This window comes from Lacrimispora sp., from assembly GCF_032078915.1.
Lineage (GTDB): Bacteria > Bacillota > Clostridia > Lachnospirales > Lachnospiraceae > Lacrimispora.
The window spans coordinates 1-43,393 of the sequence record NZ_DAMAUN010000051.1 but is presented as its reverse complement, the minus strand read 5'-3'; the positions used below and the strand labels follow the sequence as shown (position 1 = coordinate 43,393).

General features: G+C 45.7%; 33 protein-coding genes and 2 pseudogenes. 8 read left to right on the top strand and 27 right to left on the bottom strand.

Annotation, left to right across the window (positions count from 1 at the left end; genetic code table 11):
• The 10 genes and pseudogenes from RT269_RS18730 to RT269_RS18685 form a co-directional block, all read right to left on the bottom strand.
• The coding region (locus RT269_RS18730) for a hypothetical protein (protein WP_313184855.1) at positions 1-423 on the bottom strand (423 nt) is incomplete at its 3' end.
• A 3-nt stretch (positions 424-426) separates the two neighbouring features.
• The gene (locus RT269_RS18725; RefSeq protein WP_313184853.1) at positions 427-1,938 is read right to left on the bottom strand and encodes a response regulator transcription factor; all 1,512 of its coding nucleotides are present in this window, start codon (positions 1,936-1,938) and stop codon (positions 427-429) included.
• Between the two features lie 22 nt (positions 1,939-1,960).
• Positions 1,961-3,787 (bottom strand): sensor histidine kinase, encoded by a 1,827-nt coding sequence (locus RT269_RS18720; RefSeq protein ID WP_313184852.1) that lies wholly within the window; start codon positions 3,785-3,787, stop codon positions 1,961-1,963.
• A gap of 155 nt (positions 3,788-3,942) precedes the next feature.
• Positions 3,943-4,731, bottom strand: coding sequence for an ABC transporter ATP-binding protein (locus RT269_RS18715; protein ID WP_313184850.1), 789 nt, complete (start codon positions 4,729-4,731; stop codon positions 3,943-3,945).
• Positions 4,728-5,737, bottom strand: a pseudogene (locus tag RT269_RS18710) (FecCD family ABC transporter permease). Before RT269_RS18710 ends, RT269_RS18715 begins: the two are co-directional and overlap by 4 nt.
• 8 nt (positions 5,738-5,745) lie before the next feature.
• On the bottom strand, positions 5,746-6,939 hold the full coding sequence (locus RT269_RS18705; protein WP_313184849.1) for an ABC transporter substrate-binding protein: 1,194 nt from the start codon (positions 6,937-6,939) through the stop codon (positions 5,746-5,748).
• Between the two features lie 21 nt (positions 6,940-6,960).
• A complete protein-coding gene (locus RT269_RS18700; RefSeq protein ID WP_313184847.1) occupies positions 6,961-8,133 on the bottom strand; it encodes a nitrogenase component 1 in 1,173 nt (390 codons plus the stop codon).
• Complete coding sequence (locus RT269_RS18695) at positions 8,130-9,389, bottom strand: nitrogenase component 1 (protein ID WP_313184846.1); 1,260 nt, start codon at positions 9,387-9,389, stop codon at positions 8,130-8,132. The genes RT269_RS18700 and RT269_RS18695 overlap by 4 nt, the downstream gene beginning before the upstream one ends.
• Entirely contained in the window at positions 9,379-10,140 is a 762-nt protein-coding gene (locus tag RT269_RS18690) for a nitrogenase iron protein NifH (RefSeq protein WP_313184844.1), read from the bottom strand. The genes RT269_RS18695 and RT269_RS18690 overlap by 11 nt, the downstream gene beginning before the upstream one ends.
• A gap of 51 nt (positions 10,141-10,191) precedes the next feature.
• Positions 10,192-10,878 carry a Crp/Fnr family transcriptional regulator gene (locus RT269_RS18685; protein ID WP_313184842.1) on the bottom strand — a complete coding sequence of 229 codons (687 nt, stop codon included), beginning with the start codon at positions 10,876-10,878 and terminating at the stop codon, positions 10,192-10,194.
• A gap of 74 nt (positions 10,879-10,952) precedes the next feature.
• Here RT269_RS18685 and RT269_RS18680 point away from each other — a divergent pair, with 74 nt between their 5' ends.
• From RT269_RS18680 to RT269_RS18670, 3 genes are read left to right on the top strand one after another with little or no spacing between them, the layout of a single operon-like run.
• Positions 10,953-11,663 carry a GTP-binding protein gene (locus tag RT269_RS18680; protein ID WP_313184840.1) on the top strand — a complete coding sequence of 237 codons (711 nt, stop codon included), beginning with the start codon at positions 10,953-10,955 and terminating at the stop codon, positions 11,661-11,663.
• Positions 11,653-12,408 carry an ATP-binding cassette domain-containing protein gene (locus tag RT269_RS18675; protein ID WP_313184839.1) on the top strand — a complete coding sequence of 252 codons (756 nt, stop codon included), beginning with the start codon at positions 11,653-11,655 and terminating at the stop codon, positions 12,406-12,408. The genes RT269_RS18680 and RT269_RS18675 overlap by 11 nt, the downstream gene beginning before the upstream one ends.
• Positions 12,396-13,274, top strand: a complete 879-nt coding sequence (locus RT269_RS18670; RefSeq protein WP_313184837.1) for a hypothetical protein — start codon at positions 12,396-12,398, stop codon at positions 13,272-13,274. Before RT269_RS18675 ends, RT269_RS18670 begins: the two co-directional genes overlap by 13 nt.
• 129 nt (positions 13,275-13,403) lie before the next feature.
• On the opposite strand, the gene cooS is transcribed toward RT269_RS18670, so the two are convergent.
• The 5 genes from cooS to RT269_RS18645 all read right to left on the bottom strand — a co-directional run bounded on the left by cooS (position 13,404) and on the right by RT269_RS18645 (position 20,636).
• Positions 13,404-15,317 (bottom strand): anaerobic carbon-monoxide dehydrogenase catalytic subunit, encoded by a 1,914-nt coding sequence (gene cooS / locus RT269_RS18665; protein ID WP_313184835.1) that lies wholly within the window; start codon positions 15,315-15,317, stop codon positions 13,404-13,406.
• Between the two features lie 97 nt (positions 15,318-15,414).
• Positions 15,415-16,038: an undecaprenyl diphosphate synthase family protein gene (locus RT269_RS18660; protein ID WP_313184833.1), complete on the bottom strand. Its 624-nt coding sequence runs from the start codon at positions 16,036-16,038 to the stop codon at positions 15,415-15,417.
• 290 nt (positions 16,039-16,328) lie between these two features.
• Entirely contained in the window at positions 16,329-18,026 is a 1,698-nt protein-coding gene (locus RT269_RS18655; RefSeq protein WP_313184831.1) for an FAD-dependent oxidoreductase, read from the bottom strand.
• A gap of 27 nt (positions 18,027-18,053) precedes the next feature.
• A complete protein-coding gene (locus RT269_RS18650; RefSeq protein WP_313184829.1) occupies positions 18,054-19,442 on the bottom strand; it encodes a cation:dicarboxylate symporter family transporter in 1,389 nt (462 codons plus the stop codon).
• On the bottom strand, positions 19,443-20,636 hold the full coding sequence (locus RT269_RS18645) for a MalY/PatB family protein (RefSeq protein ID WP_313184828.1): 1,194 nt from the start codon (positions 20,634-20,636) through the stop codon (positions 19,443-19,445). It lies immediately after the preceding gene.
• 276 nt (positions 20,637-20,912) lie between these two features.
• On the opposite strand from RT269_RS18645, the gene RT269_RS18640 reads away from it, so the two are divergent.
• Complete coding sequence (locus RT269_RS18640) at positions 20,913-21,395, top strand: MarR family winged helix-turn-helix transcriptional regulator (protein ID WP_313184827.1); 483 nt, start codon at positions 20,913-20,915, stop codon at positions 21,393-21,395.
• A 241-nt stretch (positions 21,396-21,636) separates the two neighbouring features.
• On the opposite strand, the gene ppdK is transcribed toward RT269_RS18640, so the two are convergent.
• Positions 21,637-24,261 carry a pyruvate, phosphate dikinase gene (gene ppdK, locus RT269_RS18635; RefSeq protein ID WP_313184826.1) on the bottom strand — a complete coding sequence of 875 codons (2,625 nt, stop codon included), beginning with the start codon at positions 24,259-24,261 and terminating at the stop codon, positions 21,637-21,639.
• A gap of 267 nt (positions 24,262-24,528) precedes the next feature.
• On the bottom strand, positions 24,529-25,860 hold the full coding sequence (locus tag RT269_RS18630; RefSeq protein ID WP_313184825.1) for an MATE family efflux transporter: 1,332 nt from the start codon (positions 25,858-25,860) through the stop codon (positions 24,529-24,531).
• A 235-nt stretch (positions 25,861-26,095) separates the two neighbouring features.
• Between RT269_RS18630 and RT269_RS18625 the strand changes: the two genes are divergently transcribed.
• The 4 genes from RT269_RS18625 (at position 26,096) to RT269_RS18610 (ending at position 31,104) form a co-directional block, all read left to right on the top strand.
• Positions 26,096-27,259 carry a BMP family lipoprotein gene (locus RT269_RS18625; protein WP_313184823.1) on the top strand — a complete coding sequence of 388 codons (1,164 nt, stop codon included), beginning with the start codon at positions 26,096-26,098 and terminating at the stop codon, positions 27,257-27,259.
• Between the two features lie 253 nt (positions 27,260-27,512).
• Positions 27,513-29,048 carry an ABC transporter ATP-binding protein gene (locus tag RT269_RS18620; protein ID WP_313184822.1) on the top strand — a complete coding sequence of 512 codons (1,536 nt, stop codon included), beginning with the start codon at positions 27,513-27,515 and terminating at the stop codon, positions 29,046-29,048.
• Positions 29,045-30,154 (top strand): ABC transporter permease, encoded by a 1,110-nt coding sequence (locus RT269_RS18615; protein ID WP_092240233.1) that lies wholly within the window; start codon positions 29,045-29,047, stop codon positions 30,152-30,154. The genes RT269_RS18620 and RT269_RS18615 overlap by 4 nt, the downstream gene beginning before the upstream one ends.
• Positions 30,151-31,104, top strand: a complete 954-nt coding sequence (locus tag RT269_RS18610; protein WP_313184821.1) for an ABC transporter permease — start codon at positions 30,151-30,153, stop codon at positions 31,102-31,104. Before RT269_RS18615 ends, RT269_RS18610 begins: the two co-directional genes overlap by 4 nt.
• 148 nt (positions 31,105-31,252) lie before the next feature.
• On the opposite strand, the gene RT269_RS18605 is transcribed toward RT269_RS18610, so the two are convergent.
• The 10 genes and pseudogenes from RT269_RS18605 to RT269_RS18560 all read right to left on the bottom strand — a co-directional run.
• A complete protein-coding gene (locus tag RT269_RS18605; RefSeq protein ID WP_313184819.1) occupies positions 31,253-32,641 on the bottom strand; it encodes a glycine--tRNA ligase in 1,389 nt (462 codons plus the stop codon).
• Positions 32,642-32,655: 14 nt separating this feature from the next.
• Entirely contained in the window at positions 32,656-33,285 is a 630-nt protein-coding gene (locus RT269_RS18600) for a hypothetical protein (protein ID WP_313184818.1), read from the bottom strand.
• A 287-nt stretch (positions 33,286-33,572) separates the two neighbouring features.
• A complete protein-coding gene (recO, locus tag RT269_RS18595) occupies positions 33,573-34,238 on the bottom strand; it encodes a DNA repair protein RecO (protein ID WP_313184816.1) in 666 nt (221 codons plus the stop codon).
• Positions 34,239-34,253: 15 nt separating this feature from the next.
• Positions 34,254-35,159 (bottom strand): GTPase Era, encoded by a 906-nt coding sequence (gene era / locus RT269_RS18590; RefSeq protein ID WP_313184814.1) that lies wholly within the window; start codon positions 35,157-35,159, stop codon positions 34,254-34,256.
• 68 nt (positions 35,160-35,227) lie between these two features.
• Positions 35,228-38,152, bottom strand: a complete 2,925-nt coding sequence (locus RT269_RS18585) for an insulinase family protein (protein WP_313184812.1) — start codon at positions 38,150-38,152, stop codon at positions 35,228-35,230.
• 96 nt (positions 38,153-38,248) lie between these two features.
• Complete coding sequence (locus tag RT269_RS18580; RefSeq protein WP_313184811.1) at positions 38,249-39,073, bottom strand: YdcF family protein; 825 nt, start codon at positions 39,071-39,073, stop codon at positions 38,249-38,251.
• Between the two features lie 227 nt (positions 39,074-39,300).
• On the bottom strand, positions 39,301-40,686 hold the full coding sequence (locus RT269_RS18575; RefSeq protein ID WP_313184810.1) for a TrpB-like pyridoxal phosphate-dependent enzyme: 1,386 nt from the start codon (positions 40,684-40,686) through the stop codon (positions 39,301-39,303).
• A 473-nt stretch (positions 40,687-41,159) separates the two neighbouring features.
• Entirely contained in the window at positions 41,160-41,957 is a 798-nt protein-coding gene (locus RT269_RS18570) for a GntR family transcriptional regulator (RefSeq protein WP_313184809.1), read from the bottom strand.
• A gap of 75 nt (positions 41,958-42,032) precedes the next feature.
• A complete protein-coding gene (locus tag RT269_RS18565) occupies positions 42,033-42,668 on the bottom strand; it encodes a hypothetical protein (protein ID WP_313184807.1) in 636 nt (211 codons plus the stop codon).
• Positions 42,669-42,680: 12 nt separating this feature from the next.
• A pseudogene (locus tag RT269_RS18560) lies at positions 42,681-43,393 on the bottom strand (hydantoinase/oxoprolinase family protein); the annotation flags it as partial.

Below are 43,393 nucleotides of genomic sequence, written 5' to 3'. Positions count from 1 at the left end.
TGTGCTGCTGTATGCATTCTTTAAATACAGGGAGGCTCTCTCCGCTGTCATGTAATCGGACAAATCCTTAAGAATTCCCATGGACTCAAGGGCAGGCGTCATGACGTTCTCACAGATGATCAGATCAGGGAGGTTATTCTGATCCTTATCAATGCACAGCTGCTTTTGATAGCCGGACTGAGAGACATACTGGATCCTGACCTCCGGATTCCCCGGCAGTTCAGAATATTCATCCACAAGCGCCTTTAAATAATCGCCGCTTTTATCCTCCTCGCTGACAGCCATGACCACAAGCCGGTCTCTTTTTTCCTCCTCAGCCACCACCTCATTGGATTCTCTGTAATATTTTAAAATTACGCTGATCAATAAAAAGGAAACCAGCAGCCATAAACAGATCAGAAGTTTTTGTACGGTCCTGTTCATATCTTAAAATACCTTTCTATAATCTGAGGGCGATACTCCCATAATGGAACGAAATACCTTATTAAAATACTTCGTATCCTTATACCCTACCATTTCAGCTACCTCATGGATCTTATAATTGCCGGTTGCCAGAAGCTTTTTTGCAATGCTGACACGGAATTCCCCTAAAAAGGTGCAAAAGTTGATCCCCATTTCCCTGGTAAACAGCTTGCTTAAATATTCCGGTGTGATCCCCACCAGATCAGCCGCATCGGAAAGTGAAACATCCTTATCATAATTCTGCCTTATGAATTCGATCACATTTAAGATCATGCCATTGCCGGTCAGGGCATCCTTTTCCCTGTCATCTGCAAGCATGTCAATCACTTTCCAGTAATTGTTCAGAAATATCTCCCTGATCCCGGTTTTCATCATATCGTTTAACAGGTATTGGTAGAGGGCCTCAATGTCTTTGTTTTTCATTAAATCCCTTGCGGTATTTAAGGCGGCCATAACAAAACGGACGGTATGGTTTTTGATCACCTTAGGCTCTTCCCTGCTTTGAATGACCATCTCCTCAAATTTCCTGGCGTTTCTTCTGATTCCCTCCTTGTTTCCATTTCTTATGTCCCTTTTCATTCCGCGCTCCAAATATTCCGGATATTCCACCCTTTCAAAGGACAGATTTTCAACCAGCTCTCTGTCAATGACGCACTGGTCCTGAAATACAAAGGTATAGGAAAGATATTCCTGCATCTGCTTTAAAGTATCTTTAAGACTGGAGAGACTAGAAAGTTCCCCGTAGCTGATGAGAAATTCTCCCTTCTCCTTCAGCTCCTTCAGTATCTGGGTTTTAAATATGGCCTTTAAATACTTAACGTTCTGGCCGTCTGAAATCATGACAAGGATCTGTTTTTCATAGGGAAGCTTAAAGATGAAAAAGCCGGTCAGGCAGATTGCATCAAGGCTGTCTTTAAGGACTTCCGTCATCTGGTTCGTGGTATCCTCCAGAATGCTTTCCGACTGGATCAGAAACATGGAAATGGCCTGGTCCTTTTGTTTTCGTATCTTTTCAGCAAATTGCTTTTGAACCGCTTCCTGATCGCTTCCGTCTCCCGTAAGGATGGAAAACAGCAGCTGTTCCGCAGAAACCTGCTCCACCTTGTTCTTTGATAACTTTTTTTCCACGGTCCCAAGGACCTCTATGATGTCCTCCACATCAAGAGGTTTCAGCAAATATTCGGTTACGGATAACTGTATGGCGCGCTGGGCGTATTCAAACTCCGAATACCCGGTCAGAAGGACTGCCGCCGTCATAATTCCTGCTTCCCTGATCTTGTGGATCATGGCAAGTCCATCCATCTTTGGCATGTTGATATCCGTTATAACCACATCCGGATGCAAAGATAACACTTTTTCAAGTCCTGCCTCTCCATCGCTTTCCCCTGCGACCACTTCATGTGACGTATACTTTTCAATGATTTTTATGATCCCGTTCCTTGTGTTTGGCTCGTCTTCCACAATTACCACTCTCATGCCCAAGTATCGTTCCCCCTGTCTATTCTTCAAACAAAATCTCAGCCGTTATTCTGGTTCCCCTGTCATTAGATTCAATAAAGAAATGCCCTTCTTCTCCATAATAGTATTTGATCCTCATAATCACATTCCGTACCCCCATGCTCCCCTCAATGGTGCCGCTTGAATAATCATAGTGATTCAGTTCCCTGACCAGTTCCCCATCCATGCCTTTTCCATTGTCCTCCACTTGAACCACCAGATGCTTATCTCCCTTTTTTCTGATGGAAACCGTGAGCATATCCTGTCCCGTATCGCCTGGAAAGCCATGGATAATGGCATTCTCAATGAGAGGCTGGAACAGCAGCTTGTGCATTTTTAGATCCAGGACTTCCTCATCCACATCCATAATACAGTGAAAGGAAAAGGAAAACCTTTGCTGCTGGAGAAAAATATACTGCTTTAAATATTCCAGCTCACTTCTCACACTTACCACACCATTGCTTTTATGTACGCTGTAACGCAGGATGGATCCAAGATTTTTAAGCATTTTACTGATTAAAAACTGTTCGTTTTCTATGGCCATCCAGTTGATGGCATCCAGGGTATTATAAAGAAAATGAGGGTTGATCTGGGCCTCCAAAGCCTTTAATTCCGCATTTTTTTCACGGAGAAGGGCTTCCTTTTCTATCTTTCCGGACTGGTCGATCTTTTGTACCATGTGATTGAAATGCCTTGCAATCTTTCCAAACTCATCCCGCCAGGTGTGCTCGATCTGCACCGTATAATCCCCCTTATAGGCTCTGTCCATGGCAGAGGTGATCTTTTCAACACAGACCTGCAAGGAACCAGCAAACTGGATCATAATAAGAATGCTGGTAATGATAATCAATATCGTAAGCAGAATGATCACCTCAAAGATATATTTAAAATCCTTTAAAGGCTCTCTGTAATCCCGGAGGCTGACCAGCACAAACTGGTTTTTTAACACAGGCTTTGTGTAAATGCTGTAATATCCGTTATTCATGATCTGATGGGATTCCACCGCCTGCCTGATCTTTAACTCCGGCTGGGAAAACAGCTCCTCTGTGCTGTCCTCCCATTCTTCAAAAATGCCTGTCCCAATTAAATCCGCCCTGGTACTGGAAAGGATGCTTCCATTGGCATCGCAAAGAAAGGATACATTGATTTCACTTTCGTTTTCCTGGGAATAGGTTTCCCGGATATTGGTTTCGTCAAGGCAGATCAGAATGCTTCCTACCGTTCCCTGTCTGTAATTATTAATATCCGCAATCCGGTGGACCAGATAGATGATATTTCTTTTTGTCCCGTTTGCCTCCTCCCGGTTAATGACATTGGAATAAACGGTCTGGGTGTTATGAAAGGTCTCATCGGTCACAGCCAGCCAGCTTTTATCCTTTTCCGGAAAGCAATAGCTGTCCATGGTGCTGTTGGTAATGGAATCATACAGAATGCATTCCTTCTTCTGTGTCACCACCGCAATCCCCAATATTTCCGGATGAAGATAGGAGATATTCTCCAGATCTTCTTCCAGCTGCTTCTTTAACAGATAGTAATTCCTGGAATCCCATACATTCAGCTTTTCTAACTTTAGGGCATATTCATTTTCCGTATAAATAGACATGATGATGCTGTCATATTCGGAAAAGAAATCTTCCAGCCCCTTCTGGGAGAGCTTCATATTGCTTTCCACCAGAATATCCATCTGCTTTTTTATGGTGTTGGCGGCAATGATACAGGTTATGATTTCAATTACCATGACAGGGACGATCGAGACAAAAAGCAGGATGATCAATGTCTTTTTGGCAATCCCCCATCCTCTGTATCTGTTTACCAAATATTTGATCAAGCCATGTTCCCCCTTTGTTAAATTCTTCCAATTCTCTTCTTTTTTTGTATTATATCATAATTTATAAATTAGGATAAGATTTTCAGTCGGTCCGGAACAAAAAGAAGGCCTCAGCAAAAATGCTGAAGCCTTCCGTATTATAGTCTTTTAAAATGTCAGGTTAATGCTAAGGCGGTTACAGATTTAAAACGATGCCCTTCTTCTTCAATTTCATTGATCAGGACCTTTACCCCAAATGCCTCTTCCATATGTTCTTTCGATACCACATCATCCACTTTGCCAAATATACTTTTTCCGCTGCGGTTCAAAATCAGCGCCTTATCGGATATCTTTAGCGCGTGTGCCGGGTAGTGGGTATTAAAAATACAGGATATGTTCTTTTCATCCGCCAGGCGGCGGATCGTATCCAGAATAATCAGCTGGTTTCTAAAGTCTAAATTGCTCTCCGGCTCGTCAAGCACCAGTATCCGGGGTTTTGCAGTCAGGGCCCTGGCAATTAAAACCATCTGAAGCTCTCCGCCGCTGATCCGGCTCACCAGCTTTCCTCTCAAATAATCAATTCCAACACTCCGGATCGCCTCATCGGCAATTTCCACATCCGCCTTTTTCGGACGGCTGAAATTTCCGATATGGGCACTGCGTCCCAGTAAAACCATCTCTTCTACCGTATAAGAAAAAAGGGAGGCTTTCGCCTGGGGAACGTAGGCGATCGTCTGCCAGACATCCTTTACAGGCATTTCCGCCAGGCATGTTCCATCCAGATAGCTTCCGCCTGATTTCCATTTCAGCAGTCCCATCATATTGCGAAGCAGCGTGGTTTTACCTACGCCGTTTGGTCCCAGGATTGCCAGTACTTCTCCATCCTGAAGCCGGAATGTGATTTCTTTTAAAATTTCTTCCCCTGCCTTGTATCCAAAGCATCCTTCCTTTACTTCAAAAATCACAGCCATCCTCCTCCTGTCTTTCTCAGCAATAGAATAAATACCGGGGCTCCGATCACTGCGGTTAAGATCGACAGGGGAATTTCAGCAGTCGTTGCAGCCCTGGCAGTCGTATCCATGACCAGCATAAATACTGCCCCAGACTGATGCTGGCTGGAATGACCCGTTCGTTATTACTTCCAAATAACATCCGGACACCATGGGGAATTAACAGCCCCACCCACTCGATCCGGCCGCACATGGAGGCACAGGAGGCCGTGATCAATGCTGCTGCCAGAATAATGAGAATGCGAAGCTTTTTTAAGTCAATTCCCATGGACCTTGCTTCATCCTCAGACATAGACAGGATATTCAGCCGCCAGCGCAGCAGATAGATCAACACAATTCCCACACAGATCAGGGGACCGCCGATGGCCAGACTCTTGTAGGTAATTCCGGCCATGCTTCCTAACAGCCAATAGGTAATGGTCGGCAGCTGAGACTCCGGATCAGCCACATATTTAACCAGCGATACCAGGGAAGTAAAAAGAGAAGAAACCGCGATTCCCGCCAGAATGATCATAAACGTGGAAGACTGACCCTTAACCTTACTAATGGAATAAGTAAGCATAATCGCAATCAGGCCAAATACCAGGGCCACCAGCTGAACCCATAAAAGACTGTTAGAGAATAAAAGGGCCAGTGCCGCACCGAAACATGCTCCCTGTGCCACTCCCAGAGTATCCGGAGTCGCCAGCGCATTGGAAAATAAGGGCTGAAAAGCCGCTCCCGAGACAGCCAGCCCTGCTCCGCAAAGAACTGCCAGTATGATTCTTGGCAGCCGGATATTGAATACAACACTGTATGCCTGGGGTTCGATGGCATCTTTTCCGGAAACCGCATAGGTATAAAGCAGTTTACAGATGTCAGCCAGATTAAAAGAATAGCGTCCGATGCCCAGACAGATCAATGCCGTTAATACCGGAGCCAGGATCAGTAAGATCCTGGTTCCGGTTCCATATCGTTTCATCAACATGGTTATACTCCGTCTGCCGCTTCACGGGGAGGATTGTATATGCCTTCCACCTCTTCATCCGTCAGCTCCACATGATAAAACTTCAGATAAAAGTCTTTAATTGTCTGGTTCAAATCAATATCTGCAAAAACTTCCGGGTGATTTTTCTGGGCCATCCAATAAAGGCAAAGAGAAGAATCGGAAGACGGCGGGAACCAGCGGTACATTCCCAGAGGGAATTTGTAGACCTTATGTTCCCGTACAGCTTTAACCGGACTCCAGTCAAATCCTTCAATGCTGTTGTCATAGAAATCCTGTGGCAGGTATGGACTGAAGTTTGTTACATAGATAATATCCGGATCCCACTCATAGATCTGTTCCATGGTCAGATCCACGCCTGACCCCGGAATATCCTTTGATACGCTGACGGCTCCGGTTGCATCGCACCAGTACTGTCCGAAGAACTGGTTGCCGGAAGTCTGGAATACCCCGTCTTTATAATGATAGATAATCATCACGTTCGGTTTATCTTCCTCTTTTACAGCCTTTAAGCGTTTCTCGATATCAGCGGCCACTTCACGTCCGTAATCCGTAATACCGGCTACTTTATCCGGTTCATCAAATATTTCTCCCAACAGTTCGACCCATTGATTCACTGTTTCCACCGTGTTAAACCCGGCAATGGAAGTGCTGAAGCCAACCACCGGTATACCGGTCTTTAACAGCACCTCCCTTTCTTTTGCATTGTTGGCGTTGCAAAAGATCACATCAGGCTTCAGCTTAATGAGTTCTTCCACATTGACCTCGCCGCCCTGAATAAAGGAAGTATCCACATCCTTTAATTCCGGGGCCACCTTCATCAACAGAGAATATTCTGCCGCACTTTTAGAAGCCGGATGCATGCCCACAAGTTTTGCGCCTGACCCCTGGTACAATACATAAACTGACGGCAGCGGCCATAAGGAAGCAATCGCCACACGCTCAATATTAACCGGAATGACCACCTCATTGCCGCCCTGGTCAATGATCGTCTTGGTCTCGCCGGCTGCCGGTGCGGGTCCTTCCTCTTTCCCGGCCTCCGGTTTGTCTTCCGCCGATGCCGCTTCTGTACCGGCTGTTGTGGCCGGAGCCTCCGTAGAAGCCGTCTTGGCCGTACAGCCGGATAATACAGCCAAGCACAGGGCCATGCTCAATACTCGCGTTACTGTTTTTTTCATCTTTTCAGTTCTCCCTTCTTCCTATCCTTGAAAGCTAAATAAGCTTCCACTCAATCGTTTCCCCATCAGCTGCGGCGCATAGTCCCAGCATACCTTGCTGGAAACCGCCACATGGGGCAGCTCGATAAATCGTACACTTTCTTTTTCCCGGATCAGCTGCCGGATCAGCGGATCAGCTATAATGGTATGGTATCTTCCACTGTTCACCAGTTTTCTGATATCACTTTCACTATTTAAGGAAAGGCTGTCCTGCCGGTACACTCCCTGTGTTCCTCCGAATAAAACCGCCGGCTGAATATCCCTTATTCCCCTCTCTTCTTGAAAATGAAATGCCAGCGACCGGATCAGAACTTCTTCTCCGATCATGAGAATCCGACTCGTTTCTTCTGCTGCCGTTTCCAATACCCTCTCCTGTTTATCTTCCATTGTTTCTTTCAGCATTACGGCCAGACGGTCCGCCGCCGGCTCCCCGGCCGGAACTCCCACCACATAAGGAATTTGATACCGTTTTTTCATATATTCTGCCAGGCCAAGACCGCTCTTTGACACCACCAGGTTTACACCGGCAGAGGTTGCCTGGCAAACCTTATGGAAATCAGATACCATAGAAAAATCCGCCTGAATGGTAAAGCCCCGTTTCTCCAGCTCGCCGATCAAATCAACTGCATTGCTGTTGTTGGAGAAATCAAGGGGTGTCAGTCCCAGAATATTGATGCTATCCCCAGACGGGCTGACCTCCTGCGGTGGCGGAAAGAACTTTTTCGCAAACGCTATGTAAGCATCTGAAATCCCTTTATCATAGTAATGCAAACCGGTTGTGGCAAGTCCGATGGAAGGAATTCCGGTACGCTCTTCCAGTTCTGCCGCTATTCCTTCCAGATCCGTACCGATCACCATGGGAACCGGACTTCCCAGAAAGCAAAGAAAGTTCGGTTTTAAATCATTTGCGGCATTTTCAATCTTTTGTATAAATTTTTCATCATTGCCAAGGATCGCATCCAATTCCCTGAGTCCTGAACAGTACACCAGACTGCGGGAGTCATACCATCTGGGTTCATCATAACCGGTATAATTCCCCGTGCAGCCGGAAGCATCATGAATTACCAGCAGGCCGCCCAGCGCAAACAAAGCGGAACATACACCGGAATAATCAGGAGCAAAGGGAGGCAGTTGTATCGAAAGTTTATGCATCATATCACCAACCCATAATTTTTTATCAGCGTTTCCAAATCTTCTTCCACCTGGACTGCATGGACGATCCCTTCCATCAGACGGACCAAACCGTCAAATCCAAAGTTCCCTTCATTGTTTACCAGACCGCACACATGGCGGGAACGGGTAACATATGCGGCTTCAAAGCCAATGGCAATGCTGTCCTCCGGAAATACTCCGATCCTTGAAGGAATATCATAGCCGATCGGATTTAAAATCTGGATCTCCGGCATGTGGTCATGGATCCAGTCCCCATGTTTCTTTTCTGCTTCCCCGACTGTCCGGGCAAAAATTCCGGCCACATGGAAACCTGCCTCAATGAGTGCCCTGGCTGCTGCAAAAGGAAAAATCACAGCCGTATCGTCGATAAAAACCGGTCTGTCCCGGACTGCCTCTCTTGCCTCCATAACAGCCTGCCTTGCCTTCCTTTGGTATGGCTCTAAGTCAAACCGGACATTCTCTTTGTCCGCCAGCTTATCCATCAGCCGTTCGTAAGTATTTAAAATATCTTCCTCCCGGTAGTTAGTGTAAGCTAACTCGAAATCAATATCCAACCGTTCTTTCATGTCCATGGCCACCTTCATTCCCGGCGGGGCTGTCACCAGATTCCATTGGGCAGCCGCCATCTGCTGGTATGCTTCAAAGGTTTCAAACTGTGCAATGTGGTTGACCTGCTGGATTCCCATCGCCTGCAAAAATGCAAACAATTCAGATTCCGGCCGGATCTGCACCGGGTTCCCAATGAGATTGACCTGCCCCGTCTTACCTTCCGACGGTTCTAAGAGACCGTACATCTTCCGGCGGATATTGACCGGAGGAGGATTATCCGTATCCAGGGTGATGGGGTTCATATGGCAGAAAGTAAACCGTACATCTTCATGCTGTTCCCGTAAAACAGCCAGTATGGACTCATGGTCTGTTCCCAGTAAGTCATCCAGGCAGCTGACAAAAATCATCAGAACTTTCGGTTTTTTCTCCAGTGTTTCCAGGAGCTCTGCCACCGCTTCCGGAATCAAATCCTCATATCCTCCCGATACAATATCACTTTCATCTATGTATAAATAGGAGAGACGGTCTTTTAAGCCATGCCCGATGGCTCCAAGCGCTCCATGCCTCCCACAGGCAAAAGGACATACAAACAGCTGGTAGCTTTCCGGAACCAGCATAGCCAGACGGACCACCCCCCACCCGCCGTGGGCAGGCGATGTATAATGAAGAGTACTGCAATCAGTTTTCATGACCGCACACCTCCAGAATCGATTCGGCTAATGTACGGTATTCTCCTGCCATGGCACTGTCCGGAAACGCTTCCACAACAGTTTTCTTCTGATGCTCTGCCTCCTGTACAATTCCGTCACGGGGCAGAATCCGCACGATCTTCCCGCCGCTTTCCTCTGCAAATTCCGATACCAGTTTCTGCTCTTTTTCAATATTTCTTGAGTTTAAAATGATACCTGAATACCGGGCATATCCCCGTTTGGAAAACTGTCCCACAGCACTGACTATGTTAGCGGCAGCATAAAGGGACATCTTCTCACCCGAAGTAACAACAAATACATGTTCCGCATAGCCGCCCCGGATGGGCATGGCAAAGCCTCCGCAAACCACGTCGCCAAGAACATCATAAAGTATGATATCCGGCTTGTAGATCTCATAAGCATTTAATGCTTCCAACCGTTCAAAAGCGGTGATAATGCCGCGTCCCGCGCAGCCGATTCCAGGAGTCGGTCCTCCGGCTTCCACGCATAACACCCCGTTGTAACCGGGAAATACAATATCTGAAAGCTCCACATGATCAGACTTTTCCTTAATTGCATCCAAAACTGTCTTTACCGGTTTTCCCAATGTCAGATTCTGAGTGGAATCTGCTTTTGGATCACAGCCGATCTGCATCACCCGGTATCCCATATCAGACAATGCTGCCGTTAAGTTTGAGGTAGTTGTGCTCTTGCCAATTCCTCCCTTCCCGTATATTGCAATCTTTAACATATATGGCTCTCCTTAGTTCACTTTTAGTTAGCGTTAACTAACCTCTGCATACTAACATGAAGCCGCCTTGGAGTCAAGATTGCACCGGGAAAACTGTCTCAAATGAGAAACATCCCTGATCACTATCTTCTGTTCCGTATACTCGATTGCCTGAGAAATACGGAAGTTGTCCAGTTCCCGATACAAGGTTGCACGGCTGATTCCCAGGCTGGAGCATAATCCGGTCTTCCCCGTACGCAGGAAAATCACCCCTTTGCTGTTGGCATGACTCACTAAATAGTCAGCCAGCCGGGCTTTGGCAGAGGTGGTATTAAGCATTTCGATCTTCTTCTGCAGAAACAGTATCTTTTTATTGAAAATCGTCATAATATGAAGCATCAACTCGGGATCCCTTTTAAACACCTTTAAAAGCTCACTTTTCTTTATGTACAGTACGGTTGTGGGGCACATGCACTGGAGTGTGTTTGGCATCTCTGCCTGAGTAAAAATCGTACAGATCCCAAAACAGTCTTTCGGGTAAATCTGTTTCATGATTAATTCTTTTCCATCCTGAGTGACCGAAGAGACGGAAATCTCGCCGGATACTACAATACCGATGGATTTCTCTCCCAGGTAGCGGTTGCTGACCAGGCTGCCTTTTTCTAGATTGCACATTCCGTACTCCATCCCCCCCACATTCATTCCCCGGAATAATTCTGTGGTTTTTAAAAATTCCAGGTCCTTTTCCCGTTGTGTCACATGAGACACCTCCCTCTTCCTTTGTCTGCTATAATACGGTTGAAATACCATTATTATACAAGGAGACAGGAAAAATGAAAAGTAAAATAATTCTCATTAGCGGAGGAGCAGCCAGCGGCAAGACTCTGGCTGCCACAAATCTGATCCGGCATATTCAGTCTGCCGGCAAACGTTCCTCCGTCTGCAAGATTGACTGTCTGCATTCCGATGATCCCGCTGCCTATCAGGCTTTGAACGTTCCTTTTATACTGGGCCTGTCCGGTGACATATGCCCGGATCACTTTCTGATTTCAAACCTTGAGGAAATGATTGCATGGAATGAACAGCAGAGAACCGAATATCTGATTATCGAAACTGCCGGACTCTGTAATCGCTGTTCCCCTGCCACCACCCACACAATCAGTATCTGTGTGACAGATTGTACCAGCAGCTTACGTTCCCCCAAAAAACTGGGACCAATGCTGACCACCGCTGATATCATTCTCATGACTAAAATTGATATGGTTTCACAGGCAGAAAAAGAAATTATACACTATAATATAAGCTCCTTAAATCCAACCGCTCAGATCTTTCCTGTAGACGGATTATCCGGTTACGGCAGCGGGCTTCTCTTCCAGTACTTAGAAAGCCTTCCAGAAACCGGGTGGAGCGGAAATGACACCCTGCGCCACACCATGCCTGCCGGTGTCTGCTCTTACTGTGTGGGAGAAAAGCGGATCGGAACCATGTATCAGCAGGGCATAGTGGAAAAAATGGACTTTACGGAGGTGCCCTATGTTTCATGAATTAGCCATTATTCCAGGCCGGAATAAAAACGGACAGCCGGAATCTTCTGCTCCCCTTATCATGAAGCCCGGACAGATGTATGCAGTTGTAGGCCATACCGGTTCAGGGAAAAGCCGGTTGATTCAGGATTTAGAACAGCTGGCCTGCGGCGACACGGTCTCCGGGCGTCATATAAAGATCAACGGAACCATACCGGAAAGACAAGCCCGCTTTCACACCTCCAGGCAGCTGATCGCCCATCTCAGCCAAAATATGCGTTTCGTATTGGATGTGACAGTCGATGAATTTATCCGCATGCACTGTACCTGCCGGCAGCGGGACTGGCAAACGGTTCTGCCGGAAGTACTTGACCAGGCCAATACCATTACTCCGGAGCATCTGCATGGAAGTGACAGCTTGAATCTTTTAAGCGGCGGCCAAAGCCGCGCCCTGATGATCGCTGATGTTGCCATTCTGTGTGAAAGTCCAATTGTTTTGATTGACGAAGTGGAAAATGCCGGTATCCATAAAGAAAAGTCTTTGCATCTGCTGCTGAAAAAGCAGAAACTGGTACTGATCGCCACACACGACCCCCACACAGCATTAATGAGTGACTGCCGGATCTGCATGAAAAACGGCGGAATACAATCGGTAATCGAAAGAAATGAAAAAGAACAGGAAACCTGGGAACGCCTGCATGCATACCAGCAATATATTTTAGAAATGCAAAGAAAGATGAGGGTCGGGGAATTATGCGTAAGATAAGTATGTATTGGAATAATATCTGTGTCCTGCACCGGTATGAAAAGAAACACATAGAAAAAGTAACATCGCTTTTGAAAGAACAGGATATCCTGCTGGAAACAGAATATTTTGGCCTTGGATATCCGAGAAAACTGTCAGAAGAGGTGAAAAGCACTGGAACCGCACCGGATATCATGGTCTCCACTGATTTAGAGGTGTTTGAAGATCCGGAAATCTATGGTTTATTTAAAGAAGACCTCCTGGAAATACAGGACCTGCTTCCACTAAAAAAAGAGATCCGTGACAGCAATCTCTGTCAGGACAAGCGTCTGCTTCCTTTTTTAGTGATCCCGCTCATCATGGTATTTAACAGACAGTTATTAGCCGGCCAGCCTTTGCCAACAACCCTAAGAGAATTGGCATTGTATCCCAAGGTGTTTGGAGGTAAGGCAAATTCAGCCGGGCGGGGTGTCTTTAAGCAGCTTACCTGGCTGTACGGAAAAGAGTTTACCGATCATTTTATGGAAACTGCCACGATCCTGGATATGCCGGTTCAATCTCTCCAAAGCGTCCAAAAGGGGCTCAGCCCTGCGGCAATTACTCCCTCTATCTTTGCTTTCCGGGCCGATGAAACACTTCTATCACTCCGGTATCCAAAAGAGGGAGCCTTAACCGTTCCTTCTTTTATCGCTGTAAAAAACACACTGCCACCGGATCTTGCCGGTTTGATTTTATCAAAACTGTTTACGGTTGACTTTTGTAATTACTTTGCTGAACATGGGGCAATACAGCCCTGTTTCCAGCAGGCAAACGATGTAAGCATGGTGGCTGAACACCAATTTCAATTTGTTTATCCTGACTTCTCTAAAATCACCGGAAGAGAATGATTACGAATAAAAGCTTTATTAAAACATGAGATTCTGCCTGTCCAATACACAAAGAAGGCTTCGGTAAAAACGCCTAAGCCTTCTTTGTCTGCATAGCCATTAATAGTCACTTCAATTACCGCTTAAACTCTAACATAAACCCATGTTCCGCCTTTTTTTCATGATATGATCTTCAATATCATCAGCTACCTGTACCGGGTCATCTCCTAACGCTACTTTGCCGCCGGTCAGGCCCTCGACGTCTTCTGTGAGCAGCTTTACAAGCTTTGGCGCACCGGTGATAAAGGGAGTTGGGGAAAGATGGGTATAGGCTCCGTATGCTATAGCAAATAAGCCGTCTATGGTTGCTTTCTGTTCCATCCATTCCGGTGCTGTCACTGCAATCGGAAGGTCTGAAATGTCAGCATCCAGGTGGTCTGCCAGGGCCGTTACAAGCATGGAAATCCTTCCTGTATCCGTACAGGTTCCAAAGCTTAACACAGGAGGGATTCCCAATGCCCTGCACACTCCCTGCAGTCCTTCTCCCGCCTGATCGATGGCGTCTAAATTGCACATACCAGCAACCTCTAATCCATGGTTTCCGCAGCCCCCTGCAACGACAAGGATATCTTTTTTAATCAGTTCTTTTGTTAAATTCACCGTATTCCAATCCTGAGGCCCGTTTCTCAAAGTCGAGCAGTTTGCCAGAGCGACAATTCCTTTTAACTGGCCGTTTGCAATTACATCCACCAGATTATTTAAATCATTTCCGATTGCGTCTAAGACTGCTTCTGTAGAAAAACCGGCAATGGCTTTTTGCTTGTACTTTGGAACCATTGGCTTGATTTGTTTATGCCTTTTCTTAAAGTTCTCAATGGCAACGTGGATGCATGTTTCAGACATCTCCTCCGCCTTCTTCGGATAATATGGCATCTTATGTTCTGTGCCGGGAACACCGATAATTGTGCTGACGCTTACCAGCGCAACCTGATATTTTTCCGCATATTGATCAATGGCCGGCGGTGAACAGTTTTCCTCCATTACAAATGCGTCCACAGTTCCTGTTGCTAAAAACGGTTCAATGGATAACCAGTTTCCCATAAGGCCCACAAACACATCATCCATTTCAAATCTTTGCAGCAATTCCTGTCCTGTTTCAATGGATCCTACGATGTGGATTCCCTTTGCTCCGGCCTGCTTTGCCATATCCTGAAACTCCTGCATCCTGGCCTTCTGTAAAGTCGCAACTCCAATCCAGGGCTGATGTCCATTAAATGCAATATTTACGTAGTCTGGATCCATAATTCCCAAATCCACATCCACTTCATGAGGCATCGGCGTACCGAATAATATATCCTGCGTCATCTCAAGGCCAATCTGTGCCGTATAAATCGTGGAAAGACCCAAGCGCAGAGCTTTTGTTGCCAGGGAAACGTAATCGCCATCTACGTTGGTCAGACAGCTTGCAATGCTGTTTTGCACTTCATGTTCAACCCCAGAAGGATAAATGTGTAAATCTTCCCAGATCTTTTTTCGTTTCTTCGGTGAAAAGACTTCCACCATAACACTTTTCTCATCAGGACTTATCTTCATCTCCCGGTCAAGAAACTCAGCAAGGCAGACAGCCATCTGGTTCACATCCTGATTGGTATTGATCCCAGTCTTTTCACACATCCATTTTAGCTTTTTGGTATCTGTAATCTGGAAAATGGTATTGCCTTTCCCTGTTTCCTTTAAGGTCCGGAAGGCTTCGTATGCGTGATGGGCATAGGTGGCCGCACCCATAATATTTCTCATGAGAAGATTTCTCATGGCCATGGCATCGGCCCCAATTCCGCAAACACCTTTTTCCGGTCCTTTTTGTTCGTTGATTCTGCAAGGTCCATTGGTGCATAATTGACAGCTTAGTCCTTGCAGACAAAATTTGCATCGTATTTTTTCCTGCTCGTCCCATCTGGAAAATACGCTTGATAATCCGTCATCTCTTATCCTGACCAGCATCTCTTCCACGGAGTCATGATAGCTTACCCGACCTTCTGTTTTTTCTAAAACCGTCTCTGGCATAATTACCTCCATTAAAATATTATTCCGTAAGTAGTATGCCAAATTTTAGCAGCCCTATTCTTTTGATGCAGGATCAAACAGTCCGATCTGTGTATCTTCATCCACCCAGGGTCACGTCCTGCCTGGAATACCATTCAATCGCATCGTATACGTGCTGAGGCGTAAAATCAGGCCAGAAATCATCGATCACATACATATCCGAATAAACGGATTGTACCGGCAAAAAACCGGACAGCCTTCTGCGTCCTCCCCACCGGATCACCAGATCGATCCTGGAAACATCGGCAGTTTTTAATTTAGGGCCTATGGCTCCGTCATGAAGTCCCAGATCCCACTCCCAGCTGTAATTGACCAGAAAGTTGATCTTCATTCCTCCATTGCCGAACTGGTGCCTGTTAGTATATGGCTTTAACTCCTCCGGAAACATGGCTGACGTTGTTTTTCCCAGAACCAAAAGCTCGGCATCTTCCTTTGACAATTCCTCCACGGCTTTTACGCATGCCTTTGAAAAGGCATCCCTCTGGATTGAGGGACGCTTTGTATTATCCACGGTAAAGCCGTAAAAGGTCATTTCGTTAATCCCAAGTTTTCTGCAAAGGTGGTAAAGGACCATTCCAGGGGATATTCCATTGTCATACCCTTCCTCTTTTTCCATTCCTTTTCCAAGGGCCCAGCGGCGGTTGCCGTCTGGTATGATCCCGATGTGCTTTGGAATTCTCATATACGTTCCTCCATTTTTCCTGCTATATTTGAATTATATAGAAAGTATAGCCAATTTTTTCTCTTCCATAATTCTCCTTAAGTAAATCTTCATTGGCTTCTAACTCTTCACCTCTGACCGCTCATAATATACCTTAATTCTTACCACCTTCATACCCCATCAAAGATAAACGGCAGTAACCAAAGGCAAATCATGGCCACCCACTGTGCGCGCTCCACTGTTCCTGCTCTATAAAAAAAGACGGCATGCCCCGCTTCCCAGGGCATACCGTCCATCTCCATATATGACTTTTATAAAAAATTATATTCGGTTAGTATCTTCTCCCGTCCCGTAGTCATATCCGTAAAGTATTCATAATAACTGATTCCCAGGAAAGAACCAGAAATGTTAATGATATTGTCAAAACCGCGGCCCTTTAACGCCATGGACGCATTATAGCTTCTCTGGCTGGTTCTGCAGTGTAAGTATACCGGCCTGTCATTAGGAATTTCTGATACACGCTGCCTCAGTTCACCTAAGGGGATATTCACGGCTCCAATGAGATGCCCCATCTCAAACTCGTCACGTCCTCTCACATCGATGATGTATGCTTTGCTCTCTACCAGTTCCCGCGCTTCACTTACATGAACCTGTTGAAAGACACCGTGCAGGACATTAAGTGCCACCAGCGCGGCCAGATTAACCACATCCCTTGCAGTGCCGAACACCGGCGAGTAGCAGAGTTCCAGTTCTTTTAAGTCCTCCAGGGTTCCGTTCATGGCAATAAGGGTTGCGATAACGTCGATCCGCTTGTCTACATTGCCCTTGCCGATGGCCTGGGCTCCCAGGATCCTTCCCGTGGGTACCTCGAATACAAGCTTAAAGTGCATGGGAGAACTGCCGGGCATCAGGCCTACCTTATCCATAGCCATGGTGTAGACCGAATCGCATGGTATATTATTTGCCTTTGCAGTTCTCTCATTCAGGCCTGTCGCAGCAGCGTTCAACTCGAACACCCTGACAGCGCAGGAGCCAATGACTCCGTTATTCCTGGTGGACATGCCATACATGGCATCAGCGGCTGCCCTTGCCTGGCGCAGAGCCGGACCAGCCAGAGGGAGCCTGGTTGGTTTGTGGGTCAGGCGCTGATAGACCTCGATGGCATCGCCCACTGCATAGATATGCGGGTCGCTGGTGCGGTAATCCGGTGTCACCTTGATCCCACCGGTCTCACCGATTTCAAGGCCTGCCTGCTTTGCAAGCTCTGTCTCCGGCAGTACGCCAATGGAGAGCACCACTGCATCGCAGGGCAGCTCCCTGCCTGAGTTTAAGATTACCTTATCCTCAGTGATGGCCTTAACACCGTCGCCTACCGCCAGTTCCACACCCTGATCATAGAGCTCTTTTTGCAGAATCTGGGTCATATCATAATCAAAAGGTGCCATGATCTGACTGGCAGCCTCTGCCACAGCTACCTGCTTTCCTGCAGATTTCAGATTTTCTGCCACCTCAAGGCCGATAAAGCCGCCTCCGATTACAACCACGCTGCGGATTTCTTCTCTGGCAACATATTGATCCAGCTCTGCAATATCATTCACATTGCGCACTGTGAATACATGAGGGAGAGACACTCCCTCGATTGACTTAGGACGGATAGGATAGGATCCCGGCGAAAGCACCAGCTCATCATAGGATTCTTCATATTCCCGGCCGGATACACTGTCTTTAATACGTATTTTCTTAAGGGTGCGGTCAATGCCGCACACCTCACTGTTAACACGCACCTCAATATCATAGGAATTCTCAAATCCCTCCGGCGTCATCAGCACCAGATAATCCTTATCCTCCACGGTCCTGCTTAAATAATAGGGAAGTGAGCAGTTGGAAAAGGATACATGCTCTCCCCGTTCAAATATGGTTATGGACGCATCTGCATCCAGACGCCTGATTCTGGCTGCGGCGGACGCACCGCCGGCAACACCTCCCACAATAAGAACACGTTTACCCATGATCACACATCCTTTGTAATTATTTTCTTATGAATCTCCCTTTGCTGAGGCTGGTTTCTTTTCCAGGTTCAGCGACTTGTCATTATATACTGTCATATCTATATTATTAGTCAGTTTTGCAGCTACCAAACCGGTCACCATACCATCGCTGACATTCAGGGCAGTTCTCGCCATGTCGATCACAGGCTCAATTCCTACCAGCAGACCTGCGAGCCCAACCGGGAGTCCAAGTGCGGATAACACGGTGATACCTGCAAAGGTTGCGCCGCCGCCTACACCGGCGATACCAATGGAAGCAAACGTGATGATGACTACCATCAGAATAAAGAAAGATGGGGTAATTTGCTGGCCCACAGCGGGAGCCACCATAACTACCAGCATGGCAGGATAAATAGCCGCGCAGCCGTTCTGTCCGATGGATGTACTGAGGGAACCTGCAAGGTTTGAAACTCCGTTATCCACACCCATCTCATCTGTTAAGGTCCTGATGGTCAGCGGCAGGGTTCCTGCACTGGTACGGGAGGTAAATGCAAATACAAGGGTTGTCATGGCCTTCTTAAAATATGTAAGAGGGCTGATTCCCACGACAGCCAGTATCAGTCCGTGAATGATGAACATGATAAATATAGCTGTATAGGAAGCAAGAACAAAGGTTACAAGCCGCAGGATACTGGTATAGTCACTTCCTGCAATGGTCTTGGTCATCAATGAAAAGATGCCGAATGGCGTCAGCATAATAATCATCATGACCACTTCCACCACCAAGGTATTCAGCGAATTCATCAGTTTCCCAAAAAACTCCGCCTGTTCCGGGGCGTAGGTCCTTACCCCAATCACTCCGATTCCCAGGAATGCTGCAAAGAGCACCACGGAAAGAGTTGCATTACTTCCCTGTCCGGTCAGGGCATAGATCGGGTTGGATGGAATGATATCAATAATGGTATCTTCAATGGAAAGGCCCTCTTTCGCCTTCTCTTCCAGCTGGGAAGTCTTTTTACTCTCAGCCTCGCCGATCTCCAGTCCCTCCGCGCTGACGCCAAATGCCGCAGCTGTAACACCGCCTACCACTGCTGAAATTGCTGCCGTGGACAGGAGAATTACCAGTACAAGAGCTGTAATCTTACCAAGGTTCTTGCCTGACTTCTGGTTTATGATAGCACACACGATGGATACAAAAATCAGCGGGATAACCATCATCTTCAAAAGCTTGGTATAAGCAGTGCCCACCAGGCTGATCCAGCGCAAGCTCTCAGAAACCGCTGCATCATCTGCCACTGTCTTTAAGATCGCACCAAATATAATACCGCCGAACAGACCGGCTATTACACGTACATTAAAAGATTTGCCTTTTTTCTGCAATACAAACAGAACACCCAGATAGATTAAAAAACAGATTACACTAATAGAAACAGCCATTTATTCCCCCACCTTTTCTTTGATGTTTTTAATAATACTTTCAACAGCAGTAACAACATTCTTAGTATCTGTAGCCAGGTTAATCCGGATAAATCCGTGCGCCATAAGGCTGAACCATTCCCCAACATCGCAGGCAAGACGGCACTTGTCCTGGATAAAGACGGCAGTCTCTTCTCCTGTAAGATAACCCCTTAAATCAATCCAGGACAGATATGTTCCTTCAAGAGGCGTAACCACGATCTTTGGAAGCTCCCTTGCAAACTCCTGTTTCATATAATTGTAATTGTGAATGATCAGCGCCTTCACATTCTCCAGCCATTCTTCTCCTCCCCGGAAAGCGGCCTCCATTCCTGCAACACCCATGAGGTTGACTTCCGGTGAACCAATGCTCTTGATGTATGCATCATAGGTTTCCATCAACGGTTTGTCAAATATGATGACATGGGAGTGAATCAGTCCGGCTAAGTTAAATGTCTTGGAGCCTGCATTTAAGGTAATCAGAATATCCTTATACTTACCGTTCCCGACCAGGGCGGAGGATACGAACTTCTTCCCCTCATAGGTAAAATCCTGATGAATCTCATCAGAAACCACCAGCACCCCATGTCTGCGGCAGATGTCGAACATGGTATCCAGCTCCTCCTCAGACCATACCCGGCTTACAGGGTTATGGGGAGAACACAGAATGAACATCTCTACCTTGTTGTCCATGATTTCCTTCTCAAACGTTTCAAAATCCAGGGTATAATAACCGTTGTTGTTATCAAGCTCACAGGTTACAAGCTTTCTTCCAGTGTTCAGTATGGCATCATAAAATGGGTAATATACAGGAGGGCAGATAATAACGGACGCTTCCTCTTTGGTATATGCCCTTACAGCCGCATATAAGGATCCCACCACCCCGGTAGCAAACCTTATATTTTCCCTGGCAAGTTCTACATTATGATGCTTCTTCTGCCATGCAAAGAAAGATTCAAAACATGCATCCTCCACTGTGCCATAGCCAAACACGCCGTGCTCCACGCGTTTCACCAGAGCCTCCCTTACTGCTGCCGGCGACTGGATCTCCATATCGGCGACCCAGAGGGGAAGTAAGTCTGCATCTCCAAAAATCTCTTGAAGTGAGTCCCACTTTAATGTACCCGTTCCCCGTCGTTCCACACAATTTTCCCTACAGAACTTCTCAATGTCCATGAAAATACCATCCTTTTCGTAGTATAAGCAAGTTATTGCAAAATATAGTTCACCAACTGAACTATATTATAAAATACTTAGTATATATTGTCAATATATTTTTAATAAATTTTTAATAATTAGGGCATTTTCCACATAAATTATTTACTTTTTATTTTTATAGTTCATTGACTTAACAATATTTCCCGCTTTGTTTGAAATAATATATTGAAGCCCTATTCTATATATGGTACTATTACATGTACAAACATCATCAATTGGAACAGGAGCATTTATATGAGTCATATTTCAGATATAAACAGCGCATATCAAAAGTTGAATGCACGGGCAGATACCTTGTATGAATTTATTATCTTATATCACAACTACATCTATGCCCATCACACATATGAGAATGAAAACTTTAACATGATGGAGATACACACCCTTACCTACATAGACGACTCCCCCGGGATTACTGCCACTGAGCTGTCAAAGATATGGCATAAAAGCAAAAGTGCCATTTCCCAGGTCATCAAGAAGCTGGTTGACTCCGGATACATAGAAAAACGATACAAGGAAAATAATGAAAAGTCCGTATGCCTGTACGTGACAGAAAAGGGAAAAAGACTTTCCTCGGTTCACAAAGCTTATGATGTAGCTGACATCACACAGACCACCTCCTATCTGATCGAACAGTGCGGTGAGTCAGACTTAGACGCCTTTTACCGGATTGTTGAAAAGTATAATGAACTTCTGAAATCTGATTTGGAATCATAGGTATATCAATTGTAAATGATATAAGAACAGCAAAAAAGCTGCTCAATCTAACCGTATGGTCAGATTGAGCAGCTTTTTTGATATGTTGCATTCTTTATAGAATTTTAAACAGCAAAAGGGGCCGTGTACGAAACTGCCGGTACCACAACCCCCTTTGACTTTCATATATAGATGTTACATATAATATCTTTCAATTGCTTCGCCTTCAGCATCATGAAGGAAACATATTTATTAGTTTTCCTTAATTGTTAAGTGCTGCCTGTGCTGCTGCCAGTTTTGCAATCGGCACGCGGAATGGAGAACAGGATACATAATCCAGACCAATCTTATGGCAGAACTCTACGGAAGAAGGATCTCCGCCGTGCTCGCCGCAGATACCAACATGCATTTCCGGACGAACGCCCTTGCCTAACTTGATTGCTGTTTCCATAAGCTTGCCTACGCCGGTCTGATCCAGTTTTGCAAATGGGTCATTCTCGAAGATCTTGGTGTCATAGTAAGCATTTAAGAACTTGCCTGCATCATCACGGGAGAAGCCATAGGTCATCTGAGTTAAGTCATTGGTTCCGAAGCAGAAGAATTCTGCCTCTTTGGCAATGTCATCAGCGGTTAAGCATGCTCTTGGGATCTCGATCATGGTACCTACTTCATATTTTAAGCTGCTTCCTGCTGCAGCGATCTCTGCGTCAGCAGTTTCAACTACGATCTTCTTGACAAACTTTAATTCCTTCTCATCACAGATCAGCGGAATCATGATTTCCGGGCAAACGTTCCAGTCAGAATGTGCCTTCTGAACGTTGATGGCTGCACGGATCACTGCCTTAGTCTGCATTTTTGCGATCTCAGGATAGGTAACTGTCAGACGGCATCCACGATGTCCCATCATTGGGTTAAACTCGTGTAAGGAATCAATGATGCTCTTGATCTGAGCAACAGTCTTGCCTTGTGTATCTGCCAGCTTCTTAATGTCGTCTTCCTCTGTTGGAACGAACTCATGCAGAGGCGGATCTAAGAAACGGATGGTAACAGGATTCCCTTCCAATGCTTCGTAAAGCTTTTCAAAGTCATCCTGCTGTACAGGAAGGATCTTTTCAAGAGCTGCTTCTCTCTCCTCAACGGTATCGGAGCAGATCATCTCGCGGAATGCGTCGATTCTGTCTCCTTCAAAGAACATATGCTCGGTACGGCAAAGGCCGATTCCTTCTGCGCCCAGTTCTCTTGCTTTTCTTGCATCAGCAGGTGTATCAGCATTGGTTCTTACTTTCAGCCTTCTGTACTTATCTGCCCATGACATGATTCTTCCGAACTCTCCGATAATAGCTGCATCTACTGTCGGAATGATTCCGTCATAGATCTTTCCGGTAGATCCATCAAGGGATAAGAAGTCTCCTTCATGATATTCCTTGCCTGACAGGACGAATTTCTTGTTCTCTTCATCCATAGTGATTTCGGAACAGCCGGATACACAGCATGTACCCATTCCTCGTGCAACAACTGCTGCATGTGAAGTCATACCGCCGCGTACGGTCAAGATACCCTGAGCGGCCTTCATACCTTCAATATCTTCCGGAGAGGTCTCAAGACGAACGAGAACAACCTTCTCGCCTCTTTCATGCCATGCTTTTGCATCGTCAGCTGTAAATACGATCTTACCGCATGCAGCTCCTGGAGATGCTGCCAGAGCCTTTCCAACAGGTTCTGTCTTCTTTAATGCATCTGTATCAAACTGAGGATGGAGTAAGGTATCCAAGTTTCTTGGATCGATCATCTTAACTGCCTTTTCCTCTGTAATCATGCCTTCGTCAACCAGATCACAAGCAATCTTTAAAGCAGCCTTAGCTGTTCTCTTGCCGTTACGGGTCTGAAGCATGTAAAGGGTTCTATCTTCAATGGTAAATTCCATATCCTGCATATCTCTGTAGTGATCTTCCAGCTTATTGCAGATTCCTACGAACTGCTCATAGGCTTCCGGCATAACTTCCTTTAACTGGTCAATCTTCTGCGGTGTACGGATACCGGCAACTACGTCCTCACCCTGTGCGTTCATTAAGAACTCACCCATAAGGTGACGTTCGCCGGTTGCTGGGTCACGGGTAAATGCAACACCGGTACCGGAGGTCTCGCCCATGTTTCCAAACGCCATCATCTGAACGTTAACAGCAGTACCCCAGGAATATGGGATATCGTTGTCGCGGCGGTAAACGTTTGCTCTTGGGTTGTTCCAGGAACGGAAAACAGCCTTGATCGCTTCCATCAGCTGTACCTTTGGATCTGCCGGGAAATCAGCACCGATTTTTTCCTTATACTCAGCCTTGAACTGTTTTGCAAGTTCCTTTAAATCCTCAGCTGTTAAATCTACGTCCTCTGTGATTCCTTTTTCTTCCTTCATCTTATCGATGAGCTCTTCAAAGAACTTTTTGCCCACTTCCATAACGACGTCGGAGAACATCTGGATAAATCTGCGGTAACAGTCCCATGCCCAACGGGGATTACCGGATTTTGCTGCCAGAACTTCCACTACTTCATCATTCAAGCCAAGGTTTAAGATGGTGTCCATCATACCTGGCATGGATGCTCTTGCACCGGAACGAACAGAAACCAGAAGAGGATTTTCCTTATCGCCGAACTTCTTTCCGGTGATCTCTTCCATCTTAGTGATGTGTTCCATGATCTGGTCCATGATCTCATCGTTAATCTTCTCGCCGTCATCATAATACTGAGTACAAGCCTCTGTTGTTATGGTAAATCCCTGGGGAACCGGAAGGCCTAAGTTTGTCATCTCTGCCAAGTTGGCGCCTTTTCCTCCTAACAGGTTTTTCATGCTTGTATTACCTTCGGTAAACAAATAAACCCATTTTCTTGCCATAAGTAAATTTCCTCCTCAAATTGTGTTGGTTGTCCAGCTTTTCTGCCGATTATATACGCAAAAAAGCCCTGCAAATATTATAGCATAATTCAAACACTAGTAAAGGGGGTTTCTGTAATTATTCCCAAAAATTAGCTCTTTTTTCGATACAATTACCATGAAAGTACTTCCATAGTCAGTCATTTTCTGATATGCGATTTTAGTTCGCATATACGAATTTTCCATCTTAAAATCCATGTTTTACCGCCAAAATTTAACAAAACAATTTTAAGAATTTTCAGTCAAAAAAGACTTATTTTCTTTCAGCAATACCAGGCAGATCCCCAGCGTTAAAAATTCTGCCGCCGGCATGACGGACCATATCCCCTTTACTCCCAATGCCATTGGAAGGAGAAATACAAGGACGCTGCTTAAGACAAGTCCACGCATCAGGCAGATGAACAAAGCCTTTCCCGGCCTTAATACCGATTGGAACCAGGTGCTGAACAAGATATTAAATCCCATGGGAAGAAATGACAGGAAATAAATCCTGACAGCAGGAACCGACATGGCTAAAATATCGTCCGCAGGCTTTACAAAGGCCTCTGTTACCAGAGCCGGGAAAAGCATGCCCACTCCCACAAACAGCGCACCGGCAACGCATACGGCCAATTCTCCCATACGGCGTGTTTCCTTTAACCTCTCCTTTTTTCCTGCGCCGTAATTCATGGCCAGAATAGGTTGGGATGCCTGTGAGATACCATTATTAATAGAAGCAACGATCAAAGCGCTGTTGGATATGATCCCGTACACCACCACTCCAAGATCGCCAACGTAAACCAAAAGCTGGCGGTTAAATAAAAACATGACGATTCCGCTGCACGTTTCTAATAAGAAGCTGGAAAGTCCGTTTACCACGATTTCCCCTGCTTTTCTCCATTTGAAGCCAAGGGCGATTCTTAAGGAACTTCCCTTGGAAAATAAATGGGTAAGCAGGATGCCAAGAGTCAGGCAGGAGCCGATCACAGTGGCCGCCGCCGCTCCTGCCATTCCCATCTTCATAGGAAAGATGAAAACATAATCCAGGATCACATTGGTGACACCGCCGGAGATCACGGCAATCATTGCCATTTTAGGAGCTCTGTCATTTCTGACAAAGGCCTGCAGGAAAGAAGAAAGCAGGAATACGGGCGCCCCCCATACCAGTATCCTTCCGTATTCCCTGACATAAAGGTCCATGGTTTCATTTCTCCCCAGAAACTTTGTCACAGGATCAAACAGCAGATGCCCTGCCGTCACATAGAACACACCGGCAACTGCCGCCATGCAGAGTGCAGCCGTAAAATATTCCCTGGCCCCATGGTCATCTCCCTTTCCCTTGGAAATGGACAAAAGCACACCCCCGCCTACGCCAAACAGCAGGCCGGTTCCGAAAAACAGACTGTATAAGGGCAGAAGAAGGTTTAAGGCAGCAATGCCGATGGCGCCTACTCCCCGTCCGATCATCAGGGTGTCCGCCAATATATATATGGAAGTAACCAGAGTGGCGCTGATGGATGGCATCAGATACCTTAAAAATAACTTCTTCACCGGTTCTTCCAGTAAATTTGCCTTTTTCATAAAAATCCTCCTTTTCAATTCTTTTAACATTCTATCATTTTTCTTTTAAATAACAAGTAAAATCAGAGAATATCCGTCCATTGTAAGAGGTTAAGGAATATATTCCATAAAATGCTCGATTGTTTTTTGATTTTTTCTGTAAAATAACACCAAATGAGATTGTTTCCAGAACGAAAATGTGATACATTAATGGTATCTCTGAAATTTAATCAAAAACAGGAGGAAAAACAAGATTATGAAAAAGAGAGCATTAGCATTAGCAATGGCAGTCATGATGACTGCAGCATTAAGCGGATGTGGATCTTCCAATCAAGGCGGCGCTACCACGGCTGCACCGGAAACCACAACTGCTGCTGAAAAAACGGCAGAAACAACAGCCGCAGCTTCAGAAAAGTCTGACAGCGGGTATGCACTTGCATTGGTTACAGACTTGGGAACCATCGATGATAAGTCCTTTAACCAGGGAGCTTGGGAAGGCATGAAGAAGTATGCGGAGGAAAACAATATTTCCTACAAGTACTACCAGCCCCAGGAAGGTACCACGGATTCCTATCTCGAGACCATCGGCCTTGCCATCGAAGGCGGTGCCAAGTTAGTAGTTTGCCCAGGATTTTTATTTGAAGAGCCTGTATTCCTTGCCCAGGATCAGCACAAAGATGTTCATTTCATCCTTCTGGATGGCGAACCTCACAATGGTGATTATTCAGAATTCAGAACAGAGGCTAATGTAATGCCGATCCTCTTCCAGGAAGACGAGCCTGGTTTCTTAGCAGGCTATGCAGCAGTGAAAGACGGCTATACAAAGCTTGGATTCTTAGGCGGTATGGCAGTTCCTGCAGTTATCCGTTACGGCTACGGATTTGCAGAAGGTGCTGACGTTGCAGCTAAGGAAATGGGAATCGACAACATAGAAATCATGTACAACTACACAGGAGCATTTGCCGCCACACCGGAAGCTCAGTCCATGGCAGCTTCCTGGTACCAGAACGGTACCGAAGTGATCTTTGGATGCGGAGGCGCAGTTGGTAACTCCGTTATGGCTGCTGCTGAAGAAAAAGGCACAAAGGTTATCGGCGTTGACGTCGACCAGAGCTATGAATCCAATACTGTTATTACCTCAGCGATGAAAGAACTGTCCGTTTCCGTTTACGATGGAGTAAAGGCATTCTATGACAATTCTTTCCCAGGCGGAAAAACCAGCATCTTCACAGCAAAGAACGATGGTATCGGACTTCCAATGGATACTTCCAAATTCACCAAGTTCACACAGCAGGATTATGATGCAATCTTTACTCAGTTAAAGGATGGTAAGATCGAACTTGTACAGCCTTCTCAGGATAACAACAATCCTACGGTTGACTTAAAGCTTGAAAAGACAAAAATTAACTTTGTAGAATAACCTGCAAAAGAAGCTTCCTTCGGGCATTTAAGCCCAAATAGCGCGGGTTAGAAAGAGGAATACCTTCCAGGCATACCTATATGCCCAGAAAGCATGGGCGGGAAAAAGGAAAGGAGATGCCGTTTGATTCACCAGTCAAAACAGACCTGGTCTCTTACGGCATCTCTTTTTTATTTCTCATAAAACAGAAAAATACCAAGGTGTATTTTATTAACCAGGTCCCATAGATAGGTACCGAATTAAGGGGGATTTTATGGACTACATTATTGAGATGCTTCACATAACGAAAGAATTTCCTGGTATCATCGCCAATGATGACATCACTCTGCAATTAAAGAAAGGCGAGATACTTGCTCTGCTTGGTGAGAACGGCGCGGGAAAATCCACGCTCATGAGTGTCTTATTCGGCCTGTACCAGCCGGAAAAAGGCGTCATTACGGTCAGAGGCAAAGAAGAAAAGATAACCGGGCCGCTGGATGCCAATGCTCTGGGTATTGGCATGGTTCATCAGCATTTTAAGCTGGTAGAGAATTTTACCGTACTTCAGAATATTGTTCTGGGCATTGAAACGACGAAACGCGGGTTTTTAAAGATGGATGATGCCCGCAAAAAGGTTATGGATTTAAGTGAGAAATACAAATTATTCGTGGACCCGGATGCGATCATATCGGACATTACCGTCGGCATGCAGCAAAGGGTCGAGATCTTAAAAATGCTTTATCGCGACAACGAAATCATGATTTTTGACGAACCCACCGCGGTTCTTACTCCTCAGGAAATTGAGGAACTGATGCAGATCATGAAAGATCTGGTAAAGGAAGGAAAGTCCATCCTGTTTATCACCCACAAGCTCAATGAAATCAAGGCGGTTGCGGACCGCTGTTCTGTCCTGCGCCGCGGTAAATATATTGGAACGGTAGAGGTAGCAGAAACAACACCTGAAGAAATGTCAGAGATGATGGTTGGCCGAAAGGTAAATTTAACCGTTGACAAGAATCCTTCCAAGCCAGGAGAAGTTGTGCTGGAAGTAAAGGATCTTTCGGTGGAGGCCAAAAGAGAGGGCCAGACAAAAAAGATGGTCCATGATGTCTCCTTCAAGGTAAAAAGAGGTGAGATCGTCTGCATCGCCGGCATCGACGGCAACGGCCAGACAGAGCTTATCCATGCCATTACCGGCATTTCCGATATGAGCACCGGTACCGTTTCCATCAATGGGGAAGACGTGACGAAAAAGAGCATCCGTTACAAAAATACCCATGGTTTGTCCCACATACCGGAGGACCGGCACAAACACGGCCTTGTCCTGGATTATAACCTGGCCTACAACCTGGTTCTTCAGCAGTATTTTGAAAAGGACTTCCAAAGCAGTACTTTCTTAAAAAATGACAAAATCTATGAATATGCGGAAAAGCTGATCCAGGATTATGATATAAGAAGCAGTGAAGGCGCCTTTACCACAGCACGCAGCATGTCCGGCGGAAACCAGCAAAAGGCTATTGTAGCAAGAGAGATCTCTAAGACTCCCGATATCCTTCTGGCGGTTCAGCCCACCCGTGGCTTAGACGTGGGAGCCATTGAATACATCCACCGCCAGCTGATAAAGCAAAGAGATGCGGGTGCCGCCATCCTCTTAGTATCCCTGGAATTAGACGAAGTCATGAATTTAAGCGACCGGATTCTGGTCATGTTTGAAGGCGGAATCGTTGCCGACCTAAATCCTAAGAACGTTACGGTTCAGGAATTGGGTCTTTATATGGCAGGCGCAAAGAAAGAAGGTGGCAAATCATGAAACCGAAACAAATAAAGGACCATACAGGAATTCTTTCTTCCATTTTTGCCATTGTGCTTGGATTGATCGTAGGCCTGATCATTCTGTTTCTCTGCAATCCGAAGCAGGCTCTTCCCGGATTTGCAACGATTTTATCAGGAGCATTTACCCATGGAGCCAAGGGTGTTGGACAGGTATTTTATTATGCAACTCCCATTATCCTCACCGGTCTTTCTGTGGGGTTTGCCTTCAAGACAGGACTTTTCAACATCGGAACTCCCGGCCAGTTTATCATGGGAGGATTTGGCGCTGTCTATGTGGGAATCCTCTGGACATCCTTAGGGCCGGCTCACTGGATCGTCGCCCTTCTTGCCAGCGTCATCTTAGGCGCTGTGTGGGGCCTTGTACCAGGACTTTTAAAGGCTTATTTTAACGTAAACGAAGTAATTGCTTCCATTATGATGAACTACATCGGCATGTATCTGGTTAACTGGATCGTAAAAAGTTATAAGCCCTTATTTAATAACCTGCGAAATGAATCCCGGAATGTGGCAGCAACAGCCAACATTCCAAAGATGGGACTTGACAAGATATTCCCAGGTTCCAGCGTTAACGGCGGAATCCTCATTGCAATCCTTACGGTGATCGTGATCTGGCTCCTTCTTAACAAGACAACCTTTGGCTATGAATTAAAGGCTGTGGGCTTTAACCGGGATGCCAGCAAATACGCGGGCATCAATGAAAAAAAGAGCATTATTTTATCTATGGTGATCGCAGGAGCCATTGCAGGACTTGCAGGCGGGCTCTTGTATCTGGCAGGTACCGGAAAGCACATTGAAATCAAAGATGTGCTGGCATCGGAAGGCTTTACCGGCATTTCCGTTGCATTGCTGGGCTTAAGCAACCCTATCGGAGTTCTCTTCTCCGGCATCTTTATCGCATACTTAACAGCCGGGGGATTTTACTTACAGCTGTTTGAATTTTCAACGGAAATCATTGATATTATCGTTGCGGTTATCATTTATTTCAGCGCCTTTGCACTTATGGTAAAGATTATTCTTTCTAAAATTCACAGACAGAAAGGCGAAAAAGCAGAAGCAGCTAAGGAAGGAGGAACGAAATCATGAGCGTAATTTATTTCATTTTTCAGCAGACCATGTATTTCATGATTCCTCTCATGATCGTAGCTTTGGGAGCCATGTTCTCTGAGCGAAGCGGAATCATCAACATAGCTTTGGAAGGAATCATGACCATGGGAGCCTTTACCGGAATCCTGTTCATTCATTTTACAGGCGGCTCCATGAACGGACAGTTCCAGCTCATCATTGCGGTGTTGATCTCCATGGCAACCGGTATGGTATTTTCCCTGTTCCACGCCTACGCTTCCATTAACATGAAGTCCAATCAGGTAATCAGCGGTACGGCATTAAACATGTTCGCCCCCGCATTTGCCATCTTCGTGGCCCGTGTTATTCAGGGAGTACAGCAGGTCCAGTTTAGCAACACCTTCCGCATTGCATCCGTCCCGTTATTGGGAAAGATTCCGTTTTTCGGTCCTCTCCTGTTCCAGAACGCTTATATCACCACTTATATAGGCATTGCAATCTTTTTGCTTTCAACCATTGTTCTTTATAAAACCCGGTTTGGTTTAAGGCTCCGGTCCTGCGGAGAGCATCCCCAGGCGGCCGATTCCGCCGGAATTAACGTATATCGGATGCAGTATGCAGGCGTTATGATCTCCGGCGCCCTTGGCGGACTTGGAGGACTGGTCTTTGTAGTTCCCACCTCCACCAATTTTAACGCAGACGTAGCCGGATACGGTTTCCTGGCTCTGGCTGTATTGATCTTCGGCCAGTGGAAACCAGTCAATATCATGTTTGCCTCCCTTTTCTTCGGGCTCATGAAGGCTATCGCATCAGCCTATTCCGGAATCCCATTCTTAAGCGCAATGGGCATTCCAAGTTACTTCTATAAGATGGTGCCTTATATTATCACCTTGATCGTGCTGATCTTCACTTCCAGAAACTCTCAGGCTCCTAAGGCAGAGGGGATTCCTTATGATAAGGGGCAGAGGTAGAAGGTAGGGATTAGAGGTGGAGATTTGAGATAGAGATTATAGATAGGGATAAGAGACAGAGATAAAAAGATGGAGAAAGAGGCAAATGCCTCTTTCTCCATCTTTTTTATTATATGAACTGATGCCTGTTAAATAAACAGAATCATGTTTAGAAACGGAACTTATCCTCAAAGTAGCTCTTCAGCTCTGCAATGGGAACTCTTACCTGTTCCATGGTATCACGGTCACGGACGGTTACGGCGAAATCTTCCTCTGAATCAAAATCATAAGTAACGCAGAATGGAGTACCGATCTCATCCTGTCTTCTGTATCGCTTTCCGATGTTGCCTCTGTCATCGAATTCACAGTTATAATATTTGCAAAGCTCTCCATATACCTTTTCTGCGCCTTCATTCAGCTTCTTGGAAAGCGGCAGAACACCGATCTTAACAGGAGCAATGGCAGGGTGGAAATGAAGCACTGTACGTACATCTCCTTCTGCGATCTCTTCTTCATCATACGCGGCACAAAGGAATGCAAGGGTCACACGGTCAGCTCCTAAAGACGGCTCTACCACATAAGGAATGTACCGCTCTTTCTTTTCGTCGTCAAAATATGTCAAATCCTGTCCTGACGTATTCTGATGCTGGGTTAAGTCGTAATCGGTTCTGTCTGCAATTCCCCATAACTCACCCCATCCGAATGGGAACAGGAATTCAATATCAGAGGTTGCCTTGCTGTAGAAGGAAAGCTCTTCCTTCTCATGATCCCTGACACGCATCTCGTCTTCTTTGATTCCCAGGGTCTGCAGCCAGTTGATGCAGAATTCTTTCCAGTATGCGAACCATTCCAGATCTGTTTCCGGCTCACAGAAAAATTCCAGCTCCATCTGCTCAAATTCCCTGGTTCGGAAGGTGAAGTTTCCTGGTGTGATCTCGTTACGGAAGGATTTACCTACCTGTCCGATACCGAATGGTATTTTCTTACGGGAGGTTCTCTGCACGTTTTTGAAGTTTACGAAAATACCCTGGGCTGTCTCTGGTCTTAAGTATACGGTATTTTTGGCATCTTCTGTTACTCCCTGGAAGGTTTTGAACATCAGATTGAACTGACGGATATCTGTGAAATCATGCTTACCGCAGCTTGGACAGCAGATGTTCTTCTCATCGATATAGCTCTTCATCTCTTCCTGGGACCAGGCATCAACAGAGCCTTCGATGGTGATATTGTTCTCAGCCATATAATCTTCTATCAGTTTATCTGCACGGAAACGCTCCTTACATGCCTTGCAGTCCATCAGCGGGTCGGAAAAGCCGCCTAAATGTCCGGAAGCAACCCAGGTCTGGGAGTTCATCAGGATGGCACAGTCTACGCCTACGTTATATGGGCTTTCCTGAATAAATTTCTGCCACCATGCTTTTTTTACGTTATTCTTCAGTTCTACGCCTAAGTTGCCGTAATCCCAGGTGTTTGCAAGGCCGCCGTAAATTTCGGAGCCAGGATATACAAATCCTCTTGATTTTGCAAGTCCCACAATCTTTTCCATTGTCTTTTCCATGATCTTAACCTCTCTTATTTAAAAATGATGTAATTTTTCCCTTGGGCTGTCTGTACGGTATAGCGATCTTTTATAACTGCATTCTTGGAAACAAATAAAAGCCTTCCCTGGGTTTGTATTGTCACCGGCTGGGGTGTCTCCACGACGATGGCAAAGTTATCCCCTTTGTTGGACAAAGCTTTTTTTTCTGCCGGTTTTCCATCAGAGGCTTTTACAAATGCCACTCCTTCTGACTCGCTCTGCCCCAGGACATCGGACAAACGGGTCACTGTAATGGAATCTACCTGGTTATCTTTGTCTTCATACTGAGAGGCAAAGCCTGCTAAGTCACTTCCTGATGCATAGTGGAAAACCATTTTGGCATTTCCGTTTTCCATCGTACAGGAATCCAGGGTTACCGCTCCCTGACCATGGGTCTCGTTATATCCGGAAACAGCTTCTTCCAGATAGGCTTTCAATTCTTCTGCTTGATAATAATCCTGTTCCGCATAGGTTTCCACCGTGGCGGTCTGAAGGGTTCCTTCTTCCGTTACATAAATTCTGCTGCTCTCCGCATTCAAGGTGCCGCCACCGCTCCTGCCTAAGCATCCGGTCAGCATTCCGGCGGCTAGAATGGCAGCCAGAAAGGCTTTCTTTTTTTTCATCCATTTCCCTCCTGCATTGAATTCGTTGTTGCGCGGATTCGGGTGCTGGTTATGAAACTGTTGTGTTGGGGGGTGTTGACTGTAATAGTGCAGCACGTGAAGCCGCAGTGCAGCACATAAGTCCGCAGTGCAGCCCGTGAAGCCGCAGGCTTCACGGGCTCACGGGCATTCGCCCTATGAATCAGGGCACGAGAAAATTTTCTTATGTGCAAGCACAACGAAAATTTTCTCGTGCCCTGATTCGCACTGCTCATAGCATTCCTGAACATTATACCAAACCCCACCCGTCATTTCAATACTTTCCATCCAGTCATGGTGTGTAAAATATCCAGCGAATGAAATTCCCTGTCTACATAGCGCTTCTTATTGATCTCTACACAGCGGACAAATTCCTCCAGCACCGGATCTGTCAAGGTAAAGTTGTATAGATGCTCTGCCGGTGAGGCGATCACATACTCCCATGCATAGCTTGCCGAATCACTGACAGGACAGGGAGGGGTTTCTGTGTATTCTCCGTTTAACACCATTGCTTTCAGTTCAAAAATCCTTTGTACCAGCTCATTTTTAAGAGCTGGTTTTAAAAGCGCCCGTATGGACTGGTATAGTAGCTTTAAAAAACCTGTTCCGTCCATATTCTCCCTGGCGTAATAATCGGCCAGTTCCAGAAAATAGGATCCATAGCAGGTTCCTTCCACATCCAGGGACAATGCTTCAAAATAATTGGTGATCTCCGCCGACCGGAGGGTATAGGAATCCCTGCCCTCATATAGGGAAAACTGCCCGAAGGCAAAGGGGCGGCTTACCGCCATGAATGGACTCCCCGGTCTTCTGGCCCCTCTGGCAAATGCGGTGATCTTTCCTCTTTCCCTGGTGAGTATCACAAGGCGCTTATCCATTTCTCCAACCGGGGAAACTTTTATTACCATCCCCGTCATGGTTTCAACTTCCCTCAATTCCTACCACCACTTTTAAATTTCTTTTTCATTATATCCATAATTCTTCATATACAACTCGCTGTCCCGCCATTCTTTCCGGACCTTGACCCAAAGCTGTAAATTTACCTTTGTATCCATCAGTGCTTCTATTTCCCTGCGGGCAGAGCTTCCGATTTTTTTCAGCATGGAACCGCCTTTTCCAATGATGATCCCCTTGTGGGATTCCCGCTCACAGATGATTTCGGCTTCAATGTCCATGATGCCGTTATCCCTCTCCTTCATCTTTTCAATCGTAACCGCAATCCCATGAGGGATCTCATCATTTAAAAGACGAAGGGCTTTTTCCCTGATAAGCTCCGCTGAAATCTGACGCATGGGCTGGTCTGTTACCGTATCCTCATCGTAATACTGAGGCCCCTTTGGAAGGTATTTATAGATAAGCTTCAACATCAGATCCGTATTCTTGTCCTTTAGAGCGGAAACAGGAACGATCTCGGCAAACTGGCAGACATCTTTATAAGTGCTTATAAAGGTCAAGATGTCCTCCTGGTTTTTCACTGTGTCAATTTTATTAATGACAAGGATCACAGGAGTTTTTACCTGGCTTAACTGCTCTGCAATATGCTGCTCCCCGGCCCCGATGTAGGTAGTCGGTTCTACCAGCCAGAGCACCACATCCACTTCTTTTAAGGTGCGCTCCGCTACGCTTACCATATATTCGCCCAGCTTGTTTTTTGCCTTATGGATTCCGGGAGTATCAAGGAAGATGATCTGTCCTCTCTCATCCGTATACACGGTCTGGATCCGGTTTCTGGTTGTCTGGGGCTTATCGGAAGTGATAGCGATCTTCTGGCCGATGAGATGGTTCATCAGGGTGGACTTTCCAACATTTGGACGTCCGATCAGGGTAACAAAGCCTGATTTATAGTTGTTTTCCATATAGGGGTTTCCTTTCCTCTTTCGTGTCCACGTTTTTGGACATTAAGGTATGCCTGTAAGGCTTTGTATTATGAGTGGAACAGGTTCTTGGTTTCTCCGAACAGATCCTTATCCGCCTCGATTTTTTCTTCATTTCCTATGACGCAGAGACTTCCTGTATTTAAAACAGCGTTTACAAGAGATGCCAGATTGCGGATATCTTCCTGAGTGGCGTTTAATACTTCTTCCCGCTCTTTTTCCATCATTTCCCGGTCAACTCCGGATAAATAGGCGGCAAGTCCGCGGTTTCCTCTGGTAGACGGAGGGTACGGCACATCCATGTCGCTGATGGTACCGATGACATACTTTGTCATATCACGGTCCGTTGCCTGAAAGCTCTCTAAATAATCTACCACTCCGTCATAGATCCGATTTGTTTCTCTTACGTTTGGATCCCGGTAGGAGGTAAAGTACCCTTCTCCTGAACGGCCAAATCCGCTCATGCAGCCATAGGCTCCTCCTTTGACTCTTAAATTGATCCAAAGGTAATCATAGCTTAAAATGACCTTCAATATTTTAAGAGCACCGGTATATTCCTGGCCGCTGCCCGCAAAGGTTCCGCATCTTGCCACATAATTGACCTGGGAAGCCGTGCTGAAGCCTTCGTTTCTGTTTTCCGTTGAAAAAGCAAAGGGATAGCGGGTTCCTTCTCCTTCCGGCAGTAGGTCTGTGAGCTTTTTAAGAGCCTCTGGAAGCAACTTATATCCTTCTTCATCTGCCGTATAGCTGACAAGCATGTTTTTGGAGGTGAAGAGCTTTTCCATGACCGCTTTTAAGCGGGCAATGATCTCCTTTTTGCGGGTAGGATATTCCTTTTCCAGATTCTCTAAAAATTCATAGTACCCGATTCCGCCGGTTAAATCGTTAAAGGAAGAGGTGGCAGAAAAGTAAGAAGTGGCCCTGGCTACGGCTGCCGAATGGCAGGAACCTTCCAGCTTCATTCTGGCTCTTGACCTGGTTTCACTGATGACTTCGCCTACCCGCTTTTCATCATCTAAAATGGAGCGGGTCAGGATCTCGCCAAGAATAGAGAAGCCAAAGTCCAGCTTCTCATAAAGCACCCTGGCACTTGCCATAAAAAAGCCTTTAAATTCTCCATTATTTCTTAAGTCCGGATACGAGGATACGCTAAAGCTGACACCGCCGCTGTTTAAATGGATCTCACTGGTTAAGTCCCCATAGGTGAAGTTTTCTGTATTTACATAGCCAAGCAGGGATTTTAAAAATCCTACGTAAGGCAGATCTTCGACAGGAACTGCGGAAGTATCGAACAGCACCTTTAAATACCCGATTCCGGAGGTAAACATCTCATGATGGATCACCTTGACGCCATGGGCCGATTTTTCTTCCCATATGATCTCCTCTGCTTCCCTGCTTATATCTTCTCTCGTAAGCATGGGAATCATCTCCAGCATCTCCTGGGTAGAAGGGGTTTCCTGGTATTCTTTTAAAGCACGGGTCTGTTCTGCCAGTTCCCGAAGCTCTTCTTCTGAAAGAGAGGCTTTGTATGCGGCAAGCTTCTTCGCTTCCTTCTCATCTTCCATTGCCGTTAAGTTCTTTTTGGGGCTTACGGTCAAGACGGCCTCAAAAGGATTGTCCAAAAGGTATTCCCTGATAAGCTGTTCAAAATATCCGTCATCTACCACTTTTTTCAGGTAATCAAAGGTATCCTGGTATTCTAAGTGCATCATCGGATCTCCGTCATAGAGCCAGCTGTCCAAGCATTGAAGCCCATACATCAGGCCCTTTGGCGCCGAACCGTAATCCGCTTCCCGGTAACGGAATTCGTAATAGTTCATTCCTGCTTTCAGGCTCTTCCTGTTGATGCCTTCATCTGCAAGCTTTCTTAAAGTACCTTTTACAACAGCGAGAAATTCTCCTCTCTGCTCCTTGTTTGCATTTTTAGCAATGATGGTAAAATAGGGCTGAAGAATGCCGCTGTCATATCCTCCTAAAATGTCCTGGCCGATCCCGGCATCAATTAAAGCCTGCTTTAAAGGCGCGCCCGGCGCATCCAAAAGGGTGTATTCCAGTATCTGGAATGCAATATAAAGCCTGGGATCCAAGTCTGTTCCCACGGCTGTACTAATGGAAAGATAGGTGGCATTTTCTTCGGTCTCTCCTTCGGTAATGGAGTAGAAAGTCTCTCCCTCTACCGGGTTTAAGAATGGTTTTTGTCTTGGGATACTGGAATCGATTGATATTTCGTCGTATTGGCTTAGGTATTCTTTATCAAGCCATTCCAGTTTTTCTTTCATGTTCATATCCCCATAGAGATAAATATAGCTGTTGGAGGGATGATAATATCTCTTATGAAATGCCAGAAAATCTTCATAGGTCAGGTCTGGAATAAAGGCAGGATCTCCGCCTGATTCCTGACCGTAGCAGTTATCCGGGAAAAGAGTTTTCCTGGTGTAGCGGTCCAGCACTTCTTCCGGAGAAGAAAATGCTCCCTTCATTTCGTTATATACTACTCCATTGTATATCAGGTCGGATTCCGGGCTTTCCAGTTCATAATGCCAGCCTTCCTGCATGAATATCTTTGGTTCTCTGTAAATATTTGGATGTAGTACGGCATCCAGGTACACGTTCATCAAATTCTGGAAATCCTTGTCGTTGCAGCTTGCTACCGGGTATACCGTTTTATCTGGGTAGGTCATTGCATTTAGGAAGGTGTTAAGGGAACCCTTTACCAGTTCAACAAACGGATCTTTCACCGGAAATTTGTCTGATCCGCAGAGCACACTATGCTCCAGAATGTGGGCAACACCGGTGCTGTCTGACGGAGGGGTACGGAATCCAATGGAAAATACTTTGTTCTCATCATCACAGGATACGAGGAACAGCCTGGCTCCGCTTTTTTTATGGCGGAGTACACATCCGGATGCTTTGATCTCTTTTATTGCCTTTTCTTCTACAACCTCATAGGCTGCAAGGTCTTTAAACTGATTCATTCTGTGTTTTTTCCTCCTGCATGTTCATATTATACGTGAGTCCGCAGTGCAGCAAGCGAATCCGGAAGATTCGCCTGCCCACGGGCATTCGTGTAATTACATATTGCCCACTAATTTGTCTTTTAATATGGCTGCGCACTCTCTAACGCAAAAGTGTACGAAAAGAATGGGGTCAGATCCACAGGATATGCCATAAATATCCGGTATTCCCCATTTTTTTCCAATCTGCAGCGCCCGAAATACATGAAAATCACTGGTGAGGACCCCAATTTTAATGGGCTTATCCGGCACCTCTTCAAAGGTTCCCGGCTCCATGAAAATCGGCTGATCCAGACGGCGGGCTTTCCTTTCCGCCTGATCTGCTTCAATGGCTACACGGCTGTATGCAATATTCTCTACCGTGCTGGTGGAGCGGGTCTCTAAAATCAGCTGTTCCTCTTTTACTCCGTTAAAGACCAGATAATCCCGCATGGCTGCGGCTTCACTGACAGGTTCATCATCCCCCTGTCCGCCGGACAGAACAAGAATCGTAGATGGATTGTCATCTAAGTACTCCATGGCTTTATCCAGCCGTTTTTTTAAGGATTTACTGATTCCTGTTTCTTTTACCCTGGCTCCCAATACAATGACATAATCCAGATTGGAAGTATCCCGTGCAGCAACTCCCGTAAATACCAGGATTTCCACCACCAGAAATATCAGAATTCCGGTACAGCACATGGAAATCACCGACACCGGAATCCATAAGGGAACCTTATCCTTATGTTTCACATAGGCTTCCCAGCCCACCGGCAGCAATATGCATATGGCAGCAAATACAAGCCATATAAAAGAAAGAGACGTGGTCAGACCTGAATAAAGAATGATCACAACATAATAAATAATGCAGGAAACGGCCATCAGCCAAAAAATTAACGCCATATGCCAGCCTCCATTCTACACTTTTTAAAACCAGGTAAATTCTGGGCATAATTCCTTTATAGCATACCACAATATAGGGATTTCTACAACTGTCACAGAAATTATAGCAAAATCAGGTATGGATACACCGGATGAATTTATGAGAATTCAGTAAAAGACGGCTGACAAAAGAAAAATAGTACCTGTCTTCTTCTGCCAGCCGCCTTTATCTCTCACAAACTGTGTTTTTATTCCATATTCCCCGGGAATCTTGGAATTCCGTCAAATCCAGCCTTTAAATCATCATCCGTTGGAATATAGTCTGTCATCACTCCGTCATGGAACTTTTCATATGCCATCATATCAAAATATCCTGTGCCTGTAAGTCCAAAGAGGATCGTCTTCTCTTCTCCTGTCTCTTTGCATTTCAGAGCCTCATCGATTGCCGCTTTAATCGCATGACTGCTTTCCGGCGCCGGAAGGATCCCTTCTACTCTCGCAAACTGTTCTGCTGCCTCAAACACAGCTGTCTGCTCTACAGAACGCGCTTCCATGTATCCGTCATGATAAAGCTGTGACAAGGTGGAACTCATTCCATGATACCGCAGGCCTCCTGCATGGTTTGCTGATGGAATAAATCCACTTCCCAGGGTATACATTTTTGCAAGCGGACAAACCATTCCGGTATCACAAAAATCATAAGCAAAAACGCCCCGTGTCAGGCTTGGGCAGGATGCGGGTTCTACCGCAATAAACCGGTAATCTGCTTCGCCCCTGAGTTTTTCCCCCATAAACGGAGATATGAGTCCTCCCAGATTGGAGCCGCCGCCTGCACAACCAATGATAATATCAGGCTTGATTCCGTATTTATCCATTGCAATCTTGGCTTCCATTCCGATCACCGACTGATGCAGCAGCACCTGGTTCAAAACGCTTCCCAGTACGTATCGATACCCATCTGTGTGTGTTGCCACTTCCACCGCCTCAGAAATGGCACAGCCCAGACTTCCTGTGGTTCCGGGATGCTCAGCCAGGATCTTCCTTCCTACCTCTGTTTCCTCAGACGGAGATGGGGTCACGCTTGCTCCATAGGTACGCATTACCTCTCTGCGGAAAGGTTTTTGTTCGTAGGAACACTTAACCATATAGACCTTGCAGTCCAGCTCCAGATAAGAACATGCCATGGAAAGAGCCGTACCCCACTGCCCTGCCCCGGTCTCAGTGGTCACTCCCTTTAACCCCTGCTCCTTTGCGTAATAAGCCTGAGCAATCGCAGAATTCAGCTTATGGCTTCCGCTTGTATTATTGCCTTCAAATTTGTAATAAATTTTAGCCGGAGTCTTAAGCTTCTCTTCCAGGCAGTATGCTCTTACTAATGGGGCCGGACGGTACATTTTATAAAAGTCAAGTATTTTTTGCGGAATTTCTATAAAACGATTATCATCATCCAGCTCTTGTTTTACCAGTTCCCTGCAGAATACAGTTCCAAGTTCCTCTTCTGTCATTGGCTGTAAGGTTCCAGGATTTAAAAGAGGCGCCGGCTTATTCTTCATGTCGGCACGTACGTTGTACCACGCTTTCGGCATCTCGCTTTCTTCCAGATAAATTTTGTAGGGAATCTTGTTTTCACTCATATAAAATCTCCTTTCCTCTTTCCTGCCCATGGTTTTTGGGCATAATGGTATACCCGTAGGGTGTTTCCTCTTTCCTGCCCATGGTTTTTGGGCATAATTCCTTCCGGGATAAGTAGATTTTTAAAATAAAAAATACTCTTATCCCTCACAATAAATTATTGCAGGGACAAGAGTATGTATCGTCATAACTCCTGCGGTGCCACCCGGCTTGATGCATATTTGCATCCTCTCACGCATACTGACATATGCTGAATTTCTTAACGGAGTTTACTCTCCGGCTCACCTACTTACCATTCAGTTCGCCCTCAGAAGCCCATTCCCAACTGCCTTTCCCTGCTGCAATCCCACCGCCTGCAACTCTCTGTGTGGTAAGTACAATGGTACTTGCTCTTCCTCATAGGTTTAAAAAATTCTAACACGGGAAGTGTTAATTGTCAATATTTTTACTTGAGTTTTTCATTTCCATCTCTCCCCTATAGAAAGGACTGAAATGTTTCAAAGAAATCATCGGTCCATGGAATATTCACGTAGTCTTCATTGATGTTTCTCTTAAACAGGCTGGGGTACTTTTTAATTAATTCTTTTTTGTCCCTGTCCAATTTAAAAAGGTGCTTTTGCAGCACGTAAAGCATTTCTTTGGTATCCCTTGTCTGCAGTGCGAGTATGATCTCCTCATGCTGGGCAACAATCTCTTTTATGTTTTGCGCTTCCCGGCAGCTAAGCAGCCGTATTCTCCTGAAATGGCCTCCAACGTTATTGATGGTCTGAAAACTGAAAAGCCGGTCTGTTACCCGGTAAAATATTTTATGGAATTCATCATCCATATGCAAAAACTTCCTTACATCCCCATTGCCCATCTCGGCAAAGGCTTTCTGTTCCATCAGGTTGTTCTGTAATTCCACTAAGTCCGTAGGAGTATGGCATGCCATGAACAGCTTCATAACCTCCTCTTCTACGGCCAGCCTTAGAAAACGCTCCTGTTCCACTCTATCTAAATCTATCTTGGACACCCTTGTTCCTCTCTGGGGGAGAAGGGTCACCAGATCTTCCTGTTCAAGCCTTATAAGCGCGTCCCTGACCGGAGTGCGCCCAATGTTTAATAAATCACAAATATCCCTGATACTTAAGTTGATTCCCGGTCTTAAATGAAGATCCAGGATTTTCTCACGGAGAAGCTGATACGCATTGTTATCTGTGCTTTCTCCCTGGCGGGAAGCCTCCTCCTGGCCGTCATCGGAAGCTGATATGGTTCCTTTATATAATTCCAACATTGAACCTCCTTTTATTATTGACCATATTTTTTCTATAATCGTCATTTTCCAACAATAAAATAATCATATTTCATTTTATAGGATAGAGGAGAAAAAATCAATAGAACAAACACCCGTCTTAATTAATAAACACATTTCATACAGGCAGGGAGAATAGGATATCCCGCTCATTATCTTGGAAAAATGAATGGCCCCCACCTCTCCTGCCCCGTCAAGGCCTCTGGACCTGGGAAACAGATTCCATACCGGTCTTTTCAACATTTTGCTGCGGGTATAGATCCCCGGTGCGTTTTCTTCAATCCAGTGGAAAATTTCATGGAACAGAACTACCTCTTCCAGTCCTTCATCCCGGATTATTTCCGACAAATCATTTTCTCTTATAAAATCTTTCATTGCATTTAAGGTACTATCATTTAACATGATAGTACCTTCTTCCGGCTCAAATATTCCCATATATAAAAATGGTCTTCTCAGTTCTTCTGTTGTCCGTTTTATGGATAATCCCATTGCACCTGCAAGAGAAACACCGGAAATATTCCCATAGCGTCCCTTAAACTCTGATGCATATTTTTCTGCCGTTTCCATGGAATAAAACAGAATTTCCTTTTCTTCCTCTTCTGACAGTTCACAGGAAGCCGGGTGATTTTTTAACACCCGGCTATACCATGTCACATCGCAAACAGCAGCAATTTTTTCTATCAGTTCCTGCATATGCTTCATCTCTTACAGCTCGTTGCGCGCCAGGACCAGGATGATTTCTGCATCCTCTTTTATATCAATAAGCTCAACTCCTGCTAGTCCTGATACCTGTTCCAGGGCCGGAATTCCGGAATAATCGATGACCCTGGATTCTGCGGCAATATAGCAATCCGGGTTGATCCTGACTTCACTTGAAAAGTTGCTGGCCTTATCCCAAGCCAGTTTTAAATCCTCACGGAGCCTGGACTTAGTTGTTACCAGTACCGTACCATTGGACCTTTGCACTTTCACAAAGCCCTTTTTATCTATCATTCTCACGGGAGTCTTCCCGTCTTTTTCTGCAGTTACTACAAATATGGAACCATTGCTTCCAGCCATCTTCATCTTTGACTGTTCCAGGCCAATGGATTCCGCCGCGATTTGAAGTGCTTCTTTTTCATCACAATTCTTCATTAAGTCCGTGGTCTTAACTTCTGTGGAACCCATGGCAATGGCTGTGACCTTCTGGGCCTGCTCATCAATCTCCACATAGACTTCAATGCTGTCTTCCACTGCACCGCTGTTCATGGCCAAAGTTTTTGCTTCTTTCTTAAGGGCTGCGATGTCTTCCGCAGTGGGATTGGGAATGGTCCGCTCTACCATCTCCCTTACCATAGCCAGTGCCACGCCGATAGAAGAAATAACCTCAGCATTTACCGGTATCTGGTATTTAAAATTCATTTCATTGGCAGTAAAGG

Bases quoted from the DNA above. Each gene is read 5' to 3' on its own strand.
- RT269_RS18725 (WP_313184853.1), bottom strand. From the start codon at position 1,938: ATGAGAGTGGTAATTGTGGAAGACGAGCCAAACACAAGGAACGGGATC.
- RT269_RS18705 (WP_313184849.1), bottom strand. From the start codon at position 6,939: ATGAAAAAAACAGTAACGCGAGTATTGAGCATGGCCCTGTGCTTGGCT.
- RT269_RS18700 (WP_313184847.1), bottom strand. From the start codon at position 8,133: ATGATGCATAAACTTTCGATACAACTGCCTCCCTTTGCTCCTGATTAT.
- RT269_RS18695 (WP_313184846.1), bottom strand. From the start codon at position 9,389: ATGAAAACTGATTGCAGTACTCTTCATTATACATCGCCTGCCCACGGC.
- RT269_RS18690 (WP_313184844.1), bottom strand. From the start codon at position 10,140: ATGTTAAAGATTGCAATATACGGGAAGGGAGGAATTGGCAAGAGCACA.
- RT269_RS18680 (WP_313184840.1), top strand. From the start codon at position 10,953: ATGAAAAGTAAAATAATTCTCATTAGCGGAGGAGCAGCCAGCGGCAAG.
- RT269_RS18675 (WP_313184839.1), top strand. From the start codon at position 11,653: ATGTTTCATGAATTAGCCATTATTCCAGGCCGGAATAAAAACGGACAG.
- RT269_RS18670 (WP_313184837.1), top strand. From the start codon at position 12,396: ATGCGTAAGATAAGTATGTATTGGAATAATATCTGTGTCCTGCACCGG.
- cooS (WP_313184835.1), bottom strand. From the start codon at position 15,317: ATGCCAGAGACGGTTTTAGAAAAAACAGAAGGTCGGGTAAGCTATCAT.
- RT269_RS18660 (WP_313184833.1), bottom strand. From the start codon at position 16,038: ATGAGAATTCCAAAGCACATCGGGATCATACCAGACGGCAACCGCCGC.
- RT269_RS18655 (WP_313184831.1), bottom strand. From the start codon at position 18,026: ATGGGTAAACGTGTTCTTATTGTGGGAGGTGTTGCCGGCGGTGCGTCC.
- RT269_RS18650 (WP_313184829.1), bottom strand. From the start codon at position 19,442: ATGGCTGTTTCTATTAGTGTAATCTGTTTTTTAATCTATCTGGGTGTT.
- RT269_RS18645 (WP_313184828.1), bottom strand. From the start codon at position 20,636: ATGGACATTGAGAAGTTCTGTAGGGAAAATTGTGTGGAACGACGGGGA.
- RT269_RS18640 (WP_313184827.1), top strand. From the start codon at position 20,913: ATGAGTCATATTTCAGATATAAACAGCGCATATCAAAAGTTGAATGCA.
- ppdK (WP_313184826.1), bottom strand. From the start codon at position 24,261: ATGGCAAGAAAATGGGTTTATTTGTTTACCGAAGGTAATACAAGCATG.
- RT269_RS18630 (WP_313184825.1), bottom strand. From the start codon at position 25,860: ATGAAAAAGGCAAATTTACTGGAAGAACCGGTGAAGAAGTTATTTTTA.
- RT269_RS18625 (WP_313184823.1), top strand. From the start codon at position 26,096: ATGAAAAAGAGAGCATTAGCATTAGCAATGGCAGTCATGATGACTGCA.
- RT269_RS18620 (WP_313184822.1), top strand. From the start codon at position 27,513: ATGGACTACATTATTGAGATGCTTCACATAACGAAAGAATTTCCTGGT.
- RT269_RS18615 (WP_092240233.1), top strand. From the start codon at position 29,045: ATGAAACCGAAACAAATAAAGGACCATACAGGAATTCTTTCTTCCATT.
- RT269_RS18610 (WP_313184821.1), top strand. From the start codon at position 30,151: ATGAGCGTAATTTATTTCATTTTTCAGCAGACCATGTATTTCATGATT.
- RT269_RS18605 (WP_313184819.1), bottom strand. From the start codon at position 32,641: ATGGAAAAGACAATGGAAAAGATTGTGGGACTTGCAAAATCAAGAGGA.
- RT269_RS18600 (WP_313184818.1), bottom strand. From the start codon at position 33,285: ATGAAAAAAAAGAAAGCCTTTCTGGCTGCCATTCTAGCCGCCGGAATG.
- era (WP_313184814.1), bottom strand. From the start codon at position 35,159: ATGGAAAACAACTATAAATCAGGCTTTGTTACCCTGATCGGACGTCCA.
- RT269_RS18585 (WP_313184812.1), bottom strand. From the start codon at position 38,152: ATGAATCAGTTTAAAGACCTTGCAGCCTATGAGGTTGTAGAAGAAAAG.
- RT269_RS18580 (WP_313184811.1), bottom strand. From the start codon at position 39,073: ATGGCGTTAATTTTTTGGCTGATGGCCGTTTCCTGCATTATTTATTAT.
- RT269_RS18575 (WP_313184810.1), bottom strand. From the start codon at position 40,686: ATGAGTGAAAACAAGATTCCCTACAAAATTTATCTGGAAGAAAGCGAG.
- RT269_RS18570 (WP_313184809.1), bottom strand. From the start codon at position 41,957: ATGTTGGAATTATATAAAGGAACCATATCAGCTTCCGATGACGGCCAG.
- RT269_RS18565 (WP_313184807.1), bottom strand. From the start codon at position 42,668: ATGCAGGAACTGATAGAAAAAATTGCTGCTGTTTGCGATGTGACATGG.